The 57,671-nt window shown below is 52.4% G+C and carries 51 protein-coding genes, 1 pseudogene and 1 other annotated feature (2 of these 53 cut by a window edge); of the genes and pseudogenes, 32 read left to right on the forward strand and 20 right to left on the reverse strand.

What is annotated here, in order from left to right:
• A protein-coding gene (gene rpiA, locus ACKQAD_RS01335) for a ribose-5-phosphate isomerase RpiA (RefSeq protein ID WP_409158487.1) crosses the window boundary here: on the forward strand, positions 1–491 show its 3' portion. Its footprint begins 169 nt before the window's first position; the window shows 491 of its 660 coding nt (coding positions 170–660); the start codon falls outside the window, past its left edge; the stop codon is at positions 489–491.
• Between the two features lie 294 nt (positions 492–785).
• Positions 786–2,018, forward strand: a complete 1,233-nt coding sequence (serA, locus tag ACKQAD_RS01340) for a phosphoglycerate dehydrogenase (protein ID WP_409158488.1) — start codon at positions 786–788, stop codon at positions 2,016–2,018.
• Positions 2,019–2,087: 69 nt separating this feature from the next.
• Here serA and ACKQAD_RS01345 read toward each other — a convergent pair.
• Positions 2,088–2,717: pseudogene (locus tag ACKQAD_RS01345) on the reverse strand (zinc-binding dehydrogenase); the annotation flags it as partial.
• A 129-nt stretch (positions 2,718–2,846) separates the two neighbouring features.
• On the reverse strand, positions 2,847–4,514 hold the full coding sequence (gene ettA / locus ACKQAD_RS01350; protein ID WP_409158489.1) for an energy-dependent translational throttle protein EttA: 1,668 nt from the start codon (positions 4,512–4,514) through the stop codon (positions 2,847–2,849).
• 636 nt (positions 4,515–5,150) lie between these two features.
• On the opposite strand from ettA, the gene sltY reads away from it, so the two are divergent.
• Complete coding sequence (gene sltY / locus ACKQAD_RS01355) at positions 5,151–7,076, forward strand: murein transglycosylase (RefSeq protein ID WP_409158490.1); 1,926 nt, start codon at positions 5,151–5,153, stop codon at positions 7,074–7,076.
• Between the two features lie 72 nt (positions 7,077–7,148).
• Positions 7,149–7,496: a trp operon repressor gene (gene trpR / locus ACKQAD_RS01360; RefSeq protein WP_409158491.1), complete on the forward strand. Its 348-nt coding sequence runs from the start codon at positions 7,149–7,151 to the stop codon at positions 7,494–7,496.
• Between the two features lie 3 nt (positions 7,497–7,499).
• Here the strand turns inward: trpR and yjjX are convergent, their stop codons facing one another.
• Positions 7,500–8,039: an inosine/xanthosine triphosphatase gene (gene yjjX, locus ACKQAD_RS01365; RefSeq protein WP_409158492.1), complete on the reverse strand. Its 540-nt coding sequence runs from the start codon at positions 8,037–8,039 to the stop codon at positions 7,500–7,502.
• 50 nt (positions 8,040–8,089) lie between these two features.
• Here yjjX and gpmB point away from each other — a divergent pair, with 50 nt between their 5' ends.
• Positions 8,090–8,740 carry a 2,3-diphosphoglycerate-dependent phosphoglycerate mutase GpmB gene (gene gpmB, locus ACKQAD_RS01370; protein WP_409158493.1) on the forward strand — a complete coding sequence of 217 codons (651 nt, stop codon included), beginning with the start codon at positions 8,090–8,092 and terminating at the stop codon, positions 8,738–8,740.
• Here the strand turns inward: gpmB and robA are convergent.
• A complete protein-coding gene (robA, locus tag ACKQAD_RS01375; protein ID WP_409158494.1) occupies positions 8,729–9,616 on the reverse strand; it encodes an MDR efflux pump AcrAB transcriptional activator RobA in 888 nt (295 codons plus the stop codon). The genes gpmB and robA overlap by 12 nt on opposite strands.
• Before the next feature lie 205 nt (positions 9,617–9,821).
• Here robA and creA point away from each other — a divergent pair, with 205 nt between their 5' ends.
• Positions 9,822–10,304 (forward strand): protein CreA, encoded by a 483-nt coding sequence (gene creA / locus ACKQAD_RS01380; protein WP_409158495.1) that lies wholly within the window; start codon positions 9,822–9,824, stop codon positions 10,302–10,304.
• A gap of 63 nt (positions 10,305–10,367) precedes the next feature.
• Here the strand turns inward: creA and arcA are convergent, their stop codons facing one another.
• Positions 10,368–11,084, reverse strand: coding sequence for a two-component system response regulator ArcA (arcA, locus tag ACKQAD_RS01385; RefSeq protein ID WP_010300511.1), 717 nt, complete (start codon positions 11,082–11,084; stop codon positions 10,368–10,370).
• A gap of 765 nt (positions 11,085–11,849) precedes the next feature.
• Here arcA and ACKQAD_RS01390 point away from each other — a divergent pair.
• The 5 genes from ACKQAD_RS01390 to thrC all read left to right on the forward strand — a co-directional run bounded on the left by ACKQAD_RS01390 (position 11,850) and on the right by thrC (position 17,645).
• A complete protein-coding gene (locus ACKQAD_RS01390) occupies positions 11,850–12,536 on the forward strand; it encodes a tRNA/rRNA methyltransferase (RefSeq protein WP_409158496.1) in 687 nt (228 codons plus the stop codon).
• A 211-nt stretch (positions 12,537–12,747) separates the two neighbouring features.
• On the forward strand, positions 12,748–12,816 hold the full coding sequence (thrL, locus tag ACKQAD_RS01395; protein ID WP_014916714.1) for a thr operon leader peptide: 69 nt from the start codon (positions 12,748–12,750) through the stop codon (positions 12,814–12,816).
• Positions 12,755–12,870 (forward strand) — a sequence feature (Thr leader region). It overlaps the preceding gene by 62 nt.
• A 90-nt stretch (positions 12,871–12,960) precedes the next feature.
• Positions 12,961–15,420 carry a bifunctional aspartate kinase/homoserine dehydrogenase I gene (thrA, locus tag ACKQAD_RS01400; protein WP_409158497.1) on the forward strand — a complete coding sequence of 820 codons (2,460 nt, stop codon included), beginning with the start codon at positions 12,961–12,963 and terminating at the stop codon, positions 15,418–15,420.
• 2 nt (positions 15,421–15,422) lie between these two features.
• Positions 15,423–16,352, forward strand: a complete 930-nt coding sequence (gene thrB / locus ACKQAD_RS01405; RefSeq protein WP_409158498.1) for a homoserine kinase — start codon at positions 15,423–15,425, stop codon at positions 16,350–16,352.
• Positions 16,353–16,355: 3 nt separating this feature from the next.
• Entirely contained in the window at positions 16,356–17,645 is a 1,290-nt protein-coding gene (gene thrC / locus ACKQAD_RS01410) for a threonine synthase (protein ID WP_409158499.1), read from the forward strand.
• A 63-nt stretch (positions 17,646–17,708) separates the two neighbouring features.
• Here the strand turns inward: thrC and yaaA are convergent, their stop codons facing one another.
• On the reverse strand, positions 17,709–18,482 hold the full coding sequence (yaaA, locus tag ACKQAD_RS01415) for a peroxide stress protein YaaA (RefSeq protein ID WP_409158500.1): 774 nt from the start codon (positions 18,480–18,482) through the stop codon (positions 17,709–17,711).
• A gap of 299 nt (positions 18,483–18,781) precedes the next feature.
• Here yaaA and tal point away from each other — a divergent pair, with 299 nt between their 5' ends.
• Positions 18,782–19,735 (forward strand): transaldolase, encoded by a 954-nt coding sequence (gene tal, locus ACKQAD_RS01420; RefSeq protein WP_015841794.1) that lies wholly within the window; start codon positions 18,782–18,784, stop codon positions 19,733–19,735.
• Positions 19,736–19,811: 76 nt separating this feature from the next.
• Here tal and ACKQAD_RS01425 read toward each other — a convergent pair whose 3' ends face one another.
• Positions 19,812–20,900, reverse strand: coding sequence for a GGDEF domain-containing protein (locus ACKQAD_RS01425; protein ID WP_409158501.1), 1,089 nt, complete (start codon positions 20,898–20,900; stop codon positions 19,812–19,814).
• Between the two features lie 407 nt (positions 20,901–21,307).
• On the opposite strand from ACKQAD_RS01425, the gene mog reads away from it, so the two are divergent.
• Positions 21,308–21,895 carry a molybdopterin adenylyltransferase gene (gene mog, locus ACKQAD_RS01430; protein WP_409158502.1) on the forward strand — a complete coding sequence of 196 codons (588 nt, stop codon included), beginning with the start codon at positions 21,308–21,310 and terminating at the stop codon, positions 21,893–21,895.
• A 120-nt stretch (positions 21,896–22,015) separates the two neighbouring features.
• Complete coding sequence (locus tag ACKQAD_RS01435; protein WP_409158503.1) at positions 22,016–23,353, forward strand: MFS transporter; 1,338 nt, start codon at positions 22,016–22,018, stop codon at positions 23,351–23,353.
• Positions 23,354–23,484: 131 nt separating this feature from the next.
• Here ACKQAD_RS01435 and satP read toward each other — a convergent pair whose 3' ends face one another.
• On the reverse strand, positions 23,485–24,060 hold the full coding sequence (gene satP, locus ACKQAD_RS01440) for an acetate uptake transporter (RefSeq protein WP_409158504.1): 576 nt from the start codon (positions 24,058–24,060) through the stop codon (positions 23,485–23,487).
• A gap of 482 nt (positions 24,061–24,542) precedes the next feature.
• Here satP and dnaK point away from each other — a divergent pair, with 482 nt between their 5' ends.
• From dnaK to nhaR, 4 genes are all read left to right on the forward strand, one after another.
• Complete coding sequence (dnaK, locus tag ACKQAD_RS01445) at positions 24,543–26,450, forward strand: molecular chaperone DnaK (RefSeq protein ID WP_409158505.1); 1,908 nt, start codon at positions 24,543–24,545, stop codon at positions 26,448–26,450.
• Positions 26,451–26,557: 107 nt separating this feature from the next.
• Positions 26,558–27,694, forward strand: coding sequence for a molecular chaperone DnaJ (gene dnaJ, locus ACKQAD_RS01450; protein ID WP_409158506.1), 1,137 nt, complete (start codon positions 26,558–26,560; stop codon positions 27,692–27,694).
• Positions 27,695–27,979: 285 nt separating this feature from the next.
• On the forward strand, positions 27,980–29,176 hold the full coding sequence (nhaA, locus tag ACKQAD_RS01455) for a Na+/H+ antiporter NhaA (protein WP_409158507.1): 1,197 nt from the start codon (positions 27,980–27,982) through the stop codon (positions 29,174–29,176).
• 35 nt (positions 29,177–29,211) lie between these two features.
• Complete coding sequence (nhaR, locus tag ACKQAD_RS01460; RefSeq protein WP_409158508.1) at positions 29,212–30,117, forward strand: transcriptional activator NhaR; 906 nt, start codon at positions 29,212–29,214, stop codon at positions 30,115–30,117.
• A gap of 109 nt (positions 30,118–30,226) precedes the next feature.
• On the opposite strand, the gene rpsT is transcribed toward nhaR, so the two are convergent.
• Complete coding sequence (gene rpsT / locus ACKQAD_RS01465; RefSeq protein WP_264496635.1) at positions 30,227–30,490, reverse strand: 30S ribosomal protein S20; 264 nt, start codon at positions 30,488–30,490, stop codon at positions 30,227–30,229.
• A gap of 425 nt (positions 30,491–30,915) precedes the next feature.
• Here rpsT and ribF point away from each other — a divergent pair, with 425 nt between their 5' ends.
• From ribF to carB, 8 genes are all read left to right on the forward strand, one after another.
• The gene (ribF, locus tag ACKQAD_RS01470; protein ID WP_409158509.1) at positions 30,916–31,857 is read left to right on the forward strand and encodes a bifunctional riboflavin kinase/FAD synthetase; all 942 of its coding nucleotides are present in this window, start codon (positions 30,916–30,918) and stop codon (positions 31,855–31,857) included.
• Positions 31,858–31,888: 31 nt separating this feature from the next.
• Entirely contained in the window at positions 31,889–34,702 is a 2,814-nt protein-coding gene (gene ileS, locus ACKQAD_RS01475; RefSeq protein WP_409158510.1) for an isoleucine--tRNA ligase, read from the forward strand.
• On the forward strand, positions 34,699–35,214 hold the full coding sequence (lspA, locus tag ACKQAD_RS01480) for a signal peptidase II (RefSeq protein WP_155116488.1): 516 nt from the start codon (positions 34,699–34,701) through the stop codon (positions 35,212–35,214). The genes ileS and lspA overlap by 4 nt, the downstream gene beginning before the upstream one ends.
• Entirely contained in the window at positions 35,214–35,687 is a 474-nt protein-coding gene (gene fkpB / locus ACKQAD_RS01485; protein ID WP_409158511.1) for an FKBP-type peptidyl-prolyl cis-trans isomerase, read from the forward strand. The genes lspA and fkpB overlap by 1 nt, the downstream gene beginning before the upstream one ends.
• Positions 35,668–36,618: a 4-hydroxy-3-methylbut-2-enyl diphosphate reductase gene (ispH, locus tag ACKQAD_RS01490; RefSeq protein WP_409158512.1), complete on the forward strand. Its 951-nt coding sequence runs from the start codon at positions 35,668–35,670 to the stop codon at positions 36,616–36,618. The genes fkpB and ispH overlap by 20 nt, the downstream gene beginning before the upstream one ends.
• Positions 36,619–36,956: 338 nt before the next feature.
• A complete protein-coding gene (dapB, locus tag ACKQAD_RS01495) occupies positions 36,957–37,778 on the forward strand; it encodes a 4-hydroxy-tetrahydrodipicolinate reductase (RefSeq protein ID WP_409158514.1) in 822 nt (273 codons plus the stop codon).
• A gap of 444 nt (positions 37,779–38,222) precedes the next feature.
• Positions 38,223–39,371 (forward strand): glutamine-hydrolyzing carbamoyl-phosphate synthase small subunit, encoded by a 1,149-nt coding sequence (gene carA / locus ACKQAD_RS01500; RefSeq protein ID WP_409158515.1) that lies wholly within the window; start codon positions 38,223–38,225, stop codon positions 39,369–39,371.
• Between the two features lie 14 nt (positions 39,372–39,385).
• Positions 39,386–42,610: a carbamoyl-phosphate synthase large subunit gene (gene carB / locus ACKQAD_RS01505; protein WP_409158516.1), complete on the forward strand. Its 3,225-nt coding sequence runs from the start codon at positions 39,386–39,388 to the stop codon at positions 42,608–42,610.
• A gap of 87 nt (positions 42,611–42,697) precedes the next feature.
• Here carB and ACKQAD_RS01510 read toward each other — a convergent pair whose 3' ends face one another.
• Complete coding sequence (locus tag ACKQAD_RS01510) at positions 42,698–43,312, reverse strand: LysE family translocator (protein ID WP_409158517.1); 615 nt, start codon at positions 43,310–43,312, stop codon at positions 42,698–42,700.
• Between the two features lie 221 nt (positions 43,313–43,533).
• Here ACKQAD_RS01510 and ACKQAD_RS01515 point away from each other — a divergent pair, with 221 nt between their 5' ends.
• The 3 genes from ACKQAD_RS01515 (at position 43,534) to folA (ending at position 45,475) form a co-directional block, all read left to right on the forward strand.
• The gene (locus tag ACKQAD_RS01515; RefSeq protein WP_409158616.1) at positions 43,534–44,307 is read left to right on the forward strand and encodes a threonine/serine exporter family protein; all 774 of its coding nucleotides are present in this window, start codon (positions 43,534–43,536) and stop codon (positions 44,305–44,307) included.
• Positions 44,298–44,768, forward strand: coding sequence for a threonine/serine exporter (locus ACKQAD_RS01520; RefSeq protein WP_409158518.1), 471 nt, complete (start codon positions 44,298–44,300; stop codon positions 44,766–44,768). The genes ACKQAD_RS01515 and ACKQAD_RS01520 overlap by 10 nt, the downstream gene beginning before the upstream one ends.
• A gap of 224 nt (positions 44,769–44,992) precedes the next feature.
• Complete coding sequence (gene folA, locus ACKQAD_RS01525; protein ID WP_409158519.1) at positions 44,993–45,475, forward strand: type 3 dihydrofolate reductase; 483 nt, start codon at positions 44,993–44,995, stop codon at positions 45,473–45,475.
• A gap of 92 nt (positions 45,476–45,567) precedes the next feature.
• Here the strand turns inward: folA and ACKQAD_RS01530 are convergent, their stop codons facing one another.
• Together ACKQAD_RS01530 and ACKQAD_RS01535 are read right to left on the reverse strand one after the other, a co-directional pair.
• Complete coding sequence (locus ACKQAD_RS01530) at positions 45,568–46,266, reverse strand: LysR substrate-binding domain-containing protein (RefSeq protein WP_409158520.1); 699 nt, start codon at positions 46,264–46,266, stop codon at positions 45,568–45,570.
• Positions 46,267–46,324: 58 nt separating this feature from the next.
• On the reverse strand, positions 46,325–46,471 hold the full coding sequence (locus ACKQAD_RS01535; protein ID WP_409158521.1) for a helix-turn-helix domain-containing protein: 147 nt from the start codon (positions 46,469–46,471) through the stop codon (positions 46,325–46,327).
• 111 nt (positions 46,472–46,582) lie between these two features.
• Between ACKQAD_RS01535 and ACKQAD_RS01540 the strand changes: the two genes are divergently transcribed.
• Both ACKQAD_RS01540 and ACKQAD_RS01545 read left to right on the forward strand, forming a co-directional pair.
• A complete protein-coding gene (locus ACKQAD_RS01540) occupies positions 46,583–47,107 on the forward strand; it encodes a DMT family transporter (protein WP_409158522.1) in 525 nt (174 codons plus the stop codon).
• Between the two features lie 122 nt (positions 47,108–47,229).
• Positions 47,230–47,424, forward strand: a complete 195-nt coding sequence (locus tag ACKQAD_RS01545; protein ID WP_409158523.1) for a hypothetical protein — start codon at positions 47,230–47,232, stop codon at positions 47,422–47,424.
• Positions 47,425–47,475: 51 nt separating this feature from the next.
• Here the strand turns inward: ACKQAD_RS01545 and apaH are convergent, their stop codons facing one another.
• The 6 genes from apaH to lptD form a co-directional block, all read right to left on the reverse strand.
• Positions 47,476–48,321 carry a bis(5'-nucleosyl)-tetraphosphatase (symmetrical) ApaH gene (gene apaH, locus ACKQAD_RS01550; protein WP_409158524.1) on the reverse strand — a complete coding sequence of 282 codons (846 nt, stop codon included), beginning with the start codon at positions 48,319–48,321 and terminating at the stop codon, positions 47,476–47,478.
• Between the two features lie 2 nt (positions 48,322–48,323).
• Positions 48,324–48,701: a Co2+/Mg2+ efflux facilitator ApaG/CorD gene (gene apaG / locus ACKQAD_RS01555; protein ID WP_015841767.1), complete on the reverse strand. Its 378-nt coding sequence runs from the start codon at positions 48,699–48,701 to the stop codon at positions 48,324–48,326.
• A gap of 12 nt (positions 48,702–48,713) precedes the next feature.
• The gene (rsmA, locus tag ACKQAD_RS01560) at positions 48,714–49,532 is read right to left on the reverse strand and encodes a 16S rRNA (adenine(1518)-N(6)/adenine(1519)-N(6))-dimethyltransferase RsmA (protein ID WP_409158525.1); all 819 of its coding nucleotides are present in this window, start codon (positions 49,530–49,532) and stop codon (positions 48,714–48,716) included.
• Positions 49,525–50,526 (reverse strand): 4-hydroxythreonine-4-phosphate dehydrogenase PdxA, encoded by a 1,002-nt coding sequence (gene pdxA / locus ACKQAD_RS01565; RefSeq protein WP_409158526.1) that lies wholly within the window; start codon positions 50,524–50,526, stop codon positions 49,525–49,527. Before pdxA ends, rsmA begins: the two co-directional genes overlap by 8 nt.
• A 15-nt stretch (positions 50,527–50,541) precedes the next feature.
• Positions 50,542–51,837, reverse strand: coding sequence for a peptidylprolyl isomerase SurA (gene surA, locus ACKQAD_RS01570; protein WP_409158527.1), 1,296 nt, complete (start codon positions 51,835–51,837; stop codon positions 50,542–50,544).
• Between the two features lie 107 nt (positions 51,838–51,944).
• The gene (lptD, locus tag ACKQAD_RS01575; protein WP_409158528.1) at positions 51,945–54,344 is read right to left on the reverse strand and encodes an LPS assembly protein LptD; all 2,400 of its coding nucleotides are present in this window, start codon (positions 54,342–54,344) and stop codon (positions 51,945–51,947) included.
• 149 nt (positions 54,345–54,493) lie between these two features.
• Between lptD and djlA the strand changes: the two genes are divergently transcribed.
• Positions 54,494–55,369 (forward strand): co-chaperone DjlA, encoded by an 876-nt coding sequence (gene djlA / locus ACKQAD_RS01580; protein WP_409158529.1) that lies wholly within the window; start codon positions 54,494–54,496, stop codon positions 55,367–55,369.
• A gap of 78 nt (positions 55,370–55,447) precedes the next feature.
• Here the strand turns inward: djlA and rluA are convergent, their stop codons facing one another.
• Positions 55,448–56,101, reverse strand: a complete 654-nt coding sequence (gene rluA, locus ACKQAD_RS01585) for a bifunctional tRNA pseudouridine(32) synthase/23S rRNA pseudouridine(746) synthase RluA (RefSeq protein WP_409158530.1) — start codon at positions 56,099–56,101, stop codon at positions 55,448–55,450.
• A gap of 350 nt (positions 56,102–56,451) precedes the next feature.
• Positions 56,452–57,671 carry the 3' portion of an RNA polymerase-associated protein RapA gene (rapA, locus tag ACKQAD_RS01590; protein WP_409158531.1) on the reverse strand. 1,684 nt of this gene lie beyond the right edge of the window, so the window shows 1,220 of its 2,904 coding nt (coding positions 1,685–2,904); its start codon lies beyond the right edge, outside the window; the stop codon is at positions 56,452–56,454.

Consider the following 57,671-nt stretch of genomic DNA (forward strand, 5'->3'; position numbering starts at 1 on the left):
CAGAAAAGCTGAAAAGTCTGGGTATCCCCGTTTTTGACGCCAATGAGGTGGATTCGCTTGATGTCTACGTCGATGGCGCGGATGAGATCAATGGCCACATGCAGATGATCAAAGGCGGTGGCGCGGCGCTAACTCGCGAAAAAATCATTTCGGCACTGTCGCGCCAGTTCGTCTGCATCGTTGATGCATCCAAGCAGGTTGATGTGCTGGGCAAATTCCCGTTGCCGGTTGAAGTCATTCCGATGGCGCGGTCTTACGTGGCTCGTGAATTAGCGAAGCTGGGCGGACAGCCGGTATATCGTCAGGGCATCGTGACGGATAACGGCAACGTCATTCTGGATGTGCACAACCTGAATATTATGGATGCGGTCGCGGTAGAGAATCACATCAATGGTATCCCCGGCGTGGTGACCGTTGGGCTGTTCGCCAATCGCGGTGCCGATGTCGCGTTAGTCGGTACGGCTGAGGGTGTAAAAACCGTCGTTAAATGAGTGTGTGATGATTCTGGCGTGGATGACGTCTACGTCAGAAATTTTTTAGCTAAAAAATTCTATTTAGTTAACGACTCATTTTCGGTACTTAATATCACATTTTCTTATTTTGTTTATCGCCGATATGGCAATGCACATCTTTGGCAATATTTTTTGCCATAAATCAGACACGCTTCTTTGTGGCGTGATGCGGGCGAAGCAATCGTTTGTATTGCTGACTGCGTAATTTTTGTTATGTTGGCAGAGGCTATTTAGTACTCTGTCACATTTGAAGTCTGAAAATAAGGTCGGGAAATGGCAAAGGTATCACTGGAAAAAGACAAGATTAAGTTTCTGTTAGTGGAAGGCGTGCACCAGAGCGCGTTGGATAACCTGCGTGCAGCCGGTTACACCAACATCGAGTTCCATAAAGGCGCGCTGGAACCTGAGGCGCTGAAGGCCTCCATCCGCGATGCGCACTTTGTGGGTATCCGCTCGCGTACCCAACTGACAGAAGAGATTTTTTCTGCTGCGGAAAAACTGATCGCGGTAGGGTGTTTCTGTATCGGGACTAATCAGGTTGATCTGTCGGCCGCGACCAAACGCGGTATTCCGGTATTTAACGCCCCGTTTTCCAATACCCGATCCGTGGCAGAAATGGTGATCGGCGAAATGCTGCTGATGTTGCGTGGTATCCCGGCAGCGAACGCGAAAGCGCACCGTGGTATCTGGCACAAACTGGCGGTGGGCTCGTTTGAAGCGCGCGGCAAAAAACTGGGGATCATCGGCTACGGCCATATCGGTACTCAGTTGGGTATTCTGGCTGAAAGCCTGGGGATGCACGTTTACTTCTATGATATTGAAAGTAAATTGCCACTGGGTAATGCTCAGCAGGTGCGCCACCTGTCCGATCTGCTGAACATGAGCGACGTAGTGAGCCTGCACGTACCGGAAAATGACAGCACGCAGAACATGATGGGGGCGGAAGAGCTGGCGCTGATGAAGCCGGGTTCCATCCTGATTAACGCCGCTCGCGGTACGGTGGTTGATATTCCTGCACTATGCGAAGCGCTGAGCAGCAAGCATCTGTCCGGTGCGGCCATTGACGTGTTCCCACAGGAACCGGCGACCAACAGCGATCCGTTCCTGTCGCCGCTGTGTGAGTTTGACAACGTGCTGCTGACGCCGCACATCGGTGGTTCCACGCAGGAAGCACAGGAAAATATCGGTGATGAAGTCGCTGGAAAACTGGCGAAATATTCAGACAATGGTTCTACGCTGTCTGCGGTGAATTTCCCGGAAGTGTCGCTGCCTGTTCATGGCGCACGCGCCAGCCGCCTGCTGCACATCCATGAAAACCGTCCTGGCATTATTACCAAAATTAACCAGATCTTTGCTGAGCAGGGCATTAACATTGCCGCGCAATATCTGCAAACGACGCCTGAAATTGGTTATGTGGTCATTGACGTAGAAACGGATGGCGCGCAAACGGCGCTACAGCTGATGAAGGCGATTCCAGGCACCATTCGTGCCCGTCTGCTGTTCTAATTCGTTTTAATCGGCGAATACGCTAATCGGTGAATAAACAGCCAGTCCCAAATGGGGCTGGCTGCGTTATTAAAGCGCGATAACGATCTTGCCGCGCATATGCCCTTCCAGCACCTTATCGTGAGCCTGCTTCAGCGTGTCTACCGTCAACCCTTGCAGCGTTTCACTGGCGGTTACCTGAAGTTTTCATGCATCAACCCGCTGTGCGACTTCGTGCAAAATGTTCCCCTGTTCGGCGATATCTGGCGTGGTGAACATGCTGCGGGTAAACATGAATTCCCAATGTAGCGCTGCGCTTTTGAGTTTCAGCGCTGCTTGATCGAGCGGGTTTTTGTTTTTGCCGATGGTGCAAATGTGCCCCATCGGCGCGATCAGTTTGCTGATGGTATCCCAGTGGCCGTCCGTGTCGTTCAGGCAGAAAATGTAGTCGACCTGTTTAATCCCTTCTTTTGCCAGTTCTTCGATCAGATTACGGTAATCGACAACCTTATGGGCACCGCGCTGTCGGTACCACTCTGCTGAGTCAGGCTGTGACGCGGTAGTGATAATGTTCACCGAACTGCGTAATGCTGCCAGAGAAATCTCGAGAGAACCCACACCGCCCGCGCCACCGATAATCAACAGCGTTTTCTGGCTGTCGGCATGCTGTATTTTCATGTGCTCGAACAGCTCTTCCCAGGCGTTTAGCGCCAGCGATGGCGCTTGCAGGAACCAGTAGCAAAGGCAGCGATAATCAAAACTGGGAAACGTTCTGATTCCGGTAAATGAAGTACGGTAAAGAAAAATGGCCCGCATTGCGGGCCATTCGTTTATGACGTCTGGTGAGGCTTATTTAGCGATCTTTTTGTATTTGATGCGGTGTGGTTCCAGTGCATCGGCGCCTAGCGTACGCTTCTTGTATTCTTCGTATTCAGTAAAGTTACCTTCGAAGAATTCCACTTTACCTTCATCCTGATAATCCAGAATGTGCGTTGCGATACGGTCGAGGAACCAACGGTCATGCGAGATCACCATGGCACAGCCTGGGAATTCCAGCAGGGCGTTTTCCAGCGCGCGCAGGGTTTCGATATCCAGGTCGTTGGTCGGTTCATCAAGCAACAGCACGTTGCCGCCTACCTGCAACAGCTTCGCCAGATGCAGACGACCGCGTTCACCACCGGACAGCTCGCCAACACGTTTGCCCTGATCAACCCCTTTGAAGTTGAAACGGCCAACATAGGCGCGGCTTGGCATTTCGGTGTTGCCGATACGCATGATGTCCTGCCCGCCGGACACTTCTTCCCAGACGGTTTTGCTGTTGTCCATCGCGTCACGGAACTGGTCGACTGACGCCAGTTTCACCGTTTCGCCCAGCTCAATCGTGCCGCTATCTGGCTGCTCCTGACCGGACATCATACGGAACAGCGTCGATTTACCGGCGCCGTTCGGGCCGATGATGCCGACAATGGCACCTTTCGGTACGGAGAAAGAAAGGCCGTCGATGAGCTGGCGTTCGCCATAAGATTTGCTGAGGTTGGTGACTTCCACCACTTTATCGCCGAGGCGAGCACCAGGCGGAATAAACAGTTCGTTGGTTTCGTTACGTTTCTGGTATTCCGTGCTGTTCAGCTCTTCAAAGCGTGCCAGACGGGCCTTACCTTTAGACTGACGGCCTTTAGCGCCTTGACGCACCCACTCCAGCTCTTTCTCAATGGATTTACGGCGTGCCGCTTCCTGAGAGGCTTCCTGTGCCAAACGCTGATCTTTTTGTTCCAGCCAGGAAGAGTAGTTGCCTTCCCACGGAATCCCTTCACCACGGTCCAGCTCCAGAATCCAGCCCGCGACGTTATCGAGGAAGTAACGGTCATGGGTAATGGCCACCACGGTGCCTTCGAAGTCGTGCAGGAAGCGTTCCAGCCAGGCTACCGACTCGGCATCCAGGTGGTTGGTTGGTTCGTCGAGCAGCAGCATGTCTGGCTTTTCCAGCAGCAGACGGCACAGAGCCACGCGGCGACGCTCACCCCCGGACAGGTTAGCGATTTTCGCATCCCACTCCGGCAAGCGCAGCGCATCGGCGGCGCGCTCCAGTTGGTTATTCAGATTGTGACCGTCGTGTGCCTGAATGATTTCTTCCAGCTTGCCTTGCTCGGCAGCCAGTTTATCGAAATCCGCATCCGGGTCGGCATACAACGCATAGACTTCATCAAGACGCTTCAGCGCGGTCACGACTTCAGACACCGCTTCTTCTACGGATTCACGTACGGTGTGCTCCGTGTTTAACTGCGGTTCCTGCGGCAAATAGCCGATTTTGATTCCAGGTTGCGGGCGAGCTTCGCCCTCGATGTCCGTATCAATGCCAGCCATAATACGCAACAGCGTTGATTTACCGGCTCCGTTCAGACCCAGCACGCCGATCTTGGCACCGGGGAAAAAACTGAGGGAGATGTTTTTCAGAATGTGACGCTTCGGCGGTACGACCTTACCGACGCGATGCATGGTATAAACATATTGAGCCACGTTGCGACTTCGCCTCTCTCTTATCTCTATGATTTGTCACCATAAGCGGGTGACCATGTGTAGCACGATGCTACTTAATACTAAATCGCTGCTAAGGCAATACCCTGGCAGCGGATCGATTATTCTAAGTGCATTACTTTGAGTATGAAGTGTAGCGGGTTTCAGTCCGCGATCCCAGCTATCCGGCGATTTGCCATGGCCGATCTGAGAGGTCAGCCCGCCTGATGAATTTCAGAATCGGTTTGCGGATCGACGTATCGTTGTCTGGCATGATGTGCCACACTGGATCTGCCCGATATATCCGTCATACTTCACGTTGCTTGTGCGTTGGCTGCCTTCTCACCCCAGTCACTTACCTGAGTAAGCTGGGATTAATGAGCCTCATAAATGCATAAATGAAGCTCACCCTTCGGGCCAGCGCTGGCGCTGTTCAAATCGGTTAAAACCGATTTGTCATGCGGTTGCCGCGTTACAAGGCCATAAATGGGCCTTGCCCTAAAGGGCCAACGCAGAGCGTTGTTCAAAACGCTAACGTTTTGTCACGCAATTCGAATTATTTGGGGTATAGGATAGGGGTATCGATACGATGAAGGATGCCGATAGCAAGTTCGATAACGGATGAGGTTAATGCAGGTGATGAAAGCGGATCATTGGTGGTACGCCGTTGCGGCGATATGTTTGGCTGGGGCTTCCGGCCATGTGTTGGCGGATTCTCTGGACGAACAGCGCCAGCGCTATCAGCAGGTTAAGCAAGCATGGGACAGCAACCAGATGGACACGGTAGCGCAACTGATGCCGACGCTGCGCAGTTACCCGCTTTATCCTTATCTTGAATACCGCTCGCTCACGCAGGATCTGAGTCAGGTCAGCGCGACGCAGGTGAGGCAGTTTATGGCAACGCACCCGACGCTGCCGTCCATCCGTAATCTCAATACCAGCTTTGTGAATGAACTGGCGCGTCGTCAGGACTGGATCGGGCTGCTGGCATTTAGCCCGCAGCCGCCGAAACCGGTCAGCGCCCGCTGTAACTTTTATTATGCCCAGTGGGCAACCGGTCAGCGTCAGGGCGTGTGGGAAGCCACGCGTGATATCTGGCTGACCGGGCGCTCGCTCCCTGCCGTGTGCGATAAACTCTTCTCCGTCTGGCAGCAGGCCGGTGAGCAGACGCCGCTGACGACGCTGGAGCGCACGCGTCTGGCGATGGATGAGGGCAGCAGCAGTTTGGTGAGCTATCTCATCAAGCAGTTACCCGGTGATTATAAAACGATGGGCGATGCGCTACTGAAGCTCCAGAACGATCCGAATTCGCTGGAGCGTTTCGCCCGTACCGTTGGGCCAACGGATTTCACCCGGCAAGTCACGCTGTCGGCCTTCACGCGCGCGGCGCGTCAGGATGCCGATAATGCCCGTTCGATGCTGCCGATCATTGTCCGTCTACAGAAAATGAGTGCCGCAGAGCGTCAGGAGATGGAGGAAACCATTGCCTGGCGGTTAATGGGCAACGATGCCACACCAGAGCAGGCGCAGTGGCGGGATAGCGTGGTGCGTAAAAGTACGTCGACCACCTTGCTGGAGCGCCGTGTACGCATGGCGTTGGGCACCGGCGATCGTCAGGGGCTGATAAGCTGGATGGCGCGCTTGCCGACGGAGGCGTTACAGAAAGACGAATGGCGCTACTGGCGTGCGGTAGTGCTGTTGGATCAGGGTAAACGTCAGGAAGGCGAGACGTTATTACGCAGTCTGATGCAGGAACGCGGGTTCTATCCTATGGCGGCTGCGCAGAAGCTCAACGAGCGTTATCCGATTACGATCATGACGGCGGTGAAGCCGGATCCTTCTTTATCCCAGCTACCGGAAGTCGCCCGCGTGCGGGAATTAAGGTTCTGGCAGATGGATAATTTGGCGCGTAGTGAATGGGTGGGACTGGTGGCGAATCGCACTAAGCCGCAGCAGGAGGCGTTGGCTCGCTATGCGTTTGAGCAACGCTGGCCGGATTTGAGCGTGCAGGCGACGATTGTTGCGAAGCTGTGGGATCATCTGGAAGAGCGTTTCCCGCTGGCCTGGAATGACGAATTCCGCCGTGAAACGCAGGGGAAAGGAATCAGCCAGAGCTATGCAATGGCGATTGCTCGTCAGGAAAGTGCCTGGAATCCGAAAGCGCGTTCTCCGGTTGGCGCATCGGGGTTGATGCAGTTGATGCCCGCGACGGCACAGCATACCGCCAAAATGAGCAATATCACGTTCTACACGAACAGCAGTCAGCTGTTCGATCCTGAGACTAACATACTGCTGGGAACGAGCTATCTGGAGTACGTATACCAGACATTTGGCCGCAACCGGATCCTATCTTCTGCGGCTTATAATGCCGGGCCATCGCGTGTGAATACCTGGCTGAGAAACAGCGCGGGGCGCATTGATCCCGTTGCGTTTATCGAAAGCATTCCGTTCTCGGAAACGCGGGGATACGTGAAAAATGTGCTGGCTTATGACGTCTTCTATCGCTATTTCCTTCATCAGCCAGCCAATGTGCTGACGGATGCAGAATGGCAGCGGCGTTATTGAGACGCAGCGTAGCGATTGCTGCCTGAAATTGTGTTATGCTGCCGTACTAGTTGAATAGTATGGTAGCCCGTTATGACTCCCTTATCGCTTATCGACCCGGCACTTTCTGAACAAGACAATGCGCACTGGTTGCGCTTTGTCGCACTATTGCAGCAGTCTATGGCGGAGGATCTGCAATTGCCGCTGCTTCAACTGCTATTGACGCCGGACGAGCGTACGGCGCTGGGAACGCGAGTGAGAATTGTGCAGGAACTGATGCGGGGTGAAATGAGTCAACGTGAGCTGAAAAGCGAGTTAGGTGCAGGAATTGCGACAATCACGCGCGGTTCAAATAGCCTGAAAGTTGCGCCCCCCGCGTTAAAAAGTTGGCTGGAAGCGCAGTTGCTGTCAGTAGATAAACCGTCGGATGACGGCGCGTAACCGTTACGGTTTTGCGACGTGAACAGGAATCTGATAGATCGGGTTATGGAACGGCACCAGTGCCAGCAGCAACGCCTGATGATATACGCTGGTACGTGACAGTTTGCCATCGGTGAAGACGCCGATGGCACCACCTTTATGTTTAATATTCTGAACGCCCGTCAAACGCTCCATTTCATCACCTAATTCCCGCCCTTCACGGATACCATGTAATATACTTTCTGGAAGAACCAGGCTTGCAGAGCGTGATTCGCCACGCAGATGGGTGTTTTCGATCACCATCCAGGCGAAAGTCATACTTTCTTCAATGCCCGCTTCGACACCGACCCAAAAATCGGCTTCCGGCCGCACTTGGCGTGCCATCATAACGCGGTTTCTGGCACCAGTACGGGTTTCGAGAGAGCCAAGTGGTTGATGCGGGACGCCGCTATCGACGTCAACACCTTCGATGCGGCAGTTTTCTGCACCAAAGACATCGGTGAATGCCAGAGTAATAGCCTTAATCTTTGCCGGGTTGGTAGTGGCAGCAACAACGTGATACATAACAGTTTCGTACCTTTAGTTAATTTGACGCAGTATAACGGAAAATAACCATGTTACAGGTATATCTTGTTCGCCACGGCGAAACAGAATGGAATGTGGCTCGACGTATTCAAGGTCAATCGGACAGTGCGCTGACGCCAAGAGGTGAGCAACAGGCGCAGCAAGTTGCTGGACGAATCAGGACGTTAGGGATTACGCATATTTTTACCAGCGATCTCGGAAGAACGCGTCAGACGACAGAAATCATCGCTAAATCCTGTGGCAATTGCCAGATAATCCTGGAGCCTGGGTTACGTGAATTGAACATGGGCGTGTTGGAAGCGCGCGATCTGGATTCGCTGACCGCCGCGGAAGAAGGGTGGCGTAAAAGACTGGTGGATGGCACGCCCGATGGTCGTATCCCAGAAGGCGAATCGATGGTTGATGTCGCATTACGCATGCACGGCGTTCTGGAGCGTTGTCTGGCTCTGCCAGCGGGAAGTCGTCCTCTGCTGGTGAGTCACGGGATGGCGTTGGGGTGCCTGCTGAGTACGGTTCTGGGACTACCGGCATCGGCTGAGCGGCGTCTGCGCTTGCGTAACTGTTCCCTGTCGCGCATTGACTACCAGCAAAGCCCGTGGCTGGCACCGGGATGGGTGGTGGAAACGGCCGGAGATATCTCTCATCTGGATATTCCGGCACTGGATGAGTTACAGCGCTGAGAGCGGCTCTGTATGCTGGATGGGGATAAGATACTCGCAGCGGATGATGGCGGGTATTTCCCCATCTGCATCGCGATTGGGATGAAAACGCTCGGCATCAAACCCTTTGCGACGCGTGAGCTGGAAGGTTGGTAGACAGGTGTCATACAGGGTGATAATAAAATCCTGTAGCTCGTCTTTCGGGCCTTCAAAAACAAACATCGCGTAGTCGCCGCCCGGTAACGTAATAGGCTCGCCAGTGTGGATATCATCCGGCAGATACTGTGGCTCCAGTGCGGTGGTGTAGAGCACTTCGTGCTCGTCGTCTTTCTCTTTGCTCGGCCGTGAATGATGCAGCCCGTAAAGCACGGGGGGAGCGCAGCGCGTTTCTCCCAAAAACTGACGCCAATAGTGGACGCGAATTTCCGTACGGAAGTTACAAATCTGCTCCAGAGGGCAGTTATAGGTTTGCGTTAGCCCAAGCAGTTGCGTTTCTGGCAGGGTGATAAACTGCGGCTGTGGCAGGGTAAATTCTCCGAGTCGGATCGGCGGACGAATGCCGAAAGTATTCCAATTATCGGAACGACGGTAAGATGCTGGCGTTTGGGTAAACTGCTTTTTGAACGCGCGGGTAAAAGTTTGTTGTGAATCAAAACGGTATTGCAAGGCAATATCAAGGATAGGGCGACTGGTCAGGCAAAGTGCAACCGCCGCTTTGGTCAATCTCCGCGCTCGAATATATGAACCAATGGCATGGCCTGTCACGTCTTTGAACATTCTTTGCAGATGCCACTTGGAATAACCCGCTTTCGCCGCCACATTATCCAGTGATAGCGGTTGGTCGAGATGGCTTTCCAGCCAGTTAAGCAAGTCACGTATGATACTGGCTTGATCCATAATCTTCCTCATCAAATACATTGGGCGCGAGCGTATTGAGATCCTGCATCATAGCAATATTTTCACTTTGGTACTGCCGAAGATTTTTTAAAATATTCCGCAGGTAATTTGGATAAGGAGAATTGCGATAGTGGTTTATTTTGCACATCCTCTTTTTGATTGTGGTTATTAATCGTTTGTCATGAATTGTCATAGGGCCTGAAATATGAACATAAAACACATCATGGGAGTGGGGCTGCTATTGTTATCCACTGCTGGCGTCGTCAGTGCGGAAGAAGTCGGGTCTGTCGATACCGCCTTTAAACTACTGGGGCCGGATCATAAGATTGTGGTGGAAGCGTTTGACGACCCAGATGTCTCAAACGTGACCTGTTACATTAGCCGAGCCAAAACAGGCGGAATCAAGGGCGGGCTAGGGTTGGCGGAAGACACGTCGGACGCGGCTATTTCCTGTCAGCAGGTTGGGCCAATTACGCTGTCCGATAAAATCAAAAACGGCGGTGACCGCGGATCGGTGGTTTTCCAGAAAAGAACCTCGCTGGTTTTCAAGAAATTACAGGTTGTTCGATTTTACGATCAAAAGCGCAATGCGCTGATCTATCTTGCTTACTCCGATCGCTTGGTTGATGGTTCGCCGAAAAATGCGTTAAGCGCGGTGCCGGTTATGCCGTGGGGAAAGAGTGAATGACGTGCGGTAATGCGGTAAGAAGGGAAAACAGCCGGAACAGATGTCTGTTCCGGCTGAAGGGGATTAATTTTCCAGATCGCCGCAGAAACGGTAACCTTCGCCGTGGATCGTCGCGATGATTTCCGGTGTATCTGCTGTTGATTCAAAGTGCTTGCGGATACGACGGATGGTGACGTCAACGGTACGGTCGTGCGGCTTAAGCTCACGGCCCGTCATTTTCTTCAGCAGTTCCGCGCGAGACTGAATCTTGCCCGGGTTTTCGCAGAAGTGCAGCATGGCGCGGAATTCACTGCGCGGCAGTTTGTATTGCTCGCCAGCCGGGCTAATCAGAGAACGGCTATTGATGTCCAGTTCCCAGCCGTTGAAGCGGTAGCTTTCTACCAAACGGCGCTCTTCGGTGCCGCTGCCCAGATTCATGGTACGCGACAGCAGGTTACGCGCGCGGATCGTCAATTCACGTGGGTTGAACGGTTTGGTGATGTAGTCATCTGCACCGATTTCCAGGCCGAGGATCTTATCGACTTCATTGTCGCGGCCAGTGAGGAACATCAAGGCAACGGTGGCTTGTTCGCGCAGTTCACGTGCCAGCAACAGGCCGTTCTTTCCTGGCAGATTGATGTCCATAATCACCAGATTGATGTCATTTTCGGACAAAATGTGGTGCATTTCTGCGCCATCAGTGGCTTCGTGAACAACGTATCCTTCCGCCTCAAAAATGCTTTTGAGGGTATTACGAGTTACTAGCTCGTCTTCAACAATAAGAATGTGCGGCGTCTGCATGTTTGCTACCTAAAATTGCCAACTTAAATTATAGAAATCGGAAGTACAGAAGTCGCAGTCATACCCTGCTGGCCCGCTGGCTACAACGCCAGTTATTCCGGGTATTTCCCTGGAGCTTATTGAGGTAAACTACGCTCTCGCTCAACATCAGACTCAAGTACGTAAATGCGTTACTGGTGTTCATTCTCTACCCGCTTAGAGGTACTGCTAGCGGATGAGCGTGGCGCTAATTTAACTGCGCTCAAAGTGGCGCACAGTTTAACCTTATTAACAGCAACATAACAGTAAGCACGGTTTTTGCCTGCTGATAAATCTACGGTTCTGTTGACATATATCAAGTTTCATTTTAGCACGTTAACTATTTTGTGATAAACACTTACAGGATTGCTAGCTTACGTCACAATTTAGCACTTTTTATGAACGATTTAGCATAGTAAATGCTAATAATCATCATTGGTGCTACACATGCGGTAATGTTTCAATAACTTATTGAAATAAAATAATTTACCTTGTTTTTTCTCAGGATTTTCTCTTCCTGCCCATTTTTGGGACTCCCGCTGCTTCCTACCAAAGGCTGAGTTGATACCGGAATTTTTGTTGGTTTATTGTTAATTTTCCACGGGAATGATCAACACACGGCGGTTATCAACGATTAGTACCTATAATCCATCGTTATCAGTGAATCGCTATCGATAACGCAGTTGTTCTATTGTGACGGCTGGCGGAGACAGTGGCAGAACGCACGTAATCCATACTGAGGAGTTTATGCAGTTTCATATTATTTTGGTTGAGCCCGCTAGGGCAGAAAATGTAGGGGCGGCAGCCCGTGCGATGAAAACGATGGGATTCAGCAGCCTGCGTATTGTCGGTAGCACTGTACATCAAGAACCGGCAGCGCGTTGGGTGGCGCACGGTTCGGGGGATATTCTGGATAACGTACAGGTGTTTGCCACGCTGGCGGAAGCGCTGGCGGATGTTGACTTTACGGTCATGACCACCGCGCGCAGCCGGGCTAAGTATCGCTATTACTGCACGCCAACTGAACTGACTGGCGTATTGCAGGAGAAGGTACGATGGATGGTTTCTGCGGCGCTGGTGTTTGGTCGGGAAGATGTGGGGCTGACGAATGAAGAACTCGAACTGGCGGATGTATTGACCGGTGTGCCGATGAAAGCAGATTATCCCTCGCTGAATCTTGGTCAGGCGGTGATGGTATACTGTTACCAACTGGCTGAGTTGATGGAGGTCAAACCGGAAAGAGCACAGCCAGCGGCGGTGGGGCAATTGTCGGCGTTACACGATCGTTTGGATCGGCTACTGGTGAATTTGGCGGTTGAGGATGATGAAAAAATGCGAGACTGGCTGCATCAGCGGCTGGGACGTTTAGAGCAGCGCGATACGGCAATGCTCCATCGGCTGCTACACGATATTGAAAAAAGATTGCTGAAATAAGATCGCAAGGATGGCTTTTTTGGCAGTCAAACATCTTGAAACGTGACTTTTGGCAATGGTTCGTCCGGCGTATTCCCGTTTCGGCAGTGGGTTTAGCGGTAAACATTTTTCGCTCGGCGAGAAGAAAAAAAAGAAATCCATTGACTTCAAAGGGCGATTGGCCTAACTAATAGGGCAGATAACTCTACTTCCAATGAGATTTGATTTTAGCATGCGCACTATCAGCCTGATCACCACGATTATTACCATCACCGATACAACCAGTAACGGTGCGGGCTGACGCATATAAAGACTCCAGAAAAAGCCCGCACCGAATAGTGCGGGCTTTTTTTTTACGGCAGGTTATCCTTCAGCGCCGCCTGCAAGCGGCATACAAAAACGCGTCCGGCGTTTGGTTGGCAGAAATTCAGGAGAAAAGATAAAAATGCGAGTGTTGAAATTTGGCGGGACTTCAGTAGCAAATGCGGAGCGTTTTGCGCGCGTTGCCGATATTATCGAAAACAACGCGCGCCAGGGACAGGTGGCTACCGTATTGTCCGCTCCGGCGAAAATTACCAACCATCTGGTTGCCATGATTGAAAAAACCGTCGCCGGACAAGATATCCTGCCTCATTTGAATGATGCTGAAACGATCTTTTCTTCGCTTCTGCAAGGCCTTGCCGCGTCTCAACCCGGTTTTGATCATGCTCGCCTGAAGGCATTCGTGGATCAGGAGTTTGCACAGTTGAAACACGTTCTGCATGGCATCGCGCTGCTGGGGCAGTGCCCTGACAGCGTCAACGCCGCGATTATCTGCCGGGGGGAAAAACTGTCCATTGCCATCATGGAGGCGGTCTTTCAGGGACGTGGCTATGGGGTCTCCGTTATCAATCCGGTCGAGAAACTGCTGGCGCAGGGACACTACCTGGAATCCACTGTAGATATCACGGAATCGACTCGCCGTATCGCGGAAAGCGCCATTCCGAAAGATCATGTCATCCTGATGGCGGGCTTTACGGCCGGTAACGACAAAGGCGAACTGGTGGTGCTGGGCCGCAACGGTTCAGACTATTCTGCCGCGGTGCTGGCTGCGTGTTTGCGTGCGGACTGTTGTGAGATCTGGACCGATGTGGACGGCGTTTATACCTGCGATCCGCGTCAGGTGCCGGACGCCCGATTATTGAAATCGATGTCCTATCAAGAGGCGATGGAACTGTCCTATTTCGGCGCCAAAGTCCTCCACCCTCGCACCATCGCTCCTATCGCCCAATTCCAAATTCCCTGCCTCATCAAAAACACCGAAAATCCTCAGGCTCCCGGCACGCTCATCGGCATGGATAGCACCGATACGCAGTATCCGGTGAAAGGCATCACCAATCTGAACAACATGGCGATGATCAACGTCTCCGGTCCTGGCATGAAAGGTATGGTCGGTATGGCGGCACGCGTATTTGCGGCGATGTCGCGTGCGGGTATCTCGGTGGTGCTGATCACGCAGTCGTCATCTGAGTACAGCATCAGCTTCTGCGTATCACAAAACGAGCTGGCGCGTGCCAGAAAAACGCTGGAAGACGAATTCTATCTGGAATTGAAAGAAGGCGTACTGGAACCGCTGGATGTGATGGAACGTCTGGCGATCCTCTCTGTTGTGGGTGACGGTATGCGCACGCTGCGCGGTTTGTCTGCGCGCCTGTTCTCTGCACTGGCGACGGCCAATATCAATATCGTGGCTATCGCGCAGGGCTCGTCTGAGCGTTCTATTTCCGTCGTGGTGAACAACGATGTGGCGACCACCGGTGTGCGCGCTGCTCACCAGATGCTGTTTAACACCGATCAGGTGATTGACGTGTTTGTTATCGGCGTCGGTGGCGTGGGTGGCGCTCTGCTGGAGCAGATCCACCGTCAACAGCCGTGGCTGAAAGACAAGCATATCGACCTGCGTGTGTGTGGGATCGCTAACTCTAAAGCCATGCTGACCAACATTAACGGCATTTCGATGGACAACTGGCGCGAAGAATTGGCGAAAGCCCGCGAGCCGTTCAATCTGGGCCGTCTGATTCGTCTGGTGAAAGAATACCACCTGCTGAACCCGGTGATTGTCGATTGTACGTCGAATCAGGCCGTGGCCGATCAGTATGTGGATTTTCTGGCAGACGGCTTCCATGTGGTGACGCCAAACAAGAAAGCCAACACGGGATCGATGAATTATTATCACCAACTGCGCAGCGCTGCGGCGAAATCTCGCCGTCGTTTCCTGTATGACACGAACGTCGGTGCAGGCCTGCCGGTGATTGAGAACCTGCAAAACCTGCTGAATGCAGGTGATGAACTGATTCGCTTTACCGGTATTCTCTCTGGCTCGCTGTCCTTTATTTTCGGTAAACTCGATGAAGGTATGTCGCTGTCGGAAGCGACCACGCAGGCGAAAGATAAAGGGTATACCGAACCCGATCCGCGCGACGATCTGTCTGGTATGGATGTGGCGCGTAAGCTGCTGATTCTGGCGCGTGAAGCGGGTTATCAGCTGGAGTTGGGTGATATTGACGTGGAATCCGTTCTGCCTGCCAGCTTCGATGCCTCCGGCGATGTCGCGAGCTTTATGCAACGCCTGCCAGCGGTAGACGATGCGTTTGCCAGCCGTATTGCACAAGCGCGTGATGAAGGTAAAGTGTTGCGCTATGTCGGCGTGATTGAAGACGGTCGCTGCAAGGTCAAGATCAGCGCCGTTGGCGGCAACGATCCGCTGTTTAAAGTCAAAGATGGCGAGAATGCGCTGGCATTCTACAGCCGTTATTATCAGCCACTGCCGCTCGTGTTGCGTGGTTATGGCGCGGGTAACGATGTTACCGCTGCTGGTGTGTTCGCAGATCTGCTGCGCACCTTGTCATGGAAGTTGGGAGCATAATTATGGTTAAGGTGTATGCACCTGCATCAATCGGTAACGTCAGCGTTGGGTTTGATGTTCTGGGTGCGGCCGTTTCGCCGGTAGACGGTTCATTGCTGGGAGATTGCGTCTCTGTCGAGGCCGCCGATCTGTTCAGCCTGTGTAATGAAGGGCGTTTTGTCAGCAAGCTACCGGACAACCCGAAAGAAAACATTGTGTATCAATGTTGGGAGCTTTTCTGTCAGGAAATTGGTAAAACCGTGCCGGTGGCGATGACGCTCGAAAAGAATATGCCGATTGGCTCAGGGCTAGGTTCCAGCGCCTGTTCTGTTGTTGCCGGGCTGATGGCGATGAACGAATTTTGCGGCAAACCGCTGGATGATACCCGCCTGCTCACGCTGATGGGCGAGCTGGAGGGGCGTATTTCCGGCAGCGTTCACTACGATAACGTTGCCCCGTGCTTCCTCGGCGGCGTCCAACTGATGTTGGAAGAGAACGGCATTATCAGCCAGCCGGTGCCATCATTCGATGACTGGCTGTGGGTCATGGCGTATCCAGGGATTAAAGTCTCTACTGCCGAAGCGCGTGCGATTCTGCCTGCGCAATACCGTCGTCAGGACTGCATTAGTCATGGCCGCTATCTGGCTGGTTTTATTCACGCTTGCCATACCGGACAGGCCGCGCTGGCGGCGAAACTGATGAAGGATGTCATCGCGGAACCTTATCGTACGAAACTGCTGCCCGGTTTTGCCGCCGCTCGCCAGGCTGCGGAAGATATCGGGGCGCTGGCCTGCGGTATTTCCGGCTCTGGCCCGACGTTATTCTCCGTCTGCAATGACATGGCGAGCGCGCAGCGTCTGGCCGACTGGCTGCGAGATAACTATTTGCAGAACGATGAAGGTTTTGTTCATATTTGCCGTCTTGATACGACTGGCGCACGACAACTGGGATAATACATGAAACTGTACAACCTTAAAGATCATAATGAGCAGGTCAGTTTTGCTCAGGCTATCAAGCAAGGACTGGGTAGCCAGCAAGGGCTGTTCTTCCCGCTGGATCTGCCGGAATTTGAGCGTACCGAAATCGATACGCTGCTGGATCTGGATTTCGTTACCCGCAGCAGCCGTATTCTGTCTGCGTATATCGGCGATGAGATCGCGGCTGAAATCGTGTTCGCGCGCGTAAAAGCGGCGTTTGCGTTCCCTGCACCCGTTGCGCCGGTAGCGGAAGATATCGCCGCGCTGGAACTGTTCCACGGCCCGACGCTGGCCTTTAAAGACTTCGGCGGCCGCTTTATGGCGCAAATGCTGACGGAAGTGTCTGGCGACGAGAAAATTACCATTCTGACTGCGACCTCTGGCGACACTGGTGCTGCTGTGGCGCACGCTTTCTATGGTCTGGAAAATGTCCGTGTGGTGATTTTATATCCGCAGGGCAAAATCAGTCCGTTGCAGGAAAAGCTGTTCTGTACGCTGGGCGGCAATATTCACACCATCGCGGTCGACAGTGATTTCGATGCCTGCCAGGCATTGGTGAAAAAAGCGTTTGATGATGAAGAACTGAAAAAGGCGATTGGCCTGAACTCGGCAAACTCCATCAATATCAGCCGTCTGCTGGCGCAAATTTGCTACTACTTTGAAGCGGTTGCACAATTGCCACAGGAAGCGCGTAACCAACTGGTGGTTTCCGTACCGAGCGGTAACTTCGGCGATCTGACGGCTGGCCTGCTGGCAAAATCGCTAGGGCTGCCGATTAAGCGCTTTATTGCTGCGACCAACGCCAATGACACGGTGCCGCGTTTCCTGAGCAGCGGAAACTGGGAGCCGAATAAAACGGTGGCAACGTTATCCAACGCGATGGATGTGAGTCAGCCGAACAACTGGCCGCGCGTGGAAGAGCTGTTCCGCCGTAAAAACTGGCAGTTGAAAACGCTGGGCTTTGGCGCGCTGAGCGATGAGACCACAAAAGAAACCATGCATGAACTGGATGCGTTAGGCTATGTCTCTGAGCCGCATGCGGCGATTGCTTATCGTCTGCTGCGCGATCAGCTGCAAGCGGGTGAGTTCGGCCTGTTCCTGGGGACGGCACATCCGGCGAAATTCAAGGAAAGCGTAGAAGACATTCTGGGCAAAGAACTGGATCTGCCGGAAGCGCTGGCTGAGCGTGCCGATCTGGATCTGCTGTCGCACAACTTCCCGGATGATTTCGCGAAGTTGCGTGAGTTCCTGATGTCGCTGCCGGAATAAGGTTGCTGAAAAGGCGGCGTTTTCGCCGCCTTTCTCTTTGTTACCTACCAATCGTACTCGTACTTACTGCTCGTGGCGTTTGAATACCAGTTCATCCGTCGAAGAGTCTGCTGCCTCGAAGAAGTAACCCTCCAGATTAAACGTTTTCAACTGCTCCGGCTGCGTCAGGCGATTTTGAATAATGAAACGGCTCATCAGGCCGCGCGCTTTCTTGGCGTAGAAACTGATCACCTTGAATTTACCGTTTTTCTCATCCAAAAAGACGGGCTTGATCAGGCGGGCATTGAGTTTTTTCGGTTTGACGGCTTTGAAATATTCATCTGACGCCAGATTAATCAGCACGTCATCCCCTTGATCGCACAGCGCCTGGTTCAGTTTTTCCGTAATGGTATCGCCCCAGAAACTGTAGAGATCGTTACCGACTTTATTTTCCAGTTTAGTGCCCATTTCCAGCCGATACGGCTGCATCAAATCCAGCGGACGCAACACGCCATACAGGCCTGATAGCATACGCAGATGCTGCTGGGCGAAATCGAAGTCATCCTCACTGAAATCTTCTGCGGCTAATCCGGTATAGACGTCTCCCTTAAATGCCAGCAGCGCCTGACGCGCGTTCTCAGGCGTGAAATCCGGATGCCACTCGCTAAAGCGACCTACGTTAAGATCGGCCAGCTTATCGCTGATACTCATCAGAGAAGCGATCTGTGCAGGCGTCAATTTTTTACACACATCAATCAACTGACTGGACTGGTCCAGAAGTTCCGGCTGGGTATAACGCGTCGTTGCCAAAGGACTGGTGTAGTCGAGTGTTTTTGCGGGTGAAATAGTAATAAGCATGCGCCATGTCCTGTCGGTCTGATTTGAGATAGTCCTACTATAGCAAGAACGCCGTAAGAAAACGGCGATAGCTACAATACGCCTTGTCTTTTACGTTCGAGCGTCTTTGGAAAGGGGGAACGGCAGTGTGCCCCCCGTTGCAGAGGGCGTGGGAAAAGGCTGGCTTGCGTGGGAAAACGCGCGTGTTATTATCAGATTTCGGCGCAAAACAGACGGCCACCCGATTAGATAATAAGTCGATTCATATACGAGCTATTTTCATTCACGAGCACCACGTATAAACAACGAGACATGCCAACATGACGGATAAACTGACTTCCCTACGCCAATTGACCACGGTTGTAGCTGATACCGGCGATATTGCGGCAATGAAACTGTACCAACCGCAAGATGCGACCACCAACCCTTCACTGATTCTGAACGCGGCGCAAATTCCTGAATACCGCAAGCTGATCGACGAGGCGATTGCCTGGGCGCGCGAGCAGAGCAGCGATCGCAAACAGCAGGTCGTCGATGCTACGGATAAACTGGCGGTTAATATTGGTCTCGAAATTTTAAAATTGATCCCCGGCCGCATCTCCACGGAAGTGGATGCACGTTTGTCTTATGACACCGAAGCGAGCGTGGCGAAGGCAAAACACCTGATCAAACTGTACAACGATGCAGGCATCAGCAACGAGCGTATCCTGATTAAACTGGCCTCAACCTGGCAGGGCATCCGCGCGGCGGAGCAACTGGAAAAAGAAGGCATCAACTGTAACCTGACGCTGCTGTTCTCCTTTGCGCAGGCACGTGCCTGTGCTGAAGCGGGCGTGTTCCTGATTTCACCGTTCGTTGGCCGTATTCTTGACTGGTACAAAGCCAATGGCGATAAGAAAGAATTCGCGCCGCACGAAGATCCGGGCGTGGTTTCCGTTAGCGAAATCTATGACTACTACAAAGAGCACGGCTATGAAACCGTCGTGATGGGCGCGAGCTTCCGTAACGTGGGTGAGATTCTGGAACTGGCCGGATGTGATCGCCTGACGATCGCCCCTGCGCTGTTGAAAGAACTGTCAGAAAGCGAGGGCGAAGTGGTTCGCAAGCTGTCTTATGCTGGTGAAGTGAAAGTTCGTCCGGCGAAAATGACGGAAGCGGAATTCTACTGGCAGCACAATCAAGACCCAATGGCGATTGATAAACTGGCCGATGGGATCCGTAAATTTGCTATCGACCAGGAAAAACTGGAAAAGATGATTGCTGATTTACTGTAAGCATTCTGCTGATAAAAATAGCCGGGATTCCCGGCTATTTTTTTGTCTGTGAGCTGGCATTTTGGAAGGGGAACGTCTATTTTGCCGTCGCGTTACGGGTTTTCTTCGCGATATAAAGATTATCATCGGCCCGTTTCATCACCTCGCTGAGGTCTTCTCCAGTGATATGGTATTCAACCAGCCCAATACTGACCGTCAGCCTGATTTTCCCTGCGGCGGTTTCACAAGGCGTGTCGCTAACGCGCGCTCTCGCTTTATCCACGATGGTATACGCATCGTCTAATCCGGTATTCGGCAACACAATTGCAAATTCATCGCCGCCAATACGGCCAAAAATATCTTCGCGGCGAAATGATTTTTTGAACGTGTCGGCAACAAACTTCAGCGCCTCGTCCCCGACACCGTGACCAAAGCTATCATTCACGTGCTTAAAGTAGTCGATGTCGATCAGCATGACGCTGACAGGGCGCTTGGTCAGATTGGCAATGCTAAGGGCTTTGTTGGCGGCCAGAAAGAATGCATCTCGCCGTAAATAACCAGTGAGATCGTCATATCGGGCAATGATGGGTAATTCTATCAGGTATTTTTTGGCGAGAAGTGATAGCAGGCTGCCTAAAATTGCAGAAAGCAGCACAACGCTGAGGATAATCGTCGCAGATCCAAGAGACGTTAACGTATAAAGAAACGAGGGGGAAGGGGTTTCTGACGTGGTTCTAATTCGAATACCCAATAATTCATCCGTGGGCGATAACACCGGAAATATGATGGTAAGGGTGCCTTTCCCTGCATATTCACCAATTGATGGCAGTTTATTCTGGCAAATACGGATAATCGCCATATCATTAAATGTCAGATCGGATGACGATAAACGATTGATACATTCGCTGCGCACATCACGCGTATTAAATACCCATGTTCTCATTCGTGCGGAGACGTAAGAGCCCGTTTTTCGGGTGATATCGTTCTCAGTCACCCCTCCACCGGCATTATAGAGCTCATAGGTCTTTATCGTGATGTCGAGATTTTGTCGCTCGACTTTCCACGAATTTTTATTCGCCTCATGAGTAAGAAAGATAATGATAAAAAAGGAAATAAATCCAAACAGGAAGAAAGCCGAGGTAGGGTGTGAAAATAGCTTTAATATCTTATAATTAATATCGTTCATGACGACTTCCTTGATAGGGCTTTTTTACTTATTGTGATACGAAAAGAAGTGCTCTAATTTTATCATATTATTCGCTTTAACGAGAGGTTCTGCCTTGGTGGACGCCATTCTTTTCCCTTTAATCAATCGGCTTATGTCATCCGCCCTTAATGAGTAAGCGATCTTTTTTATGCTCCTGTTATTCTTAAATTTTAATTGTGAGACGGTATTATTAATTTAAGTCATTCTCCGCTCTTTTTTGAGACAATATTTAATAATTATTATCAAATACTGCATTGTACTTGGTGTGAAATAACGGGTGTTGTGTGAAAGCGGAGGTAGTGTGAGTTTCCTAATAAGCGCTAATTGTTTGCTAAAAGCGTTCAATATCCTGATAAAATAGGTGTTTTATTTAGACTGAGGTGCTTATGAACGTATTGCGTATTGGTTTGCTCTCTGTATCTGACCGCGCTTCCAACGGGATTTATCAGGATAAAGGCATCCCAGAATTGGAATCCTGGCTCTGTAGTACCCTGACCACGCCGTTTGAAGTGGAAACGCGACTGGTGCCTGATGAACAGCCGATGATTGAACAAACGCTGTGTGAACTGGTTGATGAGCGAGGTTGTCATCTGGTGCTGACAACCGGAGGCACGGGGCCAGCACGTCGTGATGTCACGCCGGACGCCACGCTGGCTGTTGCCGATAGAGAAATGCCGGGGTTTGGCGAGCAAATGCGGCAGATCAGCCTGCACTTCGTTCCTACCGCGATTCTCTCTCGTCAGGTGGGCGTGCTACGCAAACAGGCGCTGATCCTCAACCTGCCAGGGCAGCCCAGGTCGATTAAGGAAACGCTGGAAGGTTTAAAAGACGCCGATGGCAAGGTGGTTGTGGCCGGTATTTTTGCCAGCGTACCGTATTGTATCCAACTGCTGGAAGGCCCTTACATCGAAACCAATGCGGATGTGGTAGCAGCTTTTCGCCCTAAAAATGCCGTGCGCGAAATAAAAGACTGAAGTTAGGCGATTTGAAACATAAGATTCAGCTTTGCTGGTGTATAAAAATTTTGCCGCTATAGTAATTTCTACTTTACACACTGTGGTGGATTTTTTCACTCTGGCAATACACGGTATCTTATGACTCAGGATCAATACGCCGATCCTCGCCGGTTGAATCGGCAGGACTATAAAACGCTGTCTCTGGCTGCACTGGGGGGCGCGTTAGAGTTTTATGATTTTATTATTTTCGTCTTCTTTGCTGCCTTGATTGGCGATCTCTTCTTCCCGTCGGATATTCCTGAATGGCTGCGGCAGGTACAGACGTTCGGTATTTTCGCTGCTGGCTATCTGGCTCGCCCGCTTGGGGGCATCATCATGGCCCACTTCGGTGATAAGAGCGGACGTAAGAGAATGTTCAGCCTCAGTATATTGCTGATGGCGCTGCCGACACTGGCAATGGGCCTGCTGCCGACCTATGAAGCTATTGGTATTGCGGCACCGCTGCTGTTGCTGTTGATGCGCGTGCTGCAAGGAGCAGCAATCGGCGGAGAAGTTCCCGGTGCGTGGGTCTTCGTCGCGGAGCATGTGCCTCGCGCCCGCATTGGATTTGCCTGCGGTACGCTGACTGCCGGGCTGACGATGGGGATTCTGCTGGGTTCGCTGATCGCGACGTTGCTGAATACGGTGCTCACGCCGGCGCAGATGTCGGGCGGCGGCTGGCGCCTGCCGTTCTTCATCGGTGGGGTCTTCGGCCTTGTTGCTATGTACCTGCGTCGTTGGTTGCAGGAAACGCCTATTTTTATCGAAATGCAGGTGCAGAAAAAGCTGGCAGAAGAGCTGCCGCTGAAATCTGTCGTCTTAAACCATAAACGTGCGGTTGTGGTTTCAATGCTGCTGACCTGGCTGCTGTCTGCGTGCATCGTCGTCGTTATTCTGATGGCACCGACCTATCTGCAAAAAGTCCACGGTATTCCTGCCTCGCTGGCATTGCAGGCGAACTGTCTGGCAACGATTGCGCTGATGGTAGGCTGCGTTGGCGCCGGGTTATTGGTCGACCGTGTTGGTGCCAGCAAGCTGTTTATGGTGGGTAGCCTGTCGCTGGCTGTGTGTAGCTGGTTCTTTTACAGTTCGGCGGCAAGCAGCACGACGCTGCTCTTTGTCAGCTATGCGATTGTGGGGCTCAGCGTTGGCGTGGTGGGCGGTGTACCTTATGTCATGGTACGGGCGTTTCCGGCTGCGGTGCGGTTCTCGGGGATTTCTTTTTCCTACAACGTTTCCTATGCCATTTTCGGTGGCCTGACGCCCGTCTTTGTTACACTGATTATGAAGGCAACGCCGCTGGCGCCGGCATTCTATGTTCTGACGCTGGCTGCAGTAGGGTTACTGCTGGGGATTTATTTGCAGCACGATCTGGATGCTGATTCGCATGCGTTGACTGATAGCGACGTGCGCGATCGTTCACCTGTTGAGGTTTAAGCGTACCGTTATCAAAAGCGCGTCATCAAAAACAAACGGACCTTGTCAGGTTGACTGGGTCCGTTGGCATTTAACGCGGCGAGTGTTTACCCGTAGCGCTTATCGCATCGGAACTAATATTGCGTCAGAACTTAGTGAGACGCGCCACATGAACCGATTGGTAGGACGCTGCGGCCAAACTTCTCGTTCAGCAATTCGGCCATTGCCAGATAAATTGCGCTCGCGCCACAGATGATACCTTCGTAACCCGCGAAGGTCAGCAAAGCGTGGTTGCCAGTAAAGTTACCTACAGCCAGCAGGGCAAACAACACGGTCAGGCTACCGAAGACAAATTGCAGTGCGCGGTTGGTGCCAACTGTACCGAAGAACATAAACAGCGTGAAGATACCCCACAGACCAAGGAAGACGCCAAGGAACTGGGCATCGCTGGCTTCCGCCAGACCCATTTTCGGCAGCATGAGAATGGCAACTAGCGTCAGCCAGAATGCGCCATAAGACGTAAACGCGGTCACGCCGAATGTATTGCCTTTTTTATATTCCAGCAGGCCAGCCAGAATCTGGGCAATACCGCCGTAGAAAATACCCATGCTGAGAATGATGGAAGAAAGTGGGAAAAAGCCTGCGTTGTGCAGGTTCAACAGAATAGTGGTCATCCCGAAGCCCATCAGTCCTAATGGACCAGGATTTGCCAACGTGTTCGTGCTCATAAATCCTCTGCAATAACAGATTATTAATAGTCCCTTCGCGTCGGGCGCAGCATTAAGGTTAGCGAATGCGCCAATCACGTTGGGATAGGTGTCGTTTAGGTGTTATTGCCCGCCATTATGTAGGGAAATGTCCCCATTTTTGCAGCGAGCGCGGCATCATATCGGGCGTTTGGAATGGACACAACATGGGGAAGGCAGAATAGTTTGATCGTACGAGGGATAAAGGTCATTTTTTTTCATCTTCCCCCCTTGATGATAGAAATGTTGGCCCCATCTTATTTCCAACCGAAACAGTTTGACCTGCCGCGAAGGCGTGTGTCTGGCCGTTACATCGGTGGTTAGCATGACAATGAAACGTGTGCTGCTGATGAAAACGAGGGTGTGTCGTTGGAAGACGAGAAATCTTGTTGAAAAATGACATTTCGCCCGCACAGTAGGTTTAACCACCACACCGAATATGACTTTTTAGTGGAGATGTTTAGATGGGTAAGATTATTGGTATCGACCTGGGTACAACCAACTCTTGTGTCGCGATTATGGACGGTACGCAGGTAAAAGTACTGGAAAATACCGAGGGCGATCGCACCACGCCTTCAATTATTGCTTATACGCAAGATGGTGAAACTCTGGTTGGCCAACCGGCTAAACGTCAGGCAGTGACCAACCCGAAAAATACCCTGTTTGCTATCAAGCGCCTGATTGGGCGTCGTTTCAAAGACGAAGAAGTTCAGCGCGATGCCAACATCATGCCGTACAAAATTATCGCGGCAGATAATGGCGATGCATGGCTGGAAGTGAAAGATCAGAAAATGGCTCCGCCGCAGATTTCAGCTGAAGTGCTGAAAAAAATGAAGAAAACGGCAGAAGACTATCTGGGTGAGACGATCTCCGAAGCGGTTATCACCGTACCGGCTTACTTCAACGATGCGCAGCGTCAGGCGACCAAAGACGCCGGCCGTATCGCGGGTCTGGAAGTTAAACGTATCATCAACGAACCGACAGCGGCAGCGCTGGCATACGGTCTGGATAAAGAAGTTGGCAACCGTACTATCGCGGTTTACGACCTGGGCGGTGGTACGTTCGATATTTCCATCATCGAAATCGATGAAGTTGATGGCGAAAAAACCTTTGAAGTGCTGGCGACCAACGGTGATACCCACCTGGGTGGTGAAGACTTCGACAGCCGCATGATCAACTATCTGGTTGACGAATTTAAGAAAGAGCAAGGTTTCGACCTGCGCAATGACCCGCTGGCCATGCAGCGTCTGAAAGAAGCGGCAGAAAAAGCCAAGATCGAGCTGTCTTCTGCTCAGCAGACGGACGTTAACCTGCCGTACATCACGGCGGATGCGACGGGTCCTAAGCACCTGAACATCAAAGTGACGCGTGCGAAACTGGAATCACTGGTAGAAGAGCTGGTTAACCGTTCTCTGGAGCCGCTGAAAGTGGCATTGCAGGATGCTGGTCTGTCCGTTTCTGAAATTCAGGACGTGATTCTGGTTGGTGGCCAGACGCGTATGCCTCTGGTGCAGAAGAAAGTCGCTGACTTCTTCGGTAAAGAGCCGCGTAAAGACGTGAACCCGGATGAAGCGGTTGCTATCGGTGCTGCGGTTCAGGGCGGTGTTCTGTCTGGTGACGTGAAAGACGTTCTGCTGCTGGACGTAACCCCGCTGTCTCTGGGTATCGAAACCATGGGCGGCGTGATGACGGCGCTGATTGCTAAGAACACCACGATCCCGACTAAACACAGTCAGGTGTTCTCAACGGCGGAAGACAACCAGTCTGCGGTAACGATTCATGTTCTGCAGGGTGAGCGTAAGCGTGCGCACGATAACAAATCGCTGGGTCAGTTTAACCTGGATGGTATTCAGGCTGCACCGCGCGGTATGCCGCAGATCGAAGTCACTTTCGACATCGATGCCGACGGTATCCTGCACGTTTCCGCGAAAGACAAAAACAGCGGCCGCGAGCAGAAAATCACTATCAAGGCATCCTCTGGTCTGAACGAAGAAGAAATCCAGAAAATGGTACGTGATGCAGAAGCGAACGCTGAAGCTGACCGTAAGTTTGAAGAGCTGGTTCAGGCACGCAACCAGGGCGATCACCTGCTGCACAGCACGCGTAAGCAACTGGAAGAAGCGGGTGACAAACTGGCCGCTGACGATAAAGCTGCCATTGACGACGCACTGAAAGCGCTGGAAAGCGCGCTGAAAGGCGAAGACAAAGCAGAAATCGAAGCGAAAATGCAGGCGCTGGTTCAAGTTTCCGGCAAACTGCTGGAAGCGTCTCAGCCACAGCAAGGTCCTGAAGGTGCCGCTGATGATGCCTCTGCTCGTCGCGACGACGATGTCGTTGATGCTGAATTTGAAGAAGTAAAAGATAAAAAGTAATCGCCCTTGAGCGGGCGCAGTAGCAGCCACAAGGCTATTGCTGGCAATCAGCACGGGCGTCGAGGAAACTCTGCGCCCGTGCACGCATGTTGAGGGCAGGAAAAGAAATGGCGAAGCAAGATTATTACGAAAGCCTGGGCGTTTCGAAAAGCGCGGATGAGCGCGAAATAAAGAAAGCCTACAAGCGTCTGGCGATGAAATACCACCCCGATCGTAATCCGGGTGATAGCGAGGCAGAAGCCAAGTTCAAAGAGATCAAAGAAGCCTACGAGATCCTTACCGATTCGCAAAAACGCGCCGCCTACGATCAGTACGGCCACGCGGCGTTTGAGCAAGGCGGTATGGGCGGAGGCGGTGGTGGCTTTGGCGGCGGCGGTGCCGATTTTGGTGATATTTTTGGCGACGTGTTCGGGGACATTTTTGGCGGTGGCCGCCGTCAGCGCGCGAGCCGTGGATCCGATTTACGCTACAACATGGAGTTGACGCTGGAAGAAGCGGTACGTGGCGTCACCAAAGAGATCCGAATTCCCGCGCTGGAAGAGTGCGATGTGTGCCACGGCAGCGGTGCGAAGCCGGGTAGCTCTCCGGTCACCTGTCCAACCTGTCATGGTAACGGCCAGGTCCAGATGCGTCAGGGTTTCTTTACCGTACAGCAGGCGTGTCCACACTGTCACGGTCGCGGTAAGATTATTAAAGATCCGTGTGTTAAATGTCACGGTCATGGCCGCGTAGAGAAGAGCAAAACGCTGTCGGTGAAAATTCCGGCAGGCGTGGATACGGGCGACCGTATTCGCTTATCCGGTGAAGGTGAAGCAGGTGAGCACGGCGCGCCGTCAGGGGATTTGTACGTTCAGGTGCAGGTTAAAGCGCACCCAATCTTCCAGCGTGAAGAAAATAACCTGTACTGCGAAGTGCCGATCAACTTTGCGATGGCAGCATTAGGCGGCGAGATTGAAGTCCCGACGCTGGATGGTCGTGTGAAGCTGAAAGTGCCTGCGGAAACGCAAACTGGTAAGCTGTTCCGTATGCGTGGCAAAGGCGTGAAATCGGTACGTGGCGGTGCGCAGGGCGATTTGCTGTGCCGTGTTGTGGTCGAAACGCCGGTTAATCTGAACGAACGTCAGAGACAACTGCTGCAAGAGCTCGATGAGAGTTTCGGTGGTCCGTCCGGTGAAAGAAACAGTCCGCGCTCGAAAAGCTTTTTCGATGGTGTGAAGAAGTTCTTCGATGATTTGACCCGTTAATGGCTTATCGTTAACGCGTAATCAAAAGACCGGTGGGGTAATCCCGCCGGTTTTTTTATGATGGAGATCCTTGCCTGTCACCTTAGGGCCATTGTTGCACAACGTTGAAAACGCTCCCGACATTTTTATGTTCTCTTCTGAGTGATCCTCAATCAAATAGATCGATTTTTACGAGTTTTATGTCAGTTTTAATCTGCTTTTAACGATGAGTTAGATTACGTAATCTTGCCAGCAAGAAAGCGGACGTACGGTATTGGTGTTCGTGTCTGATGGGAGATGAAGTCAATGATAACAATGATTCGCCGTTTTATCGGGTTAGATGCGGCTGCGGGGGTGATGTTGATTGCAGCAACGGTGCTGGCGATGTTGGCTGCCAACTGGTCTGTTACTGCTGCTGGCTATCAACAGTTCCTGATGATGCCAGTGGAAATGCGTTTTGGCGCACTGGAAATTAATAAGAACCTGCTGCTGTGGATTAACGATGGCCTGATGGCGATTTTCTTCCTGCTGATTGGTCTGGAAGTGAAACGTGAACTGGTTGAAGGCTCGCTAGCCAGCCGTCAACAGGCGATGTTGCCACTAGCGGCAGCGGTAGGGGGGATGATTTTCCCCGCGCTGATCTTTTTGTTTTTTAACGCGAATGATGAAGTGACGCGTGCTGGCTGGGCTATTCCCGCTGCGACGGATATTGCGTTTGCTATTGGCGTGCTGACGCTATTGGGTAAACGCGTTCCCGCAGGGTTAAAAGTCTTCCTGCTGGCACTGGCGATCATTGACGATCTGGGGGCGATCCTGATCATTGCCCTGTTTTATACGCAGCAGGTCTTCTGGCTTGCACTGGGCGGAGCCGTGTTAGCCGTTGCTGTATTGGCGTATATGAACCGACAGCAGGTGAGAAAAACGTCCGCCTATTTACTGGTTGGGATTGTCTTGTGGGTCTGCATTCTGAAATGTGGTGTTCATGCGACGTTGGCAGGTGTAATTGTCGGATTCTTTATCCCGTTACGCACGTCGGGCGCGGGGGATTCTCCCGCAATCACATTAGAGCATGGTCTGCAAACGTGGGTCGCATTCTTGATTATTCCGCTGTTTGCCTTCGCGAATGCCGGCATTGTGTTGCAGGGTGTTGAACTGGAAAAACTGTTCTCACCGCTCAGTCTTGGTATTGCTGTTGGGCTGCTTGTCGGTAAGCCTTTGGGCATTACGTTACTAAGTTGGTTAACCGTAAAATTAGGCTATGCACGCTTGCCTTTTGGTGTGAATTTCAGACATATCGGTGCTGTTTCGGTGTTATGTGGTATCGGATTCACCATGTCGATCTTTATTACGTTGCTGGCATTTTCTCAGGCTGATGCAGAATTCATTACTTACGCTAAATTGGGTATTCTGCTGGCATCGGGTCTTGCCGCGTTGCTGGGATATATCGCTCTGAAGGTGACATTGCCAGTACAGGAAAATGCGACACAGTCATGTAAGGCCTGATGTAAGGTAGAACTCGGAATAATGGAGGTGTAGGTGTGTCTCATTTGAATTTTAACCATCTCTATTACTTCTGGCAGGTTTATAAGTCGGGCTCCGTTGCCGGTGCGGCAGAGACGCTGTTCTTAACGCCGCAGACCATTACCGGGCAGATTAAATGCCTGGAAGAGCGTTTGCAGGGCAAGCTCTTCAAGCGCAAAGGGCGGGGACTGGAACCGACGGAACTGGGGCAACTGGTTTTTCGCTATGCGGATGGCATGTTCCAACTTAGCCAGGAAATGCTGGATATTGTGAACTATCGCAAAGAATCGAACCTGTTATTCGATGTTGGCGTGGCAGATGCGTTGTCCAAACGGCTGGTGAGCAGAGTGCTGGAAACGGTCGTGACGGAACAGGAACATATTCATTTGCGCTGCTTTGAGTCGACGCACGAAATGCTGCTAGAGCAGTTGAGCCAGCATAAGCTGGATATGATTCTGTCGGATTGTCCGGTGGATTCAACGCAGCAGGAAGGGCTATTTTCAATCAAACTGGGCGAGTGTGCCGTGAGCTTTTACTGTAAACGTCCTCAGCCTGAATACGCTTTTCCTGCCTGCCTTGAGCAACGTAAGTTGCTGATTCCAGGACGGCGAACCATGCTGGGACGCAAGCTGCTGAACTGGTTTACTGCGCAGAATATTCAGGTGAACATTTTGGGGGAATTTGATGATGCGGCGCTCATGACTGCATTCGGCATTAATAATGACGCCATTTTTGTTGCGCCATCACTGTATGCCAATGAAATCTACCCGCAGGGTGATGTCGTCGAGATCGGCAGGATCGAGAACATTCAGGACGAGTATTATGCGATCTTTGCGGCCCGAATGATCCAGCATCCGGCGGTGCAGCGCGTTTGTAACGCGGATTTCTCCGCACTTTTCTGTGAGAAAACAACGGGTCTGTGAGAAAAAGGCGGGCCTGTAGCGGGTCTGGTTGAGCACTGACGGCTAAATTGCAGACATAAAAAAACCGGCCTGAGCCGGTTTTTCTTAGCAACGACACGCAGATGCGTGATTATTGCATGGCGTTGATGCGCGCAACCAGATTGGATTTATGACGTGCAGCTTTGTTCTTGTGGATCAGGCCTTTACTAGCCTGGCGATCCACGATCGGTTGCATGTCATTAAACGCTTTCTGTGCCGCTTCTTTATCGCCAGTCGCGATCGCCGCGTATACTTTCTTGATGAAAGTACGCATCATAGAGCGACGGCTTGCGTTATGCTTACGGCGCTTCTCAGATTGTACGGCGCGTTTCTTAGCTGATTTGATATTAGCCAAGGTCCAACTCCCAAATATATTCAATCGAGGACAATTCAAAGGCCGTGGAATATGCTCGTTTAGCCTTCGTTTGTCAATGGATTTGTGCAAATAAGCGTCGTTTGTACGTCGACACTTGTTACGTTGTGATGGCGCAGGATTTTAGCAGCTTCACGCGGTGGAATACAGCCTTTCGCAGCAGAAATTCATCCTGAATGTGATAAAACCCTGTCTACCATCGGTAAAGTCGGATTGTGCAGGGCATCGGCTATCTGGATATTCTGCGCCTGGGCGTCATTCATCGAGGATTCCGCTAAAAAACGTGCAAATACCGGCACGTTTCACAGGGGAGCTGCAAAAGGCGCGAATCGCGGGTTAACCTTACTCGCTGTACAAGGTATAATCCGCCGATTTCCATAATATTAACCCTTTGTTCTGGGCCAGCCATGCAGCTAATTCGCGGTATACACAATCTTCGGGCACACCATTACGGCTGCGTGCTCACTATTGGTAATTTTGACGGCGTGCACCTCGGACACCAAATGCTGCTTGAACGGCTGAAGCAGGAAGGGCGCGCTCGTGGGCTGCCGGTGATGGTGATGATTTTTGAACCACAGCCGCTGGAACTCTTCGCGGCGGAAAAAGCGCCCGCCCGTCTGACGCGTTTGCGTGACAAGGTGAAATATCTGGCGCAGGCTGGCGTGGACTATCTGCTGTGCGTCAGATTCGACGCGCATTTTGCCGCCAATGATGCCGGGACGTTTGTTTCTTCTCTGCTGGTGAAGAAATTGGGCGTGAAGTTTCTGGTTGTGGGGGATGACTTCCGCTTCGGGGCTGGTCGTCAGGGAGATTTCCTGTTATTACAGAAGGCTGGACGTGAGTCGGGATTTGATGTTATCAGCACCGACTCGTTCTGTAATGGCGGCAAACGGGTTAGCAGCACGGCGGTGCGGGAAGCGCTGAGTCGTGATGAGCTCGAACGGGCAGAAAGCCTGCTGGGTCACCCTTACTCCATTTCCGGACGCGTGGAACATGGTAAAGCGCTGGGGCGAACCATTGGGTTTCCCACTGCCAATTTACCGCTGAAACGTCAGGTTTCCCCTGTCAGCGGCGTGTATGCCGTCAGCGTTTATGGGCTGGGGCCCGAACCGCTTCCGGGCGTTGCCAATATAGGCACGCGTCCGACCGTAAACGGTGACCAACGCCAGCAGCTTGAAGTGCATTTGCTGGACGTGACGATGAACCTCTATGGTCGTCATATTGAAGTCGTACTGCGTAAAAAAATCCGTAATGAACAGCGTTTTGCTTCGCTCGATGCGTTAAAACAGCAAATCGCCGATGATGTGGTGACAGCCCGGATGTTCTTCGGGTTAAAGACACCGGTTTAATTTTTCTAGCCGAAACGAAATCGAGAATCTAATGAGTGACTATAAGACTACCCTGAACTTGCCGGAAACAGGGTTCCCGATGCGTGGCGATCTGGCCAAGCGCGAACCTGACATGCTGAAACGTTGGTATGAGCAGGATCTGTACGGGATTATTCGCAATGCGAAGAAGGGAAAGAAGACTTTCATTCTGCACGATGGCCCTCCGTACGCGAATGGCAGTATTCATATTGGTCACTCAGTTAACAAAATTCTGAAAGATATTATCGTCAAATCGAAAAGCCTGTCTGGCTACGACTCTCCTTATGTGCCGGGCTGGGACTGCCACGGTCTGCCGATTGAGCTGAAAGTAGAACAGCTGGTCGGTAAGCCGGGCGAGAAAGTCAGCGCTGCCGAATTCCGTGCAGAGTGCCGCAAATATGCGGCAGAGCAGGTTGCCGGTCAGAAAGCCGACTTTATTCGTCTCGGTGTGCTGGGCGACTGGGATCGTCCTTACCTGACGATGGATTTCAACACCGAAGCGAACATCATTCGTGCGCTGGGTCGTATCATTGAAAATGGTCACCTGCACAAGGGCGCGAAGCCGGTTCACTGGTGTGCGGATTGCGGTTCCGCGCTGGCGGAAGCAGAAGTCGAATACTACGACAAAACGTCCCCATCCATTGATGTGGCGTTTAACGCCAGCGACGTGGCGGCGGTATTAGCCAAATTTGGTGTGAAGCGCGTAGACGGCCCTGTCTCGCTGGTGATCTGGACAACGACGCCGTGGACGCTGCCGGCAAACCGTGCGATCTCACTGAATGCGGAATTCGATTATCAACTGGTGCAGATTGACGGTCAGGCGCTGATTCTGGCGGCCGATCTGGTTGAAAGCGTGATGAAGCGCGCTGGCATTAGCCAGTGGCAGGTTCTGGGCGACTGTAAAGGCGCGGATCTTGAACTGCTGCGTTTCAAACACCCGTTCCTGAACTTCGACGTACCAGCCATTCTGGGCGAGCACGTGACGCTGGATGCCGGTACGGGTGCGGTGCATACCGCCGGTGGTCACGGTCCTGACGACTATGTGATCAGCCAGAAATACAATCTGGAAATCGCTAACCCGGTTGGGCCGAACGGCTGTTACCTGAGCGGCACGTATCCTGAACTGGACGGCAAATTCGTTTTCAAAGCCAACGATGTGATCGTTGAAATCCTGCGTGAAAAAGGCATGTTGCTGCACGTAGAGAAATTACAGCACAGCTATCCGTGCTGCTGGCGCCATAAGTCGCCGATCATTTTCCGTGCTACGCCGCAGTGGTTTGTCAGCATGGATCAGAAAGGTCTGCGTAAGCAATCACTGTCTGAAATCAAAGGCGTGCAGTGGATCCCGGATTGGGGTCAGGCGCGTATCGAAGCGATGGTCGCCAACCGTCCTGACTGGTGTATTTCCCGTCAGCGTACCTGGGGCGTGCCAATGTCGCTGTTCGTTCATAAAGAGACGGAAGAGCTGCATCCGCGCACCGCTGAACTGATTGAAGCCGTGGCGAAACGTGTTGAAGTCGACGGCATTCAGGCATGGTGGGATCTCGATCCGGCCGATGTACTGGGCGCAGACGCTGACAACTACGTCAAAGTGCCGGACACGCTGGACGTATGGTTCGATTCTGGATCGACGCACGCATCTGTTGTGGATGTTCGCCCTGAGTTCGGTGGCCACACGGCGGATATGTATCTGGAAGGGTCTGATCAGCATCGTGGCTGGTTCATGTCTTCCCTGATGATCTCTACGGCGATCAAAGGCAAAGCGCCTTATCGTCAGGTGCTGACTCACGGTTTCACCGTTGATGGTCAGGGCCGCAAAATGTCCAAGTCGATCGGGAATACCGTGAGTCCGCAGGACGTGATGAATAAGCTGGGTGCTGACATTCTGCGTCTGTGGATCGGTTCAACGGATTACTCTGGTGAAATCGCCGTATCTGATGAGATCCTGAAGCGTTCTGCCGACGCCTATCGCCGTATCCGTAACACTGCACGTTTCCTGCTGGCGAACCTGAATGGGTTCGATCCACAGCAACATATGGTGAAACCAGAAGATATGGTTGTGCTGGATCGCTGGGCGGTAGGTTGTGCGAAAGCAGCACAGGAAGAGATCCTCGAAGCGTATGAAAGCTATGATTTCCACCGCGTCGTACAACGCCTGATGCAGTTCTGCTCGATCGAAATGGGTTCATTCTATCTGGATATCATTAAAGATCGTCAGTACACGGCAAAAGGCGATAGCGTTGCGCGTCGTAGCTGCCAGACCGCGCTGTACCACATCTCTGAAGCGCTGGTTCGCTGGATGGCACCGATTATGTCCTTCACCGCGGATGAGATCTGGAACTACCTGCCGGGCGAGCGTGCACAGTACGTCTTTACCGAAGAGTGGTATGACGGTTTGTTCTCGCTGGATAGCGCAGAAACCATGAACGATGCGTTCTGGGCGGATGTCCTGAAAGTGCGTAGCGAAGTGAACAAAGTCATCGAGCAAGCGCGTAATGACAAGCGCATCGGTGGCTCACTGGAAGCCTCCGTCACGCTGTACGCCGATGCCAATCTGGCTGGCAAGTTGAACCAACTGCGTCAGGAACTGCATTTTGCGCTGTTGACGTCAAAAGCGCGGGTGGAACGTTATGAAAATGCGCCGGACAGCGCGCAGGCAACGGAACTCACCGGACTGAAAATTGCCTTAAGTGAGGCAGAAGGGCACAAGTGTCCACGCTGCTGGCATTACGAGACGGATATCGGTAGCAACGCCGATCATCCTGAAGTGTGTGGTCGCTGTGCGACTAACGTGGGTGGTAACGGCGAAGAGCGTAAATTTGTCTGATGAATAAAATCTGTTCGAGTGGACTGCGCTGGCTCTGGCTAGCGATACTGGTTTTAGTTATCGATCTTGGCAGCAAGCAGTGGATCCTTGCTCACTTTGCGCTGGGGGATACGGTGCCAGTGATGCCTTCTCTGAATCTGCATTACGCCCGTAACTACGGCGCAGCGTTCAGCTTCCTGGCGGATAAAGGCGGCTGGCAACGCTGGTTCTTTGCCGGTATCGCGATTGCTATCGTGGTGGCGCTGTTGGTGATGATGTATCGCGGCAGCGTCAAGCATAGGCTGAATAACATTGCGTATTCGCTGATTATCGGCGGCGCATTGGGCAATCTGTTTGATCGGACATGGCATGGGTTTGTCGTCGATTTCATCGATTTCTATGTCGGTGACTGGCACTTCGCCACGTTTAACCTGGCCGATACCGCCATCTGTATTGGGGCGGCGCTCATCGTACTGGAAGGGTTTTTCAGTACGCATGATGATACTGATACCGTTAAGCAAAAGGGTCACTGATGTCCGAGACTGTGCAGCACAACAGCGCGCTGCTGGTGCATTTTACTCTCACGCTGGAGGATGGCTCCACCGCCGAGTCTACGCGTGAGCGCGGCAAACCAGCGCTGTTCCGCCTTGGCGATAGCAGCCTGTCTGACGCGCTGGAACAAAATCTGTTGGGATTGAAGCGTGGCGATAAACGCAAGTTTACGCTGCCGCCGGAGTCGGCCTTTGGGCCGACCAATCCGAATCTGATCCAGTTCTTCCTGCGTCGTGATTTCGCTCAGACTGGTGTGCCGGATGTGGGCACGATCATGCTGTTCAGCGGTGTTGCTGGAAATGATATGCCGGGGATTATCCGTGATGTGACAGAGGAATCGGTCACCGTGGATTTCAATCACCCTCTGTCCGGCCAGGCGATTACCTTCGATCTCGAAGTGCTGGATATCGATCCCGTACAACAGGAGGTGGCACATGCAGATCCTGCTGGCTAATCCACGCGGCTTTTGTGCCGGTGTCGATCGTGCTATCAGCATTGTGGAGCGCGCGCTGGAGCTTTTTGGTACACCGATCTACGTCCGTCATGAAGTGGTACATAACCGCTATGTGGTTAACGGATTGCGCGAACGTGGCGCGATTTTTATTGAGCAGATTGAAGACGTGCCGGACGGCGCGATTCTGATTTTCTCGGCACATGGCGTTTCGCAAGCGGTACGGAATGAAGCAAAAAGCCGTGACCTGACGGTATTCGATGCCACCTGTCCGTTGGTAACCAAAGTGCATATGGAAGTGGCCAGAGCCAGTAAAAAAGGCGTAGAAGCGATTCTTATTGGGCATGCCGGACACCCTGAAGTTGAAGGGACGATGGGGCAGTACAGCAATGCGGATGGTGGCATGTATCTGGTGGAATCCCCCGAGGATGTCTGGCAGCTACAGGTAAAAGATGAAAGCAATCTGTGCTTTATGACGCAAACCACGCTTTCTGTTGATGATACCTATGCGGTGATTGATGCGTTGCGTGAGCGTTTCCCGCAGATTGTTGGTCCGCGTAAAGATGATATCTGTTATGCCACGACCAATCGTCAGGAAGCCGTTCGCCATTTGTCGGATAAGGCGGATGTCGTGTTTGTTGTAGGCTCTAAAAATTCCTCAAACTCTAACCGTCTTGCTGAATTGGCACAGAGAGCGGGAAAGGCGGCTTATCTGATTGATTCATCAGAAGATATCCAGGAGTCATGGGTAGAGGGTGCTTCGCATGTTGGGGTAACCGCAGGCGCATCCGCACCGGATATCCTGGTACAACAGGTAATTCAGCGCCTGAAAGCATTAGGCGGCAAGGTTGCCGTTGAAATGCAGGGACGTGAAGAAAACATCGTCTTTGAAGTGCCGAAAGAACTGCGTGTTGAAGTCAAACAGGTAGATTAACGCTGTTTCTGCGGTAGGGCTTCGGCCCTATCGCTGTTATTCCCCTCTGTTTTCTCTCCCTTGTATTCACTCATGAAAATGTTAATACATAAAAATGAATTTTTATGCGTTATGCCATGTGGTTTATTTTTGACCTTCCCGGCATGTCTTCAAACGCCTCACGGTTTTTTATCGCTTCCAGACGCGATTCTGCTGCCTGTGATGAGACAGTTTTGCTGATTTTCTGCGGCTTCAAACAGTATTTTCTAATCTGGCGGTAAATCCGCTGGCGATAGTGCGCAGTGCCCGTTAACCTGATGTTATTTTTATGTCGTCAGGATCAAAAAGAGAGAGACATTATGAAGGATTCATCCATCCGTATTGCGGTTGTAGGTGCGGGCGGCCGTATGGGACGCCAGCTGATTCAGGCCATCGAGCAAATGGACGGCGTGGTATTGGGCGCGGCGCTGGAACGTTCTGGTTCGTCTCTGATAGGTAACGATGCAGGTGAACTTGCCGGACTGGGTAAAAGCGGTATTACCGTGAATGAAAGCCTGGATGCCGTGCAGAATGATTTCGATATCTTGATCGACTTCACCCGTCCGGAAGGCACATTAGCGCATCTGGCATTTTGCCGTCAGCACCGTAAGGGCATGATTATTGGGACAACCGGCTTCGATGATGCAGGGAAGGCGGCGATTAAGCAGGCTGCACAAGATATCGGGATTGTGTTTGCAGCGAACTTCAGCGTCGGTGTCAATGTCATGCTGAAGCTGCTGGAAAAAGCGGCGAAGGTTATGGGCGATTATACTGATATCGAAATCATTGAAGCACACCACCGCCACAAAGTGGATGCGCCGTCTGGCACCGCGCTGGCGATGGGCGAAGCGATTGCCGATGCGCTGGGACGCGATCTGAAGTCTTGTGCGGTGTATGCGCGTGAAGGTCATACCGGCGAACGCGATCCGAAAAGCATTGGTTTTGCAACCGTTCGGGCGGGTGACATTGTCGGTGAACATACGGCGATGTTTGCTGATATTGGCGAGCGTGTTGAGATTACCCACAAGGCATCCAGCCGTATGACGTTTGCCAATGGTGCAGTAAGAGCGGCTATATGGATTAGTTCGAAGGAGAATGGTCTTTTTGATATGAGAGATGTACTTTCTCTGGATGATTTATAGTTTTTAGTTATTTATAAATAATCATATGATACTGATAAGGGTGGTTATTTTAATGATCACCTTTATTTTTATAGGTTACGTTTAATTTTTTTATCATTAATTGTTTTTATCCGTATTTTTTCGGTTTTTTAGCGAAAAGACTTCCCCTTTACTCCTGAAATGTCCTTTTCTGGTGATTTGTTATCCTTATTTTAACGATGTTGCCTCGCAACCGTTTACTTGTCTCAGTTGATGTGGGTTTTTACGCCAGTGGGCGGCTATTTATTTCGGAAAGCATAAAAATAAGAGAAAAAAAGCGGTTTGGGTAGACAATCAGGAAGACCATCATTAAAATGCGCCCAATTTGCCAAAAATTGGCCTTACAGGTAGTTTTTGCATTGATTTAGTGGCTCGAATCTGAATTAATATGCAAATAACGTGATTGTTTATTCCTTGGAGGGTGTTTTGATTAAGTCAGCGCTATTGGTTCTGGAAGACGGAACCCAATTCCACGGTCGGGCCATTGGGGCAGAAGGGTCGGCAGTGGGGGAAGTGGTCTTCAATACGTCGATGACCGGTTATCAAGAAATCCTTACTGATCCTTCCTATTCCCGCCAGATTGTCACTCTCACTTATCCCCATATCGGTAATGTCGGCGCCAATGCCAACGATGAAGAATCCCCCTCTGTACAGGCTCAAGGTCTGGTTATTCGCGATTTACCTCTGATTGCCAGCAACTACCGTAGTGAAGAAAGCCTGTCTGAATACCTCAAACGCAATAACATCGTTGCCATTGCCGACATTGATACCCGTAAACTGACCCGTCTGCTGCGTGAAAAAGGCGCACAGAATGGCTGCATCATCGCGGGTGATACGCCGGATGCCTCTGTCGCGCTGGAGAAAGCGAAAGCCTTTCCTGGGTTGAAGGGAATGGATCTGGCAAAAGAAGTGACGACGGCAGAAAGCTACAGCTGGCTACAGGGAAGCTGGACGCTGGAAGGTGAACTGCCTGCGGCGAAAACTGAAAGCGAGCTGCCTTACCACGTTGTGGCTTATGACTATGGTGTGAAACGCAACATTTTGCGTATGCTGGTGGATCGCGGCTGCCGCCTGACGGTTGTTCCGGCGCAGACTCCGGCCGAAGATGTGCTGAAGCTGAATCCAGACGGTATTTTCCTTTCTAACGGTCCGGGCGATCCGGAACCGTGCGACTACGCGATTCGCGCAATCAAAACTTTCCTGGAAACCGATATTCCGGTATTCGGCATCTGCCTGGGTCACCAACTGCTGGCGCTGGCGAGCGGTGCGAAGACCATCAAAATGAAGCTCGGCCACCACGGCGGCAACCACCCGGTAAAAGATCTGGATAACAACTGCGTGATGATCACCGCGCAGAACCACGGCTTTGCGGTTGATGAAGATAATCTGCCTGACACGCTGCGTGTCACGCATAAATCCCTGTTTGACCATACGGTTCAGGGGATTCACCGCACGGATAAGCCAGCGTTCAGCTTCCAGGGGCACCCAGAAGCAAGCCCAGGTCCGCACGATGCCGCGCCGCTGTTCGACCACTTTATTGACTTGATTCAGACTTACCGTTCTTCAGCTAAATAATCAGGAGCGAGACAATGCCAAAACGTACAGATATTAAAAGCATCCTGATTCTGGGCGCAGGCCCGATTGTTATCGGCCAGGCGTGTGAGTTTGACTACTCTGGTGCACAAGCCTGTAAAGCGCTACGTGAAGAGGGTTACCGCGTTATTCTGGTGAACTCCAACCCGGCAACCATCATGACCGACCCGGAAATGGCCGATGCGACCTATATTGAGCCGATTCACTGGGAAGTGGTGCGTAAAATTATTGAAAAAGAGCGTCCAGACGCGGTGCTGCCAACGATGGGGGGCCAAACTGCGCTGAACTGTGCGCTGGAGTTGGAACGTCAGGGCGTACTAGCCGAATTCGGCGTCACCATGATTGGTGCAACAGCGGATGCGATTGATAAAGCAGAAGATCGTCGTCGTTTCGATGTGGCGATGAAGAAAATTGGTCTGGATACCGCGCGTTCCGGTATTGCACACAATATGGAAGAAGCGCTGGCCGTAGCGGCTGAAGTCGGCTTCCCGTGCATCATCCGTCCTTCCTTCACGATGGGCGGCACCGGTGGCGGTATCGCGTATAACCGTGAAGAGTTTGAAGAGATCTGCGAACGCGGACTGGATCTTTCTCCAACCAAAGAGCTGCTGATCGATGAATCGCTGATCGGTTGGAAAGAGTATGAGATGGAAGTGGTGCGTGATAAGAACGACAACTGCATCATCGTCTGCTCAATTGAAAACTTCGATGCAATGGGGATCCACACCGGAGACTCTATTACCGTTGCACCTGCGCAAACGCTGACTGATAAAGAATATCAAATCATGCGTAACGCCTCGATGGCGGTATTACGTGAAATCGGCGTAGAAACGGGCGGTTCTAACGTTCAGTTTTCAGTGAACCCAAAAACGGGTCGTCTGATCGTGATTGAAATGAACCCGCGCGTATCGCGTTCTTCCGCACTGGCTTCTAAAGCGACGGGCTTCCCGATTGCGAAAATCGCAGCCAAGCTGGCGGTAGGCTACACGCTCGATGAACTGATGAACGACATCACCGGTGGCCGTACGCCAGCCTCCTTCGAACCGGCTATCGACTACGTTGTCACCAAGATTCCACGTTTCAACTTCGAAAAATTTGCCGGTGCTAACGACCGTCTGACCACGCAGATGAAATCGGTGGGGGAAGTGATGGCGATTGGCCGCACACAGCAGGAATCCTTGCAGAAAGCGTTGCGTGGTCTGGAAGTGGGGGCAACCGGCTTCGATCCGAAAGTGGATCTGGACGACCCAGAAGCACTGACCAAAATCCGCCGCGAACTGAAAGATGCGGGTGCCGAGCGTATCTGGTACATCGCCGATGCCTTCCGTGCGGGGATGTCTATCGATGGTGTCTTTAATCTGACCAACATTGACCGCTGGTTCCTGGTGCAGATTGAAGAGCTGGTGCGTCTGGAAGAGCAGGTTGCAGAAAAAGGTGCTACCGCGCTGGATGCCGAGTTCCTGCGTACGCTGAAGCGTAAGGGCTTTGCCGATGCGCGTCTGGCGAAACTGGCTGGCGTGGCGGAAAGCGAAATTCGCAAACTGCGCGATAAGTTCGACCTGCACCCGGTGTACAAGCGTGTCGATACCTGTGCGGCAGAATTCGCGACCGATACCGCTTATATGTACTCCACGTATGAAGAAGAGTGTGAAGCGAATCCGAGTCAGGATCGTGACAAAATCATCGTACTGGGCGGCGGGCCAAACCGTATTGGCCAAGGGATCGAATTTGACTACTGCTGCGTTCATGCCTCTCTGGCGCTGCGTGAAGATGGCTATGAAACCATCATGGTCAACTGTAACCCGGAAACTGTTTCAACCGATTATGACACCTCCGATCGCTTGTACTTTGAGCCAGTAACCTTTGAAGACGTGCTGGAAATCGTTCGTATCGAGAAGCCAAAAGGCGTCATCGTACAATACGGCGGTCAGACGCCGCTGAAACTGGCGCGTGCGCTGGAAGCGGCGGGTGTGCCGGTTATCGGTACGAGCCCGGACGCGATTGACCGTGCAGAAGACCGTGAGCGTTTCCAGCAGGCTGTTAATCGTCTGGGGCTAAAGCAGCCTGCTAACGCCACGGTAGCGACGATTGAGCAGGCGGTAGAAAAAGCGCGTGTCATCGGCTATCCGCTGGTTGTGCGTCCTTCTTATGTTCTGGGCGGCCGCGCGATGGAAATCGTGTATGACGAAATTGACCTGCGTCGTTACTTCCAGACGGCCGTTAGCGTGTCCAACGATGCGCCTGTGCTGTTAGACCGCTTCCTTGACGATGCCATCGAAGTCGATGTCGATGCGGTCTGTGACGGTGAACGTGTACTGATTGGCGGCATCATGGAGCACATCGAGCAGGCAGGGGTTCACTCCGGTGACTCGGCTTGTTCACTGCCAGCCTACACGCTGAGCAAAGAGATACAGGATGTGATGCGTCAGCAGGTTGAAAAACTGGCGTTTGAACTCTGCGTTCGCGGCCTGATGAACGTGCAGTTTGCGGTGAAGGATAATGAAGTTTATCTGATTGAAGTCAACCCGCGTGCGGCACGTACCGTACCGTTTGTCTCGAAAGCCACTGGCGTTCCGTTGGCGAAAGTCGCGGCACGTGTGATGGCAGGCAAAACGCTGGCTGAGCAGGGTGTCACGAAAGAGATTATCCCACCGTACTACTCGGTGAAAGAAGTGGTGCTGCCGTTCAACAAATTCCCTGGCGTTGACCCGATTTTGGGGCCAGAAATGCGTTCGACCGGTGAAGTGATGGGCGTTGGCCGCACGTTTGCCGAAGCGTTTGCTAAAGCGATGCTGGGCAGCAACTCGCACATGAAGAAGACCGGACGCGCGCTGCTGTCGGTACGTGAAGGCGATAAAGCGCGTGTGGTGGATCTGGCGGCCAAGCTGTTGAAGCACGGTTTTGAGCTGGATGCGACGCACGGCACGGCGATTGAATTGGGTGAAGCGGGCATTAATCCACGTCTGGTGAACAAGGTTCATGAAGGTCGTCCACACATTCAGGACCGCATCAAGAACGGTGAGTACACCTACATCGTCAACACCACCGCAGGGCGTCAGGCGATTGAAGACTCCAAGCTGATTCGCCGTAGCGCGCTGCAATACAAGGTGCACTACGACACCACGCTGAACGGTGGTTTCGCGACCGCGATGTCATTGACGGCAGATCCGACCGATAAGGTCACTTCCGTACAGGAAATGCATGCGATGATTAAAGGCTGATTGACTGACTTCGGTTGGCAGTAAGCTGATGGTAAAAGCCAGCGTTGGCAACAGCGCTGGCTTTTTTCATGGTTCACATTTCGGGTTTTAACCCAGCGCGACTTTGATACCCAACGCGATCAACACCGTGCCCAGCAGTTTATCCACCAGTTTCTGCGCGTTAGCCAGCCCGCGTCGTACCGGTTCGCTTTGGAAAAGCAGCACCAGCAGCGGCCACCAGACGACAGAGAGCAGCCAGATGATCATGGCATACCACAGCTTTTCACCGATGCCAGAGTGAATATTCAGCACCTGTGTAAACATCGCCAGAAAGAACAGTGTGGCTTTCGGGTTAAGCAGGTTGCAGAGATAACCTTGCAGGAACGCTTTTTTCAGGCTGACGTTTTGTTGCCCATGATGTGAAACGTCCATCTTGCTGCCGCCACGCGATAATAATGCCTGAATACCGATCCAGATCAGATAGGCGGCACCCGCATATTTCAGTACATTAAACAGCCACGGCGTGGTGGTGATGACGACGGCTAAACCAGCGACGCAGTATGCCATGTGCGTTGCCACGCCGCAGATGACGCCAAACGCGGTCATCAGCGCGGCAGCGCGCGTGTAGCGTGTGGCGTTCTTGATGACGAGAAAAAAGTCAGGGCCGGGGGAGAGCATCCCCAGCGTGGCGATAGTGGCGACAAACAGCGATGTTTCTAACATGGTCATTCCAGACAGTGAAAATAGTAAGAGCGGTTAAAATGATAGCGCCAGAATAATGAATTCGCATCACACTTATTGGTTATTCGGCGGCAATATGTTAACAATTATCCTTTCATTTTTTATGGTTAATTTCAGGGGCGAGTTGAGATAACAACATGGTCAGTGAATGTGAGAACCGTGAACCATTAAGTAGTGCAAAACCATCAAGTAGCGCGAAACAGATGGGGGAAGCGCCGCAGCAGCGGGAAATAACCCGACTGTGTATCCAGTGTGCGCTGCTGCTGTTACAGCATGGCGCGGAGAGTATGGTGGTAGAACAGTTGTCGTCACGGCTGGGTATAGCGCTCGGTGCTGATAGCGTTGAGAGCTCCATCTCAGCAAACTCAATCGTCCTGACTACCATCATGCAGGGGCATTGCCTGACGTCGACGCGGAAGAATGTGGACCGCGGCATTAATATGCACGTCGTCATTGAAGTTCAGCATGCGGTCATCATGGCCGAGCATAAACTGCTGGATGTGGCGGGTGTAGAAAAGCGTCTGGGAAATATCAAACCGCTGCGCTATCCGCGCTGGCTGATGGTGTCCGTCGTGGCACTCTCCAGCGGCTGCTTCAGCCGTTTGAACGGCGGAGGGTGGGATGCGTTTATCGTCACGCTGATTGCCAGCGGCCTGGCGATGTATGTCCGACAGGTCTTTACGGCACGGCACCTGAATCCGTTGATCAATTTCTGCATTACAGCGTTTGTTGCGACGTCGGCGTCAGGGCTACTGATGCGTTTGCCTGTTTTTTCTCAAACCTCGACGGTGGCGATGGCAGCGAGCGTGTTATTGCTGGTTCCCGGTTTCCCGTTAATTAACGCTGTGGCCGATATGTTTAAAGGGCACGTAAATACTGGTCTGGCACGCTGGACGGTCGCGAGCTTACTGACGCTGGCAACCTGTATTGGGGTCGTGATGGCGATGTCGCTGTGGGGATTACGTGGATGGGCTTAAGTTTACTGTGGGCACTGTTGCAGGATATGGTGCTGGCGGCAGTCCCTGCGTTAGGGTTTGCCATGGTCTTTAACGTGCCGCTGAAAGTGCTGCCTTACTGCGCGCTGCTGGGCGGCATCGGGCATGGCGTACGGTTTCTGGCGATACATTTCGGCATGCATATCGAGTGGGCGTCGTTTCTGGCGGCGATCCTGATCGGTATCGTCGGTATTCGCTGGTCACGCTGGCTGCTGGCGCACCCGAAAGTTTTCACCGTCGCGGCGGTGATCCCGATGTTTCCCGGTATTTCTGCCTACACGGCGATGATCTCGGTGGTGGAAATTTCGCATCTTGGCTACAGTGAAGCGCTGATGAGCGTCATGATGACCAATTTCCTTAAGGCCAGTTTTATCGTCGGCGCGCTCTCTATCGGCCTGTCTTTACCGGGAATCTGGCTCTACCGCAAACGGCCGGGAGTATAAAACTCTTATATTACGTTTCGGTCTCGTATCTATGTCGACGAGTGAAAGGGCTTTCCGTATATACACGTCATCTTTCAAACCGCATGGGCGTTGGCTTTCCTCTTCTCACCCCAGTCACTTACTGGTGTAAGCTCCTGGGAATTCGCTTCGTCGCCGCCTTCATGCAACTTGAATTATTTAGTGTATAGTGTCAGCAATTTTCTGACCTACAGGGTTTTTTCACCATGGTTATTAGTTTGATTGCTGCACTGGCAGTGGATCGCGTGATTGGCATGGAAAACGCGATGCCGTGGCATTTGCCCGCCGATCTGGCATGGTTTAAGCGCAATACGCTTAATAAGCCGATTATTATGGGGCGTAATACTTTTCGTTCTATCGGTCAGCCGCTGCCAGGTCGGCTGAACATTGTCGTCAGTAATCATCCCGGTGATGACGATCGTGTGACCTGGGTCTCTTCGCTGGACGCTGCGATGGCGGCGGCGGGCGACGTTGAGGAAGTGATGGTCATTGGCGGCGGTAGTATTTATCAGCAAATGCTGGCGCAGGCTAATCGCCTCTACCTGACGCACATTGATGCCGATGTGGAAGGCGACACGCATTTTCCTGACTATGAGCCGGATGAATGGCAATCTGTTTTCAGCGAATTTCATGATGCTGACGAGCGTAATTCTCACCGTTACTGCTTCGAAATTCTGGAACGCCGCTAAGCACGTTTTCACTGCGCTAGCGTCCTGCCAGCAATACGATCGTTCACCAAACCCGCCTTGTTGCGGGTTTTTTCGTTTTCTAGCCAGATGTTTTAATTTGCCGTCTGACAACTTTCCCAAATGGCGTTTCTCAGCCAGCGATGCGCAGGATCGCTCTCACGTCGCGTGTGCCATACCTGCTGGAAAGCAAAATCGGGTATCGTGAATGGAGGCGGAAAAATGCGCAAATCAGACCTATTAACCTGCGCCATGCTACGCCGTGCGGCGGTCAAAATCAGGTCAGTACCGGCAATGAGGTTGATGGCGGCATGCCAATGGGGCAGTGTCAGCACGACATTGCGCGCCAGGCCGCTTGCAGCCAGCACGCTGTCAACTTCATTGGCAGAATCGGGATGCATCGTGACCAGAATATGTGGCCGTTCCAGCCATGCCTCAAACGACAGCGTACCGTTTTCCGGCAGCGTGGCGCGGTCGGCCAGACAGGCAAACTGTTCTTCAAAAAGAAGCGCGGCGTGCACCTCGGGTGGACGTTCGGGAAACACGCCGAGGCCTAAGTCGATTTCTCCATCGATCAACTGCGCCAGCATCATCTCACGGCCGGCGTGGCTGACAGCCAGTGAAATACCGGGTGCCAGCGCACGTAAATGACGCATGAGCGTTGGCAATACCGCGTTGGAGCCATAATCAGAGAGTGCCAAACGGAAATGTCGCGTGGTATGGCGCGGATCGAATTGTGGGGTCTGGATGAGTCCGTTCAACTGATCAAGTGCGTGTTCCAGCGTGCCGAGCAACGCCTGAGCGCGGGTGGTTAGCGTCAGGCCAACCTCACGACGGACTAACAGCGGATCGTTAAAAATCTGGCGAAGCTGGGATTGAATGGCTGACGGCAGGCTGGCTACGGTGCAGGCGTAGCGCGGCCCGCGTGACGTGTTTTTCCGTCAACAGCGCGTGCAGCGTTAACAACAGATTCATATCGATACGACGTAAATCATCCATTTTGTGCATGCCTTCAGTATGAATTACGAATTTCCATCAGTTTAATGGATGGGGGAGTATGGGAACATACCAATTACGTTGTGAACTTTATAGTGTGAACGAGGGGGTTCCATGTCGTTATTCTCTTCTTTTTCTCTCTCACTGCCGCTGGGTATCGCTGTGCTTGCCGGGAGCATTGTGCCTTTTCAGGCTGCCAGTAATGCGGCGCTGGGGCGCGCATTAGGTCATCCGCTTTGGGCAACGTTGCTCTCCCTGCTGGTCAGTATTTGTGTGCTGTTACCGATTCTGTTTGCTGCTCGAATACCTGTGCCTGCGGTTGGTTCCGCTTTACAGGGGCCGTGGTGGATCTGGCTGGGGGGCATGTCGGGTGTCGCTTATATCACCGCGGCGTTATTGCTGACGCCAAAGCTCGGCGCTTCAGGCTTTATTGTCTGTGTGATTGCGGGTCAGGTTATGGCATCGCTGATTATCGATCATTTTGGCTTGATGGGGCTGGCGGTGAAGCCGGCAACGCTGGGGCGAATAGCGGGTGTCGCATTAATCATTATGGGAATGCTGGTGGTGCAATACTCTGCGGTTTCTCAACCGCTGGCAAAACCCGCTGTTGCGACCCATAGCAACCACAATGAGAGGTGAGCGGCACAAACAGGTCACATTTCCGTCATCTGTCATCGTTAGTATAAGAAAGAGTGATGATTTACATCGCTAAATCGAGATGTCGTTAAGTCGCTGTGTTTGATAGGCAGGAGACAGTAAGCATGACGAATAGAAACAGCAAGTTGAATACTGACCGCCTGAGCGATCCACGTCGCCGCGAATTACCGTCAGGCGACGTAGAAGCTGTGGGGCTGGCTGGATTTCTTGGCGGCGGTATCTGGTCGATTCCCGCCGAGGAGTTAGCCGTTCGGCCAACCAAAAACGTTCAGTCTGGGACGGCTTTCCCCTTTCTGTGACAATGGCGAGACTGCAACAGAGTCAATGCATGCGCGCATTGACTCATTCGATCAGGACGCGCTATCGCCAGAGAGGCTGGTATTTGATGAAAACGACGATTGCGTGAAATAGCGCTTATCGTCCCAACGCAGCATCGTCAGTTCGCCCCCCCAACAGCACCCGGTATCCAGCGCGTAAATGTTTTCCGGTGTGCCTTTTCCTTCCAACGATGCCCAGTGACCGAAAGCAATAGCATATTCTCCCGCAACCTGACTCGGTAGTTCAAACCACGGTTTTAGCAGAGAAGGGGCCTGGCTCGGTGGTTCTTTACAGAGCATATCCAGTTGACCGCCGGAGAAGCAGTAGCGCATGCGGGTAAAGACGTTGGTGCTAAAGCGCAGACGTGCCAGACCGCTCAGTTCTGGGCTCCAGTGGTTCGGCATATCGCCATACATGGCGTCGAGGAAAAGCGGGTAGCTGTCGCTGCTCAGGATCGATTCGATCTCGCGCGCGCATATGATCGCTGTCGGCAAATCCCACTGTGGCGTGATACCTGCATGGGCCATGACCAGCTTCAGATCGTCATCAACCTGTAAGATCGGCTGGCGTCGTAGCCAGTTGATGAGCTCGTCTGCATCCGGCGCAGTGAGAAGATCGCTGATACGATCTTTCGGTTTGTTGCGGCTGATACCGGCATAAACGGCTAACAGGTGCAGGTCGTGGTTGCCGAGCACCAGGCGGACAGAAGAACCGAGAGAGCGAACGAAGCGCAGAACTTCAAGCGAATCCGGCCCGCGTGCGACTAAGTCACCGGTTAACCACAGCGTATCTTGCTCAGGAGTAAAAGAAACTTGCGCCAATAGCGCTTTGAGTTCAACTAAACAGCCGTGAACATCGCCAACTAAATAGGTAGACATAATTAATGTATCAGTGAAGGGATAGCCAGACGGAAAACGGGGATGGAAACCTGAAACGCTTTACCCTGATGGTCGGTCATATGGTAGTGGCCTTCCATCGTGCCGAGGGGTGTTTCGATGACGGCACCGCTGGTATATTGGAATTCGCTGCCAGGGTGGATAATCGGCTGTTCGCCGACCACACCTTCCCCCTGAACTTCAGTTTGTCGGCCGTTACCGTTGGTGATCAGCCAATAACGCCCCAGAAGTTGGACTTCATGACGCCCCAGATTGCGAACCGTAATCGTATAAGCAAACACGAAACGTTCTTCATCAGGCTCTGATTGTGATTCCACGTAGAAGCTCTGAACCTGTACACAAACACGGGGCGCATTAATCATGATGAACTCCAGTTATTCCTGTTTTGCAGGATGTTCGCTTAACCAGTTTGCCAATCGGCAATACTGCTCAACGGTCACATTCTCTGCGCGGCTGGAGGCATCGATCCCCAGCTCGGTGAGCACGTCCGGGGTGAACAGATTGCCCAGACTGTTACGCAGTGTCTTACGACGTTGGTTAAACGCTTCCGTTGTGATGCGACTCAGTACGCGAATGTCGCTGACCGGGTAGGGGATCTCGGCATGGGGGACGAGTCTCACTACGGCGGAATCAACTTTAGGTGCGGGCTTGAACGCCTCAGGCGGCACTTCAAGCACCGGAATTACCTGACAATAATACTGTGCCATGACGCTCAGGCGTCCGAAAGCTTTGCTGTTCGGCCCTGCGACCAAACGGTTAACCACTTCTTTCTGCAACATAAAGTGCATGTCGCGGATAGATTGAGTATAGCTGAACAGGTGGAACATCAGCGGTGTGGAAATATTATACGGCAGGTTGCCAAAAACGCGCAGCGGTTGGCCGGCTTGCTCAGCGAGCGCGGCGAAATCGATCGTCATGGCATCTTGCTGAATAATGGTCAGCTTATCTTTCAGCCTCGGATGTGTTTCCAACCGCGCGGCCAGATCCCTGTCCAGCTCAATCACGGTAAAACGATCCATCCGTTCGCCGACAGGGGCGGTCAGTGCGCCGAGACCCGGGCCAATCTCTACGACGGCTTGACCCGGTTGAGGATGAATGGCCGAAACGATGCTATCGATCACGAAGTGATCGTTTAAAAAGTTTTGCCCAAAACGTTTACGGGCGAAGTGACCTTGGTGTACGCGATTATTCATTACTGTGTTTTATCATTTTAATGGCAAGATTTAATGCCGTGATGAAGCTGCCGGGGTCGGCACTGCCGGTTGCGGCCAGCTCAAGCGCTGTACCGTGATCAACGGATGTGCGGATAAAAGGTAACCCCAGCGTGATATTAACGGCGCGCCCGAAACCCTGATATTTCAGAACCGGGAGCCCTTGATCGTGATACATCGCCAAAACGGCGTCAGCGTGTTGCAAGTACTTGGGCTGGAAAAGCGTGTCGGCAGGCAGTGGCCCTACCAGCTTGATGCCCCGATGGCGAAGTTCGTCCAGCGCAGGATTAATCACATCCAGCTCTTCACGACCCATATGGCCGCCTTCACCAGCATGAGGATTCAAGCCACAAACATAAATTTGTGGTTGAGCGATGCCGAATTTTGTCTGCAAATCGTGGTGCAAAATCGTGATGACTTCGTGCAGGCTCTGGCGGGTAATGGCCGCAGAAACGGCCGCAAGTGGCAGATGCGTGGTCGCTAAAGCAACGCGCAGTTCTTCTGTCGCCAGCATCATGACGACACGGTCACAGTGGCTGCGATCGGCGAAAAATTCAGTGTGTCCACTGAACGGGATTCCGGCATCGTTGATAATGCCTTTATGTACCGGACCGGTAATCAGCGCGGCAAATTCACCGTTCAGGCAGCCGCCGCAAGCACGCGCTAGTGTCTCAACGACATAAGCGCTGTTAGCGATATTCAATTGACCTGGAATGATGGTTGCCGATGCAGCGATCGGCAGAATGGTGAGGCTACCTGCCTGTTGTGGCCGTGCGGGTTGGCCGGGTTGATAGTCACGCAGCGTCAGCGGCATAGACAACTGCAGTGCGCGACTGAGTAGCAGTTCGGGATCCGCACAGATGACCAGCTCCACAGACCAGTCCTGCTGAGCCAGAGCAACCACCAGATCGGGGCCAATCCCGGCGGGTTCGCCGGGGGTGATTACAACGCGTGGCGTATTGCTCTCAGTCTGCATGAGTTTCAGTCTGCATTAGTTAGTGGTGCCATTAATCACTTTGATATAGGCCGATGCACGCTGTTCCTGCATCCAGGTTTGCGCTTCTTCGGCGAATTTACGATTAAAGATCATACGGTACGCCTGCTCTTTTTGTGCTGCGTCGGTTTTATCCACCTGACGGGTATCCAGCAACTGAATCAGATGCCAGCCAAAAGAGGAATGAAAAGGCTGACTGATTTCGCCTTTCTTTAGTTTCAACAACGCATCGCGGAAGGCCGGATCGTAAATATCTGGAGAAGCCCAGCCAAGGTCGCCGCCCTGATTCGCTGAACCTGGGTCCTGAGAAAGCAGCTTGGCTTGCGAGGCGAAATCGGTGCTGCCGTTTTTGATTTGCTGTGCCACTTCGGTCAGCTTGGCTTGCGCCTGACTGTCCGTCATGACGACGGAAGGTTTGATCAGAATATGGCGAGCATGGGTTTCGGTTACCGATACGCTTTTGCTACCACCGCGAATATCGTTCACTTTCAGAATGTGGAAACCCACGCCAGAACGGATCGGGCCGACGATTTGGCCTTTTTGCGCTTGGGTTAGGCGCTCGGCAAACAGCGTTGGGATCTCTTGTAGTTTACCCCAGCCCATCTGGCCGCCTTTCAGCGCCTGAGAGTCAGCCGAATAGGTGATAGCCAGCCTACCAAAATCCGCGCCTTCACTGATTTGTTTCACCAAAGAGGTTGCTAGATTTTCCGCCTCATCAACCTGCTGCTGAGTGGGGTTTTCCGGCAAGGGGATTAGAATGTGGCTCAGGTTCAGCTCATCGTTTTCACCGGTCTGGTTGGCGATCTGCTTAGCCAGCGTATCGACTTCCTGCGGCAGTACAGTCACGCGACGACGGACTTCGTTGTTACGAACCTCCGAGATCAGCATCTCTTTGCGAATCTGGTTACGGTAGGTGTTGTAATTCAGGCCTTCATAGGCCAACTGGCTTTTTAGCTGGTCCAGAGACATACGGTTCTGAGCGGCAATATTGGCAATCGCCTGATCCAACTGCTCATCCGTCACCTGGATACCCATCTTCTGCGCCATTTGCAGGATGATGTTATCCATGATCAAACGGTCGATAATCTGATGACGCAGCGTGGCATCATCCGGTAATTGCTGTCCAGCCTGCTGGGCGTTCAGTTTTACCGACTGCAAAAGACCGTTTACATCACTTTCCAACACGACGCCGTTGTCGACCACTGCTGCGACTTTATCAACCACCTGTGGTGCTGCGAACGCGGTAGAGGCACTCAGTGCCAATCCGAGAATAAGCGTTCTCCAGTTCTTCATACCTTTCCCATTATTTCATCCGCAAGGCGGGTTAAAGTTCCAACATTTCCGTAAGACAGCCTGTTTGTGTTTGCTACATCCTTATCGGCTCAGCACTCTGGATGACATCAGAATGCGCGCTGGTAAGGCAAAATACCCGAACGCAGCATTTTGTCGGAGCCCAGGCTGTAATTACTGCTTAAACCACGTAATTCGATATTAAACGACACTTTGTTGTCGTATTCGCTGCTGCGGCTGACGCTGTTCCAGTCGGTAATTTTACGCTCATAACCGACGCTCACGGCCCAACAGCAGGTGTTGTACTGTAAGCCAATGAGCTGGTTTGCTGGCTGATTGGCCTTGGTGTCGTAATAATAAGCGCCAACGACAGCCCAACGTTCGACAATCGGCCAGCTCGCGGTGATACCAACCTGCGAGATGCCTTGCTGAGAACCCTGATTGGTCACGTTTGGTAGCATGTCGCGAATATATTCAGGACTTGCGTAACGATAGTTTAACTGCACCAGACGTTCCGCATCGCGACGGTATTCTAACACGGCGTCACCCAGCGCGACTTCGTTCAGGCGATTGTCATACTGCAAACCACCGCGAACACCCCAACTGTCATCGATTTTTAGGAAGGAGTCACCCGCCCATACTTGGCTGCCGTTATTATCGCTTTTATCGAGCGCCGTGTTGCGGTCACCCGTGCGTGGACGATCGAAGTAATAGATTTGACCAATAGAAGCGTTAAAACGTTCAACCAACGCGTCATCATAAATACGCGTAGTGACACCTGTCGCAACCTGATTGGCGGACGCGATGCGATCCAGGCCGCTGTAACTGCGATCGCGGAACAGGCCGGAATAGTCGGTCTGCATCAGTGTGGAGTCATAGGTATGGATCCCGCTCTGGTCGCGGTAAGGCACGTACAAGTACTGCGCGCGAGGTTCCAGCGTTTGGGTATAGGCTTTCGACCAGTCCATTTCGCGTTCAAAGACCATTTTGCCATCAACTTTATATTGCGGCATAACGCGGTTAACGGAGCTCTTGAGCGCGTTTTTATTGACGTCGGTGACGCTAGGGTCGGCACGGTAACGATCCAGATTGTCCTGCTGATAGTGTGTCGCTAACAGTCTGGCTTCGGTATTCAGGCTGGCCCAGTGGTTTGCCAGCGGGAGACTCAGCGTGGGTTCAACGTGCAGACGTGTCGCTTCCGGTCGGTTGTCGTTGACGTTGGTAAATTTTACCGCCTGACCATAAAGGTGCATATCAACCGGGCCGATATCATTCTGATAATAATTGATATCGAGCTGCGGCTCAGCACGGTAGACATCGCGGCTGGTTGCATTAGAGAAGACCTGGAACCGTCTGCTGGACAACGTGGTGTCCCAGTTTTGGTTCGCATAACCTGCAATGAGCTTTTGGGTGACGTAGCCATCGGTGGTCGAGCCGTAATTCGAGTCCAGATCGGTGAAGTAGCGGTCGTCGCTGACTTTGGTGTAGTCTGCGTTAAAACGCCACACCTGATCCATCACGCCGCTGTGACCCCAATGGAACAGCCAGCGTGTATCGTTACTATCCTGCGGGGCGACTTTAGCGTATTCATTGTCGCTGGGCAGCCAGTCGAACTGAATCATGCCGAGGCCCGGCGTGGTCAGGTAGCGGAATTCGTTCTGCCACTGCATACCACGTTTAGTTTGCAGGTGCGGTGTGATCGTGGCGTCAAAATTAGGCGCGATGTTCCAGTAATAGGGCGTCAGCAGTTCAAAACCATTGCTGCTGCCATATTTCGCATTGGGGATCAGGAAGCCAGAGCGTCGTTTATCGCCGATAGGAAGCTGCAAATACGGGCTATAGAACACAGGTACGCCAGCAATCTTGAAACGTGCGTTCCAGATTTCAGCAACCTGCTCTTCTCTGTCTTGAATCACTTCCGAACCGACGACACTCCAGCTATTATCTCCCGGCAGACAGGAAGTGAAAGAGCCGTTTTCCAGAATAGTGTAGCGGTTGCTGTCACGCATTTTCATTTTATCGGCGGAACCACGCCCTTGACGGCCCACCATCTGGTAGTCGCCTTCATAGACGTCGGTATCTTTGGTGTTCAGGTTGGCCCAGGCTTTAGGGCCTTTCAGGATAACCTGATTGTCATCGTAGTGGACATTTCCCGTCGCGGTAATGGTTCGCGTGGGCGTGCTGACCTGCGTTGCCGGATCCAACTGATTCAGTTCCACCTGCTCGGCAGTCATGACGCTGTTGCCTTGCTGGATGTTGACATTACCTGTGAATTTGGCGCTGTCTGGGTAGCTGGCTTCGGTTTTATCGGCCTGAATATTCACCGGCAACTGATTGGGATCGCCAGTGACCAGCGGTCTGTTGTACGTGGGGACACCCAGCATGCACTGTTCAGCGAGATCGGCCAGCGCGTGCTGGCTGTAAAGCGCCGACCAAACTAGAGTGGCCAGCAGCGTTGGGAAACTTTTTTTCATACGCAGTATCAGGTGTTCCGTCATCAGAGGCATCATGCCGGCAAACGGTCAGAGACTATATCACTCGTTAGCGTTGCGCCAGTGTTAAATCCCCACCGCCTATACGCACCGCCGTTAGGTGCAAAGATAAATGACAGGTATGATAAAGCAATTTTTGGCTGACGGCATGAGGATTTGAGGAGTATATGCGGTATTGGGGAAAGTTGCTGGGGTTAGCGCTGGGGATCGTTTCAAGCGCTGGCATCTGGGGAATGATCATGGGCTTACTGATGGGGCATTGGATTGACAAAGCCCGGGCATCGCGTCGCCGTGATTATTTTTCGGCCCAGTCTACTCGCCAGTCCTTGTTCTTTCTCACGACCTTTCAGGCCATGGGACACCTGACCAAATCCAAAGGGCGGGTGACGGAAGCTGATATCAAGATCGCAACCAAAATGATGGATCGCCTTGAGCTATTTGGTGAAGCCAGAACCGCTGCTCAACAAGCTTTCCGCGAAGGAAAGGCCGGCCATTTCCCTCTGCGAATAAAATTACGTAAGCTGCGCGATGCCTGTCTGGGACGCTTTGATTTGATTAAAATGTTTCTGGAAATCCAGCTTCAGGTCGCGTTTGTTGATGGTGTTTTGCACCCGAGTGAACGGCGTGTGTTGTACGTGATTGCCGATGAGCTGGGCGTGACGCGCGAGCAGTTTGAGTTCTTTCTGCGCAATATGGAAAGCACCTCAGGGCAACAGTCTCGGCAGAATCAGTCACGACAGAACGGGAAATCACATCAACGCCGCAATAATGGCTATTCCAACGGCCATTCTTATGGCGGTCAGCGTCCGGCGTCACCACCGCGTGGACCAACGGTCGAAAGTGCCTGTCGTACGCTGGGCGTGCGCAGCTGCGATGACGCCGCGACGATTAAGCGAGCCTACCGTAAACTCATGAGCGAGCACCATCCCGATAAGCTGGTCGCCAAGAAGCTGTCGCCGAGGATGATGGAGATGGCCAAGCGCAAAGCGCAGGATATTCAGGCAGCTTATGAACTGTTGAAAAGCGCGAATCAAACAAAATAACCCGCACCTTTCCCTTCTTGCTTCCCCGTTTTATCGCTCTACCAAATCTGATTTGCCGATACTGTCGGCGCGTTTGCCTCAGAAATCCGCTTCGCAACGAAAGTGCATAGGGGTATTGAAAGCCGGGTGCGTGATTGCCAATTCTTGTGCGTGCAGTAACAGGCGAGGCGCCATCGCTTTAGCATCAGGATGTGCATAAAAGCCATCGCCGAGGATCGGGTGGCCGAGTGCCAGCAGATGGACGCGAAGTTGATGGGAACGACCAGTGATCGGCATCAGCTTGACGTGCGTCGTACCGTCATCGTCGCGTGAGAGTACCTGATATTCTGTCTGCGCCGCTTTGCCTGTTTCAAAGCAGACTTTCTGTTTTGGGCGGTTCGGCCAGTCGCAGATCAGCGGAAGATCGATGACGCCTTCATCCTGCGCCATATGCCCCCAGACGCGGGCAAGGTAGGATTTCTTCGGTTCGCGCTCGCGAAACTGGCGCTTTAGTTCACGCTCGGCGGCTTTTGTGAGTGCGACGGCCATCACGCCGCTGGTTGCCATATCCAGACGATGAACGGATTCAGCCGTCGGGTAGTCTGCCTGAATGCGGCTCATGACGCTGTCTTTGTGTTCTGGCGCGCGGCCGGGAACCGACAGCAGACCGCTGGGTTTATTCACCACCATGATGTGCTGATCCTGATACAGAATATGCAGCCAGGGATCGGTAGGCGGATTATAGGGTTCCATTCACGCTCCAAAATACGCAAGAGACAGGGATGTCGTTGCTGTTTGACCGAGATACACGGGCTTATCACGGGGCGAGGTGTTACTGCGGAAACCTCATCCCCGTGCTTTCCCTAATATGCAGCTATCCGTGTGCTGAAAAGTCTGGCTAACCATATATGCATAAGAGGTTGCTGACAAAGTCCGCAGAGCGGGGGTAACGGATAGATCGTAAAGACGCTGCAAGTACATCCATGTAAGCTCGGATTGCGCCATCCATGGCGCAAGCGCTTTACTCTTCTATTCCGTTACTCCCGTTTTCATTCGGCGAATAGATTTGTCAACGGTCTGATGAGGCATATATGGGCGGCACATTACTGGTGCGTCACCACAACCAGACGAATCGCATCCAGACGCCAGTTGGCTTCGTGCAGGTTGCTCAGCACCTGCTCGCGCTGGTTTTCCAGTGCAGTCAGCTCATCTTCACGAATGTTAGGGTTGACGGCTTTTAGCGCTTCCAGACGCTCTAATTCGCGGCGCAATTGCCGGTCAGCCTGCTCCTGCGCTTCGGTAATGAGCTGGCGTGCCTGCGTTTCGACTAACGCTTCTGCCTGTTGCAACATGGCGTGAACATCGGCTTGTACCGCATTCACCAGCTTGCTGGACGTATGACGGTTTACCGCGTTGAGCTGGCGATTGAAGCTCTCAAACTCAACCTGTGCCGCTAGATTAGTCCCTTTGCGATCCATGAGCAGGCGAACCGGCGTTGGCGGCAGGAAACGGGTCAGTTGCAGGTGTTTAGGCGCTTGTGCTTCCACGACGTAAACCAGCTCAGCCAGCAGCGTGCCGACCGGCAGGGCTTTATTTTTCAGTAACGACACCGCACAGCTTCCGGTGTCACCGGACAGCACCAGATCGAGCCCGTTACGGATAAGCGGGTGTTCCCAACTGATAAACTGTGCGTCTTCGCGGGAAAGGGCCTGATGGCGATCGAACGTGATCGTACAACCGTCCTGCGGCAGGCCAGGGAAATCTGGCACCAGCATATGATCGGATGGCGTCAGGACGATCAGATTATCGCTGCGATCTTCCTGATTAATACCAACAATATCAAACAGGTTCAGTGCGAATGTCACCAGATTGACGTCATTATCCTGCTCGGCGATGGCCTGCGCCAACTGCTGCGCCTGTTCGCCGCCGTTAGAATGCATTTCCAGCAGGCGATCTCGGCCTTGTTCAAGCTGCTGTTTCAGGCTGTCGTGCTGTTGGCGGCAGGTGTGAATAAACTCATCCAACCCCTGTTGTTCACCGACGGTGGTTAGTCGTTCGATCAGTTGCGTATGGTGCGCATCATAGATGGTGCGACCTGTCGGACAGGTATGCTCAAACGCATCCAACCCTTCGTGATACCAGCGCACCAGCATGGCCTGCGCGGTATTTTCCAGATACGGTACCAGAATCTGAATTTCTTTTGCCTGCCCGATACGATCCAAACGGCCGATGCGCTGTTCCAGCAGATCGGGGTTGAACGGCAGATCGAACATCACTAACTGGCTGGCAAACTGGAAGTTACGGCCTTCGGAACCGATCTCTG

The sequence above is a fragment of the Pectobacterium artocarpous genome (assembly GCF_046159765.1).
GTDB lineage: Bacteria > Pseudomonadota > Gammaproteobacteria > Enterobacterales > Enterobacteriaceae > Pectobacterium.

Bases quoted from the DNA above. Each gene is read 5' to 3' on its own strand.
- serA (WP_409158488.1), top strand. From the start codon at position 786: ATGGCAAAGGTATCACTGGAAAAAGACAAGATTAAGTTTCTGTTAGTG.
- sltY (WP_409158490.1), top strand. From the start codon at position 5,151: ATGAAAGCGGATCATTGGTGGTACGCCGTTGCGGCGATATGTTTGGCT.
- trpR (WP_409158491.1), top strand. From the start codon at position 7,149: ATGACTCCCTTATCGCTTATCGACCCGGCACTTTCTGAACAAGACAAT.
- yjjX (WP_409158492.1), bottom strand. From the start codon at position 8,039: ATGTATCACGTTGTTGCTGCCACTACCAACCCGGCAAAGATTAAGGCT.
- gpmB (WP_409158493.1), top strand. From the start codon at position 8,090: ATGTTACAGGTATATCTTGTTCGCCACGGCGAAACAGAATGGAATGTG.
- robA (WP_409158494.1), bottom strand. From the start codon at position 9,616: ATGGATCAAGCCAGTATCATACGTGACTTGCTTAACTGGCTGGAAAGC.
- creA (WP_409158495.1), top strand. From the start codon at position 9,822: ATGAACATAAAACACATCATGGGAGTGGGGCTGCTATTGTTATCCACT.
- arcA (WP_010300511.1), bottom strand. From the start codon at position 11,084: ATGCAGACGCCGCACATTCTTATTGTTGAAGACGAGCTAGTAACTCGT.
- ACKQAD_RS01390 (WP_409158496.1), top strand. From the start codon at position 11,850: ATGCAGTTTCATATTATTTTGGTTGAGCCCGCTAGGGCAGAAAATGTA.
- thrA (WP_409158497.1), top strand. From the start codon at position 12,961: ATGCGAGTGTTGAAATTTGGCGGGACTTCAGTAGCAAATGCGGAGCGT.
- thrB (WP_409158498.1), top strand. From the start codon at position 15,423: ATGGTTAAGGTGTATGCACCTGCATCAATCGGTAACGTCAGCGTTGGG.
- thrC (WP_409158499.1), top strand. From the start codon at position 16,356: ATGAAACTGTACAACCTTAAAGATCATAATGAGCAGGTCAGTTTTGCT.
- yaaA (WP_409158500.1), bottom strand. From the start codon at position 18,482: ATGCTTATTACTATTTCACCCGCAAAAACACTCGACTACACCAGTCCT.
- tal (WP_015841794.1), top strand. From the start codon at position 18,782: ATGACGGATAAACTGACTTCCCTACGCCAATTGACCACGGTTGTAGCT.
- ACKQAD_RS01425 (WP_409158501.1), bottom strand. From the start codon at position 20,900: ATGAACGATATTAATTATAAGATATTAAAGCTATTTTCACACCCTACC.
- mog (WP_409158502.1), top strand. From the start codon at position 21,308: ATGAACGTATTGCGTATTGGTTTGCTCTCTGTATCTGACCGCGCTTCC.
- ACKQAD_RS01435 (WP_409158503.1), top strand. From the start codon at position 22,016: ATGACTCAGGATCAATACGCCGATCCTCGCCGGTTGAATCGGCAGGAC.
- satP (WP_409158504.1), bottom strand. From the start codon at position 24,060: ATGAGCACGAACACGTTGGCAAATCCTGGTCCATTAGGACTGATGGGC.
- dnaK (WP_409158505.1), top strand. From the start codon at position 24,543: ATGGGTAAGATTATTGGTATCGACCTGGGTACAACCAACTCTTGTGTC.
- dnaJ (WP_409158506.1), top strand. From the start codon at position 26,558: ATGGCGAAGCAAGATTATTACGAAAGCCTGGGCGTTTCGAAAAGCGCG.
- nhaA (WP_409158507.1), top strand. From the start codon at position 27,980: ATGATAACAATGATTCGCCGTTTTATCGGGTTAGATGCGGCTGCGGGG.
- ribF (WP_409158509.1), top strand. From the start codon at position 30,916: ATGCAGCTAATTCGCGGTATACACAATCTTCGGGCACACCATTACGGC.
- ileS (WP_409158510.1), top strand. From the start codon at position 31,889: ATGAGTGACTATAAGACTACCCTGAACTTGCCGGAAACAGGGTTCCCG.
- fkpB (WP_409158511.1), top strand. From the start codon at position 35,214: ATGTCCGAGACTGTGCAGCACAACAGCGCGCTGCTGGTGCATTTTACT.
- ispH (WP_409158512.1), top strand. From the start codon at position 35,668: ATGCAGATCCTGCTGGCTAATCCACGCGGCTTTTGTGCCGGTGTCGAT.
- dapB (WP_409158514.1), top strand. From the start codon at position 36,957: ATGAAGGATTCATCCATCCGTATTGCGGTTGTAGGTGCGGGCGGCCGT.
- carB (WP_409158516.1), top strand. From the start codon at position 39,386: ATGCCAAAACGTACAGATATTAAAAGCATCCTGATTCTGGGCGCAGGC.
- ACKQAD_RS01510 (WP_409158517.1), bottom strand. From the start codon at position 43,312: ATGTTAGAAACATCGCTGTTTGTCGCCACTATCGCCACGCTGGGGATG.
- ACKQAD_RS01515 (WP_409158616.1), top strand. From the start codon at position 43,534: ATGGGGGAAGCGCCGCAGCAGCGGGAAATAACCCGACTGTGTATCCAG.
- ACKQAD_RS01520 (WP_409158518.1), top strand. From the start codon at position 44,298: ATGGGCTTAAGTTTACTGTGGGCACTGTTGCAGGATATGGTGCTGGCG.
- folA (WP_409158519.1), top strand. From the start codon at position 44,993: ATGGTTATTAGTTTGATTGCTGCACTGGCAGTGGATCGCGTGATTGGC.
- ACKQAD_RS01535 (WP_409158521.1), bottom strand. From the start codon at position 46,471: ATGGATGATTTACGTCGTATCGATATGAATCTGTTGTTAACGCTGCAC.
- ACKQAD_RS01540 (WP_409158522.1), top strand. From the start codon at position 46,583: ATGTCGTTATTCTCTTCTTTTTCTCTCTCACTGCCGCTGGGTATCGCT.
- ACKQAD_RS01545 (WP_409158523.1), top strand. From the start codon at position 47,230: ATGACGAATAGAAACAGCAAGTTGAATACTGACCGCCTGAGCGATCCA.
- apaH (WP_409158524.1), bottom strand. From the start codon at position 48,321: ATGTCTACCTATTTAGTTGGCGATGTTCACGGCTGTTTAGTTGAACTC.
- apaG (WP_015841767.1), bottom strand. From the start codon at position 48,701: ATGATTAATGCGCCCCGTGTTTGTGTACAGGTTCAGAGCTTCTACGTG.
- rsmA (WP_409158525.1), bottom strand. From the start codon at position 49,532: ATGAATAATCGCGTACACCAAGGTCACTTCGCCCGTAAACGTTTTGGG.
- pdxA (WP_409158526.1), bottom strand. From the start codon at position 50,526: ATGCAGACTGAGAGCAATACGCCACGCGTTGTAATCACCCCCGGCGAA.
- surA (WP_409158527.1), bottom strand. From the start codon at position 51,837: ATGAAGAACTGGAGAACGCTTATTCTCGGATTGGCACTGAGTGCCTCT.
- lptD (WP_409158528.1), bottom strand. From the start codon at position 54,344: ATGATGCCTCTGATGACGGAACACCTGATACTGCGTATGAAAAAAAGT.
- djlA (WP_409158529.1), top strand. From the start codon at position 54,494: ATGCGGTATTGGGGAAAGTTGCTGGGGTTAGCGCTGGGGATCGTTTCA.
- rluA (WP_409158530.1), bottom strand. From the start codon at position 56,101: ATGGAACCCTATAATCCGCCTACCGATCCCTGGCTGCATATTCTGTAT.